Annotated in this window: 54 protein-coding genes and 1 other RNA gene (2 of these 55 running past the window's edge); 26 read left to right on the top strand and 29 right to left on the bottom strand. The window is 61.3% G+C overall.

What is annotated here, in order from left to right:
- The 4 genes from E2N92_RS00505 to E2N92_RS00490 all read right to left on the bottom strand — a co-directional run.
- Nucleotides 1–713: the 5' portion of an agmatine deiminase family protein gene (locus tag E2N92_RS00505; protein WP_246589256.1), read on the bottom strand. 565 nt of this gene lie to the left of the window's left edge; only the first 713 of its 1278 coding nucleotides appear in the window; it begins with the start codon at nt 711–713; its stop codon lies off the left edge, out of view.
- Nucleotides 714–998: 285 nt separating this feature from the next.
- The gene (locus E2N92_RS00500; protein WP_220681753.1) at nt 999–2120 is read right to left on the bottom strand and encodes a sugar-specific transcriptional regulator TrmB; all 1122 of its coding nucleotides are present in this window, start codon (nt 2118–2120) and stop codon (nt 999–1001) included.
- Nucleotides 2104–3090 carry a homoserine dehydrogenase gene (locus E2N92_RS00495; RefSeq protein WP_220681752.1) on the bottom strand — a complete coding sequence of 329 codons (987 nt, stop codon included), beginning with the start codon at nt 3088–3090 and terminating at the stop codon, nt 2104–2106. Before E2N92_RS00495 ends, E2N92_RS00500 begins: the two co-directional genes overlap by 17 nt.
- A complete protein-coding gene (locus tag E2N92_RS00490; RefSeq protein ID WP_220681751.1) occupies nt 3087–3578 on the bottom strand; it encodes an amino acid-binding protein in 492 nt (163 codons plus the stop codon). The genes E2N92_RS00495 and E2N92_RS00490 overlap by 4 nt, the downstream gene beginning before the upstream one ends.
- A 334-nt stretch (nt 3579–3912) precedes the next feature.
- Between E2N92_RS00490 and E2N92_RS00485 the strand changes: the two genes are divergently transcribed.
- From E2N92_RS00485 to E2N92_RS00460, 6 genes are all read left to right on the top strand, one after another.
- A complete protein-coding gene (locus tag E2N92_RS00485) occupies nt 3913–5121 on the top strand; it encodes a quaternary amine ABC transporter ATP-binding protein (RefSeq protein ID WP_246589254.1) in 1209 nt (402 codons plus the stop codon).
- A complete protein-coding gene (locus tag E2N92_RS00480; protein ID WP_220681749.1) occupies nt 5118–5969 on the top strand; it encodes an ABC transporter permease in 852 nt (283 codons plus the stop codon). Before E2N92_RS00485 ends, E2N92_RS00480 begins: the two co-directional genes overlap by 4 nt.
- A gap of 15 nt (nt 5970–5984) precedes the next feature.
- The gene (locus E2N92_RS00475; protein ID WP_220681748.1) at nt 5985–6869 is read left to right on the top strand and encodes a glycine betaine ABC transporter substrate-binding protein; all 885 of its coding nucleotides are present in this window, start codon (nt 5985–5987) and stop codon (nt 6867–6869) included.
- A 196-nt stretch (nt 6870–7065) separates the two neighbouring features.
- On the top strand, nt 7066–7944 hold the full coding sequence (locus E2N92_RS00470; RefSeq protein WP_246589252.1) for a glycine betaine ABC transporter substrate-binding protein: 879 nt from the start codon (nt 7066–7068) through the stop codon (nt 7942–7944).
- Between the two features lie 242 nt (nt 7945–8186).
- Entirely contained in the window at nt 8187–9095 is a 909-nt protein-coding gene (locus E2N92_RS00465; protein WP_220681746.1) for a glycine betaine ABC transporter substrate-binding protein, read from the top strand.
- A gap of 25 nt (nt 9096–9120) precedes the next feature.
- Entirely contained in the window at nt 9121–9561 is a 441-nt protein-coding gene (locus E2N92_RS00460; protein ID WP_220681745.1) for a hydrogenase maturation protease, read from the top strand.
- A 649-nt stretch (nt 9562–10210) separates the two neighbouring features.
- On the opposite strand, the gene E2N92_RS00455 is transcribed toward E2N92_RS00460, so the two are convergent.
- From E2N92_RS00455 to E2N92_RS00445, 3 genes are all read right to left on the bottom strand, one after another.
- Nucleotides 10211–10927, bottom strand: coding sequence for a DUF169 domain-containing protein (locus E2N92_RS00455; protein ID WP_220681744.1), 717 nt, complete (start codon nt 10925–10927; stop codon nt 10211–10213).
- Nucleotides 10928–10996: 69 nt separating this feature from the next.
- Nucleotides 10997–11815 carry an NAD(+)/NADH kinase gene (locus E2N92_RS00450; protein WP_220681743.1) on the bottom strand — a complete coding sequence of 273 codons (819 nt, stop codon included), beginning with the start codon at nt 11813–11815 and terminating at the stop codon, nt 10997–10999.
- Between the two features lie 5 nt (nt 11816–11820).
- On the bottom strand, nt 11821–12597 hold the full coding sequence (locus E2N92_RS00445; RefSeq protein ID WP_220681742.1) for a bifunctional fructose-bisphosphatase/inositol-phosphate phosphatase: 777 nt from the start codon (nt 12595–12597) through the stop codon (nt 11821–11823).
- 67 nt (nt 12598–12664) lie between these two features.
- On the opposite strand from E2N92_RS00445, the gene E2N92_RS00440 reads away from it, so the two are divergent.
- Nucleotides 12665–13045: a translation initiation factor IF-5A gene (locus tag E2N92_RS00440; protein WP_220682904.1), complete on the top strand. Its 381-nt coding sequence runs from the start codon at nt 12665–12667 to the stop codon at nt 13043–13045.
- Nucleotides 13046–13094: 49 nt separating this feature from the next.
- A complete protein-coding gene (gene speB, locus E2N92_RS00435; protein ID WP_220681741.1) occupies nt 13095–13961 on the top strand; it encodes an agmatinase in 867 nt (288 codons plus the stop codon).
- Between the two features lie 18 nt (nt 13962–13979).
- Here speB and E2N92_RS00430 read toward each other — a convergent pair whose 3' ends face one another.
- The 4 genes from E2N92_RS00430 to E2N92_RS00415 all read right to left on the bottom strand — a co-directional run bounded on the left by E2N92_RS00430 (nt 13980) and on the right by E2N92_RS00415 (nt 16886).
- A complete protein-coding gene (locus E2N92_RS00430; RefSeq protein WP_220681740.1) occupies nt 13980–14819 on the bottom strand; it encodes a PepSY domain-containing protein in 840 nt (279 codons plus the stop codon).
- Nucleotides 14820–15030: 211 nt separating this feature from the next.
- Nucleotides 15031–15645, bottom strand: coding sequence for a nitroreductase family protein (locus E2N92_RS00425; protein ID WP_220681739.1), 615 nt, complete (start codon nt 15643–15645; stop codon nt 15031–15033).
- Between the two features lie 539 nt (nt 15646–16184).
- Entirely contained in the window at nt 16185–16559 is a 375-nt protein-coding gene (locus tag E2N92_RS00420) for a hypothetical protein (protein WP_220681738.1), read from the bottom strand.
- Between the two features lie 24 nt (nt 16560–16583).
- Nucleotides 16584–16886, bottom strand: a complete 303-nt coding sequence (locus tag E2N92_RS00415) for a hypothetical protein (protein ID WP_220681737.1) — start codon at nt 16884–16886, stop codon at nt 16584–16586.
- 258 nt (nt 16887–17144) lie between these two features.
- On the opposite strand from E2N92_RS00415, the gene E2N92_RS00410 reads away from it, so the two are divergent.
- Both E2N92_RS00410 and E2N92_RS00405 read left to right on the top strand, forming a co-directional pair.
- Entirely contained in the window at nt 17145–17732 is a 588-nt protein-coding gene (locus E2N92_RS00410; RefSeq protein ID WP_220681736.1) for a flavodoxin family protein, read from the top strand.
- The gene (locus E2N92_RS00405) at nt 17716–18414 is read left to right on the top strand and encodes a class I SAM-dependent methyltransferase (protein WP_220681735.1); all 699 of its coding nucleotides are present in this window, start codon (nt 17716–17718) and stop codon (nt 18412–18414) included. The genes E2N92_RS00410 and E2N92_RS00405 overlap by 17 nt, the downstream gene beginning before the upstream one ends.
- A 490-nt stretch (nt 18415–18904) precedes the next feature.
- Here E2N92_RS00405 and E2N92_RS00400 read toward each other — a convergent pair whose 3' ends face one another.
- Together E2N92_RS00400 and E2N92_RS00395 are read right to left on the bottom strand one after the other, a co-directional pair.
- Entirely contained in the window at nt 18905–20677 is a 1773-nt protein-coding gene (locus E2N92_RS00400) for a ribosome biogenesis/translation initiation ATPase RLI (RefSeq protein WP_220681734.1), read from the bottom strand.
- 6 nt (nt 20678–20683) lie between these two features.
- Nucleotides 20684–21040 carry an EMC6-like membrane protein gene (locus tag E2N92_RS00395; RefSeq protein WP_246589250.1) on the bottom strand — a complete coding sequence of 119 codons (357 nt, stop codon included), beginning with the start codon at nt 21038–21040 and terminating at the stop codon, nt 20684–20686.
- A 74-nt stretch (nt 21041–21114) separates the two neighbouring features.
- Here E2N92_RS00395 and rqcH point away from each other — a divergent pair, with 74 nt between their 5' ends.
- Together rqcH and E2N92_RS00385 are read left to right on the top strand one after the other, a co-directional pair.
- Nucleotides 21115–23016 (top strand): ribosome rescue protein RqcH, encoded by a 1902-nt coding sequence (gene rqcH / locus E2N92_RS00390; RefSeq protein ID WP_220681732.1) that lies wholly within the window; start codon nt 21115–21117, stop codon nt 23014–23016.
- Entirely contained in the window at nt 23013–24038 is a 1026-nt protein-coding gene (locus E2N92_RS00385; RefSeq protein WP_220681731.1) for an mRNA surveillance protein pelota, read from the top strand. Before rqcH ends, E2N92_RS00385 begins: the two co-directional genes overlap by 4 nt.
- Before the next feature lie 547 nt (nt 24039–24585).
- Here the strand turns inward: E2N92_RS00385 and E2N92_RS00380 are convergent.
- Nucleotides 24586–25575 (bottom strand): hypothetical protein, encoded by a 990-nt coding sequence (locus E2N92_RS00380; protein ID WP_220681730.1) that lies wholly within the window; start codon nt 25573–25575, stop codon nt 24586–24588.
- A 147-nt stretch (nt 25576–25722) separates the two neighbouring features.
- Between E2N92_RS00380 and E2N92_RS00375 the strand changes: the two genes are divergently transcribed.
- Nucleotides 25723–27012, top strand: a complete 1290-nt coding sequence (locus E2N92_RS00375) for a winged helix-turn-helix transcriptional regulator (protein ID WP_220681729.1) — start codon at nt 25723–25725, stop codon at nt 27010–27012.
- 3 nt (nt 27013–27015) lie between these two features.
- Here the strand turns inward: E2N92_RS00375 and E2N92_RS00370 are convergent, their stop codons facing one another.
- The gene (locus tag E2N92_RS00370) at nt 27016–27741 is read right to left on the bottom strand and encodes an FKBP-type peptidyl-prolyl cis-trans isomerase (RefSeq protein WP_220681728.1); all 726 of its coding nucleotides are present in this window, start codon (nt 27739–27741) and stop codon (nt 27016–27018) included.
- 57 nt (nt 27742–27798) lie between these two features.
- Here E2N92_RS00370 and cyaB point away from each other — a divergent pair, with 57 nt between their 5' ends.
- A complete protein-coding gene (cyaB, locus tag E2N92_RS00365; RefSeq protein ID WP_220681727.1) occupies nt 27799–28320 on the top strand; it encodes a class IV adenylate cyclase in 522 nt (173 codons plus the stop codon).
- Here the strand turns inward: cyaB and E2N92_RS00360 are convergent.
- From E2N92_RS00360 to E2N92_RS00350, 3 genes are read right to left on the bottom strand one after another with little or no spacing between them, the layout of a single operon-like run.
- Nucleotides 28310–28951, bottom strand: a complete 642-nt coding sequence (locus E2N92_RS00360) for a metallophosphoesterase family protein (RefSeq protein WP_220681726.1) — start codon at nt 28949–28951, stop codon at nt 28310–28312. The two genes, cyaB and E2N92_RS00360, sit on opposite strands and share 11 nt — an antisense overlap.
- Nucleotides 28948–30075 (bottom strand): TIGR04013 family B12-binding domain/radical SAM domain-containing protein, encoded by a 1128-nt coding sequence (locus E2N92_RS00355; RefSeq protein WP_220681725.1) that lies wholly within the window; start codon nt 30073–30075, stop codon nt 28948–28950. The genes E2N92_RS00360 and E2N92_RS00355 overlap by 4 nt, the downstream gene beginning before the upstream one ends.
- Before the next feature lie 10 nt (nt 30076–30085).
- Nucleotides 30086–30484, bottom strand: coding sequence for a DUF126 domain-containing protein (locus E2N92_RS00350; RefSeq protein WP_220682903.1), 399 nt, complete (start codon nt 30482–30484; stop codon nt 30086–30088).
- Between the two features lie 45 nt (nt 30485–30529).
- On the opposite strand from E2N92_RS00350, the gene E2N92_RS00345 reads away from it, so the two are divergent.
- Both E2N92_RS00345 and E2N92_RS00340 read left to right on the top strand, forming a co-directional pair.
- Nucleotides 30530–31690 (top strand): proteasome-activating nucleotidase, encoded by a 1161-nt coding sequence (locus E2N92_RS00345; RefSeq protein ID WP_220681724.1) that lies wholly within the window; start codon nt 30530–30532, stop codon nt 31688–31690.
- Nucleotides 31691–31694: 4 nt separating this feature from the next.
- Complete coding sequence (locus E2N92_RS00340) at nt 31695–32093, top strand: DUF5804 family protein (RefSeq protein WP_220681723.1); 399 nt, start codon at nt 31695–31697, stop codon at nt 32091–32093.
- Here E2N92_RS00340 and E2N92_RS00335 read toward each other — a convergent pair.
- From E2N92_RS00335 to E2N92_RS00320, 4 genes are all read right to left on the bottom strand, one after another.
- On the bottom strand, nt 32090–33343 hold the full coding sequence (locus E2N92_RS00335) for an anaerobic sulfatase maturase (RefSeq protein WP_220682902.1): 1254 nt from the start codon (nt 33341–33343) through the stop codon (nt 32090–32092). The genes E2N92_RS00340 and E2N92_RS00335 overlap by 4 nt on opposite strands.
- 751 nt (nt 33344–34094) lie before the next feature.
- The gene (locus tag E2N92_RS00330; RefSeq protein ID WP_220681722.1) at nt 34095–35744 is read right to left on the bottom strand and encodes a sulfatase-like hydrolase/transferase; all 1650 of its coding nucleotides are present in this window, start codon (nt 35742–35744) and stop codon (nt 34095–34097) included.
- Between the two features lie 2 nt (nt 35745–35746).
- The gene (locus E2N92_RS00325) at nt 35747–37396 is read right to left on the bottom strand and encodes a sulfatase-like hydrolase/transferase (protein ID WP_220681721.1); all 1650 of its coding nucleotides are present in this window, start codon (nt 37394–37396) and stop codon (nt 35747–35749) included.
- Nucleotides 37397–37994: 598 nt separating this feature from the next.
- Entirely contained in the window at nt 37995–39233 is a 1239-nt protein-coding gene (locus E2N92_RS00320; RefSeq protein WP_220681720.1) for a proteasome-activating nucleotidase, read from the bottom strand.
- A 57-nt stretch (nt 39234–39290) separates the two neighbouring features.
- On the opposite strand from E2N92_RS00320, the gene E2N92_RS00315 reads away from it, so the two are divergent.
- Nucleotides 39291–39785, top strand: coding sequence for a multiprotein bridging factor aMBF1 (locus E2N92_RS00315; protein WP_220681719.1), 495 nt, complete (start codon nt 39291–39293; stop codon nt 39783–39785).
- Nucleotide 39786: 1 nt separating this feature from the next.
- Entirely contained in the window at nt 39787–40455 is a 669-nt protein-coding gene (gene tpiA / locus E2N92_RS00310) for a triose-phosphate isomerase (RefSeq protein ID WP_220681718.1), read from the top strand.
- Here the strand turns inward: tpiA and E2N92_RS00305 are convergent.
- The 3 genes from E2N92_RS00305 to rnpB all read right to left on the bottom strand — a co-directional run bounded on the left by E2N92_RS00305 (nt 40452) and on the right by rnpB (nt 43319).
- Nucleotides 40452–41006: a CBS domain-containing protein gene (locus E2N92_RS00305; protein WP_220681717.1), complete on the bottom strand. Its 555-nt coding sequence runs from the start codon at nt 41004–41006 to the stop codon at nt 40452–40454. The genes tpiA and E2N92_RS00305 overlap by 4 nt on opposite strands.
- 648 nt (nt 41007–41654) lie before the next feature.
- On the bottom strand, nt 41655–42209 hold the full coding sequence (locus E2N92_RS00300; protein WP_220681716.1) for a hypothetical protein: 555 nt from the start codon (nt 42207–42209) through the stop codon (nt 41655–41657).
- A gap of 774 nt (nt 42210–42983) precedes the next feature.
- Nucleotides 42984–43319, bottom strand: an RNA gene (gene rnpB, locus E2N92_RS00295) — RNase P RNA component.
- A gap of 36 nt (nt 43320–43355) precedes the next feature.
- On the opposite strand from rnpB, the gene E2N92_RS00290 reads away from it, so the two are divergent.
- The 7 genes from E2N92_RS00290 to E2N92_RS00260 all read left to right on the top strand — a co-directional run bounded on the left by E2N92_RS00290 (nt 43356) and on the right by E2N92_RS00260 (nt 51660).
- Nucleotides 43356–43922, top strand: coding sequence for a TIGR00296 family protein (locus tag E2N92_RS00290; protein WP_220681715.1), 567 nt, complete (start codon nt 43356–43358; stop codon nt 43920–43922).
- On the top strand, nt 43923–45368 hold the full coding sequence (gene tgtA / locus E2N92_RS00285; protein WP_220681714.1) for a tRNA guanosine(15) transglycosylase TgtA: 1446 nt from the start codon (nt 43923–43925) through the stop codon (nt 45366–45368).
- A complete protein-coding gene (gene arcS / locus E2N92_RS00280) occupies nt 45365–47011 on the top strand; it encodes an archaeosine synthase subunit alpha (protein WP_281425787.1) in 1647 nt (548 codons plus the stop codon). The genes tgtA and arcS overlap by 4 nt, the downstream gene beginning before the upstream one ends.
- 35 nt (nt 47012–47046) lie before the next feature.
- Complete coding sequence (locus tag E2N92_RS00275) at nt 47047–47901, top strand: sulfide/dihydroorotate dehydrogenase-like FAD/NAD-binding protein (RefSeq protein ID WP_220681713.1); 855 nt, start codon at nt 47047–47049, stop codon at nt 47899–47901.
- Nucleotides 47901–49229, top strand: coding sequence for an NADPH-dependent glutamate synthase (gltA, locus tag E2N92_RS00270; protein ID WP_220681712.1), 1329 nt, complete (start codon nt 47901–47903; stop codon nt 49227–49229). The genes E2N92_RS00275 and gltA overlap by 1 nt, the downstream gene beginning before the upstream one ends.
- A gap of 2 nt (nt 49230–49231) precedes the next feature.
- Complete coding sequence (locus E2N92_RS00265) at nt 49232–49756, top strand: class I SAM-dependent methyltransferase (RefSeq protein ID WP_220681711.1); 525 nt, start codon at nt 49232–49234, stop codon at nt 49754–49756.
- Nucleotides 49757–50280: 524 nt separating this feature from the next.
- On the top strand, nt 50281–51660 hold the full coding sequence (locus E2N92_RS00260) for a PAS domain-containing sensor histidine kinase (protein WP_220681710.1): 1380 nt from the start codon (nt 50281–50283) through the stop codon (nt 51658–51660).
- 283 nt (nt 51661–51943) lie between these two features.
- On the opposite strand, the gene E2N92_RS00255 is transcribed toward E2N92_RS00260, so the two are convergent.
- Both E2N92_RS00255 and E2N92_RS00250 read right to left on the bottom strand, forming a co-directional pair.
- The gene (locus E2N92_RS00255) at nt 51944–53023 is read right to left on the bottom strand and encodes a GHMP family kinase ATP-binding protein (protein WP_220681709.1); all 1080 of its coding nucleotides are present in this window, start codon (nt 53021–53023) and stop codon (nt 51944–51946) included.
- Nucleotides 53024–53033: 10 nt separating this feature from the next.
- Nucleotides 53034–53582 (bottom strand): ferredoxin domain-containing protein, encoded by a 549-nt coding sequence (locus tag E2N92_RS00250; RefSeq protein WP_220681708.1) that lies wholly within the window; start codon nt 53580–53582, stop codon nt 53034–53036.
- A gap of 747 nt (nt 53583–54329) precedes the next feature.
- Between E2N92_RS00250 and E2N92_RS00245 the strand changes: the two genes are divergently transcribed.
- A complete protein-coding gene (locus tag E2N92_RS00245; protein ID WP_220681707.1) occupies nt 54330–55406 on the top strand; it encodes a radical SAM protein in 1077 nt (358 codons plus the stop codon).
- 151 nt (nt 55407–55557) lie between these two features.
- Here E2N92_RS00245 and E2N92_RS00240 read toward each other — a convergent pair whose 3' ends face one another.
- Both E2N92_RS00240 and E2N92_RS00235 read right to left on the bottom strand, forming a co-directional pair.
- Nucleotides 55558–56259 (bottom strand): glycosyltransferase, encoded by a 702-nt coding sequence (locus E2N92_RS00240; RefSeq protein ID WP_220681706.1) that lies wholly within the window; start codon nt 56257–56259, stop codon nt 55558–55560.
- Nucleotides 56256–56886, bottom strand: partial view of a glycosyltransferase family 4 protein gene (locus tag E2N92_RS00235; protein WP_220681705.1) — the 3' portion only. The gene runs 350 nt beyond the window's last position; the window shows 631 of its 981 coding nt (coding positions 351–981); its start codon lies off the right edge, out of view; it ends in the stop codon at nt 56256–56258. The genes E2N92_RS00240 and E2N92_RS00235 overlap by 4 nt, the downstream gene beginning before the upstream one ends.

Here is a 56886-nt window from a genome sequence, read left to right as displayed (position 1 = left end):
CCGTTCGGGCCCGGAATAGTCGTCGTGTCGTAGCGGTCGTCATCGACGAGGCCCTGCTTCAGCCAGATGATATTGCGTACCCCGAAGAGACGCTTGAACTCGTCTTCGATCTCTTCGCGCGCGAGGTTCGGGTTCCGCTGGAACTCGCAGGACTCGGTGACGATCAGCGTACCTTTTCCATTGAACTCGCGGTCTCCCCCCTCGCTGACCAGCCGCGTCATGACGCTCTCCAGTCCCATGTCGGCCGCCACATCCCGGTCGATCCGCTCCATCATGCGCGACTGGACGTCACTCTGGGCGAAATAGCCCCAGCAGTTGAATGCACAATCGACGATGCGCTTCTCCCCCTTCTCGTTCACCGTGAAGATCGGGCCGAAGTCGCGCCAGTAGAGCATGGTGAAATTCTTCTCGTAGAATGAGATGTTCTCGGTCGGGATGTTGTGTTCGGCAAGGACGGCGAGCACGTGTTCCTGCTGCGCCGCATCAGGTACACAGATGCGGAGATGCACATGCGGATGGAGGGCCTGGACGATCTCCACCATCACGTCGTCGGTATGATACCCGCGGATGTACTCCTTGGTCAGCCATCCGAGCCAGACCGCACTCTGCTCCTCGAATTCGCCAGGGAACCTCCAGGAGGGGGGATCTGCGGCCTCTTCCGGGTTCGGGGGATCGAGACGGGCGCTTCCTGACGGTATCAGCAATGCAACCACCAAGAGGAGTCCAATCCCTCGTATAATTCGTGTTTGGTCGTGTCTCATGGTTTCACCGGAATGGATACATCCTGAAGTAGTCCCTTATAAATAAAACTCTTTTTATTTCATCCTTAATCCTTTGAATTATAAAAATAATTGACTAAATATGGTGTGTGGGCGAAATCATCGCCTTTGCTCACTGATCGTCGTTCATCCGCGGAGTTCCCGGGGAGTGTCGTAAAAATCGGATCTGAAGAAAGAGGATGGTTTTTCTGGTTTGAGTTGATTCAGGATGTCAGAATATTATTTCAGCCCTTCATCAATCCCCGCGAATGGGTCCAGCAACGCCCCAACCGGCACCCCCCGCAGCGCCACCGCCGCCAGGGCGCCGACGACCCCCCGTCCGCCCTGGAGGAGGATGCCGCTCTCGGCCGCGAGGTCCCTCGCCTCGTCAGGGGTGACCCGCTCTTTGCGTGCCCGCACCCCAAAGCCTCGGAGGGCCGGGAGGAGCCTGAACCCCTCCCTGACCGCGATCCCCCACTCAGGGGAGAGCGCCTCGGCCGAGACAAAACGGACCGCCCGATCCGTGACCTCCTCGACCCTGCCGGGCTCCACCGCGAGTTCGATGTAACTGCACGAGTTCCCGGCCGTCCGCTCGGGCAGGTCGGGCTTGAGCATCGCTACCTGGTGACCGATCGGGATCACCCCCCTGATGGTGCTCAGGTGCTGGAGGAGAGCGAGGGCCAGGGCGAAGGTCGCGCCCCCCCCGGGTGCGTCGGTATCGTCGACCCCGATCCCGAGATGGACCAGGGCCCGCGTCCGCACCTCGCCCTCGATCGTCCGGCCGCGCTGCCGCGCCTCGACTCCGCAGACTCCCTCGGCCTCGGCCATCTGGTCGGTGAGCGAGTAGGCCGGGCCGCCGACGCACCGGATCCGCTGCACGATCTCGTCGCCCTCGCGCCTGATCCCGACCACCCCGACCGCCGACAGCGGGGCAAGCCCGATCTCGACGTCGTCGTGCTCTGAGATGACCCCGCACTCGCGCAGCAACGTCCCGTCCCGCTGCACATGCACCAGCGGCCCGCCGGCCAGGGCATGATGATACGCACAGAAGGCCGCACACCCGCTGCTCATGCACTCGTGATAGCACTCCACCAGGTCGCCGTCGACCGTCGTGAAGATCCGGCGGCACGCACTCGCCGGTAGGGCCGACGCCGCCGCATAGACCGCCGGGTGCCGGCCGCGCCGCTCCTCCTTTTGCACGAGACATCCCTCCTCGAGGAGCCTGGTCACCCAGTCCTGGACCGTGCTCCGCGGGAGCGTGCAGAGTTCCATCACCTCGGGGACCGTGAAGTGTCCCCGTTCCAGTGTCAGCCTGCGCATCACGGCGAGAAGTTCCCGCCGCCTCTCAATGACCCTCGACATGACAGTTCTTGATGAAGAGCAGATCGCCGATGACCGCACTCGCCGTCTCGACCGACCCCGCCCCCTTCCCGACCTCGGTGACCGCCCCGGCCAGGTCGGTGACCACGGTCACCGCGTTGAGGTTGTCGCGGACGACCAGCGGGTGTTTCTTCGGGAGGATCCTGGGGGAGACCCTGAGCAGCCCCTTCTCGGGCACCACCTCGCCGATGAGCCTGATGGTGCAGTTCTTCTTATCAGCAAGGGAGAGGGCCTCCACCGTCAGGAGGTCGATGCCCGTGCAGTCGACGTCGGCCAGGGTGGCGCCGTTCTTCCAGATCGTATTGGCCAGGATGACCAGTTTCAAGGCGGCGTCGATCCCCTTCACGTCGAAGGTCGGGTCGGCCTCGGCATACCCCATCTCCCGCGCCTCGTCGAGGGCCTGCTCGTAGGTGAGCCCCTCGTCGGCCATCCTGGTGAGAATATAGTTGCAGGTGCCGTTCATGACCCCGTAGACCGCCTGGACCGTGTTCCCGGCAAGCCCGTGCTGGAGCGTCTGGATGATCGGGATCGCCCCGCAGACCGTCGCCTCGTACCGCAGCTGCACCCCGTGCTCCCCGGCAAGGCCCATCAGTTCCCTGAACCTGAGCGCGAGCGGCCCCTTGTTCGAAGTGACCACATGCTTCCCCATCGAGAGGGCCGTCCTGATCGCGGTGAAGCCGGGCTCCCCGCTCTCGATATCGGTGGGGGTCACCTCCACCAGGACGTCGTAATCGCCGCGTTTTACGATCTCCATCGCCGAGATCGCCGGGTCACCGCAGCGCCCGGACACCCTCTTCCGCTCGAGGGCGGCCGCAAGGTCGATACCCTCGGGCTCGATCAGCCCGCTCTTCGAATCGGCAAGCCCGGTGACCGTGAGCCCGAGCCCTTTCTCGGCGATCACCGCGACGACGCCGCGGCCGACCGACCCCATCCCAAGGACCGCGACTCTCATGCGGCCTCCCCCATCGTCTCGACCAGGAGCAGATCCTTCTCCCTGGCCACCGCCCTGAGGATCTCCATCGCGCGTTCCATATTGTCCTCGTTGGTTGCAGATATCGTGAGGAGGGCCGAGGAACGCTGGTTGATGCCCGGCATGGTCACATGCATCTCCACCACCTCGGCATACCCGGTCCGGTCGATCGACCCGACCGTATCGGAGAGGTCGGTATGCATGATATGCCCGATCATGATGACGCTCCGCTTCATCAGGAGCCGTTCCTCCCCGATCCCCAGGATCGAGACACCCCGTTCCTTGAGCGTCCTGACAAGGTCGTCGAGACGCTCGTCCGTGATCTCCAGGACCACCTGGACGACCCGCGTCTTCGGCCTCAGGGTGGGATCCCACTCATGGATCACCGCCATGATGTTCCCGCCGACCTCAGAGATCGGCTGCAAGGCGCCCACAAGTTGCCCGGGGGCATCTTTTACCTCGATCTTCATGGAAACCTGCAACAAACCACCGTTCTAATATTTACATCCCGGCAAAATAAGCCTTCCATAAGCACGCCGGCCGGGCACCCCGCGAACTGATCCTATATAATTCGAATGAAAAATATATTTATAATCTTACTCCAAAGTTATGAACAACCAGAACAAAAGGTCCCTGCTCACTGTCAGAACACGAAAAATACCTCGTTTTGTGCATCTTCTTGAGGATGTTCAATATGGGTCCTGACAGAGTTTGGCAGAACACCTGCATTGTCCGGGTACACCTGTAATGCACCTGTCGCGGGGATCCTGAAACCGCTCAGCGGAGGTTTTCATGGATCAGGAGATGGTAAAACCCAAACTCATCATCAAGTCACTGTATAAAATTTTTGGAAAACACCCCCTCGACGCCACCCCTCTCATCAAGGAAGGACGGTCCAAAGAAGAGATCCTGGAAAAGACCGGGCAGACCGTCGGCCTCAGGGACGTGAACCTCTCGGTCGAAGAAGGCGAAATATTTGTGATCATGGGCCTCTCGGGCTCAGGCAAGTCCACTCTTCTCAGGTGTGCAAACCGGCTCATCGACCCGACGTCGGGTGAGATCCTCATCGACGGCACCGACATCGCCTCGCTTGACGAGGACGCCCTCAGAGACGTGCGGCGGAAGAAACTCGGTATGGTCTTCCAGAACTTCGCCCTGCTCCCCCACCGCAGCGTCATCGAGAACGTCGCCTTCGGCCTGGAAGTCCAGGGGATGCCCGAAGATGCACGGCGCGAGAAGGCGAAGAAGACCATCGAGATGGTCGGGCTTGCCGGCTACGAGGAGAGCATGCCCGACCAACTCTCCGGCGGGATGAAACAGCGGGTCGGCCTGGCCCGTGCCCTGGCGAGCGACCCCGACATCCTCCTGATGGACGAGGCCTTCAGCGCTCTCGACCCCATTATCAGGACCGGGATGCAGGACGAACTCCTCGACCTCCAGAACGACCTGAACAAGACGATCATCTTCGTCACCCACGACCTCGACGAGGCCCTCAAACTCGGGAACCGGATCGCCCTGATGAAGGACGGCGCCGTCGTCCAGGTCGGCACGCCCGAGGATATCCTCACCTCGCCGGCCGACGAGTACGTGGCAAGTTTCGTCGCCGGGGTCGACATGACCAAGGTGCTCACCGCGGAAGGGGTCATGAAGCCCCCCGACCCGGTGGTCTCGATCGTCTCCGGTCCCAGGGTCGCCCTGAAACTGATGGAAGACCACGGGATCTCGACGATCTTCGCGGTCGGGAAGGGACGGGTCCTGAAGGGCCTGGTGACCGTCGAGGACGCCGTCGCGGCGGCCCGCGCGAAGAAGACGAACATCGAGGAGATCCTGCTCACCGAAACCCCGGTCACGAGCCCCGACACCCCGGTCCGCGACCTGATGGGCCTGGTGGCCACGAGTCAGTACCCGGTCGCGGTCGTCGACGGGTGCAACCGGCTCAAGGGCGTCATCGTCAGGGGCTCGCTCCTCGGCGCCCTGGACGTCACCGGCAACGGTGAGGAGGAAGCGGCATGAACGGCTTCGAACTCCCCAAAATCCCGCTCGGCGACGCCGTCGAGGCCCTCGTCGAGTGGATCGAGATCAACTTCGCTGTCGTCCTGGACATGATCAGCGACGGCCTGGACTGGATCATCGAAGGGATCAAGGACCTCCTCCTCCTCCTGCCGCCGCCGGTCTTCATCGCCCTCGCGGCGGTGCTCGTCTGGGTGGTCACCAGACGCGACACCAAACTCGCGATCGGTTCGGCGCTCGGGCTTCTGCTCATCTGGGACCTGCAACTCTGGTCCCTGGCGATGGAGACGCTCGCGCTGGTCCTGGCGTCCACGCTCTTTGCGCTCATCATCGGGATCCCGACCGGGATCTTTGCGGCGCGCTCGGAGACCGTGCATAAACTCGTCAAGCCGTGTCTCGACTTCATGCAGACGATGCCTGCCTTCGTCTACCTCATCCCCGCGGTGGTCTTCTTCGGCCTGGGCAACGTCCCCGGCATGATCGCCACCGTCGTCTTTGCGATGCCGCCGGTGGTCAGGCTCACCGCCCTCGGGATCCAGCAGGTGCCCAAAGAACTGACCGAACTCGCCGACGCCTTCGGGACCACCGAGAGACAGAAGTTGATCAAGGTCCAGCTCCCGGTCGCCCTGCCCACGATCATGGCCGGCATCAACCAGTGCATCATGATGGCCCTCTCGATGGTGGTCATCGCCGCCATGATCGGGGCCCAGGGTCTCGGGTACAAGGTGCTGGAAGGGATCCAGCGTCTCGACATCGGCCTCGGGTTCGAGGGCGGTCTTGCGATCGTGATCATCGCGATCATCCTCGACCGCGTCACCCAGAGCCTGGCGCCCACGCGCACCGAACGATAACAACCAGTGATTGCCATGAAACAGCACAGCACACTCAAATTCCTCCTCTGCGGCCTCCTCGCCGTTGCACTCGTCCTCAGCGCCGGGTGCACCGGTACCGGGAACGCAGACGCACAGCCTTCGGAACAGAAATCAATCTCCATCGGCTACGTCCTCTGGGACTCCGAGATCGCGAGCACCAACGTGATCAAGCAGGTCTTCGAGAAGGCCGGGTATGACGTCACCATCACCGCCGTCGACGCCGCCCCGCTCTACCAGGCGATCGCCAGCGGCGACGTGGACTGCACCGTCTCGGCCTGGCTCCCGAAGACGCAGGAGGCCTATATGGACGAATTCGGGGACCGCCTCGACTTTGTCGGGAAGAACCTCGAAGGCGCGAAGATCGGTCTGGTCGTCCCGTCCTATGTGACCATCGACTCCATCGAGGAGATGAACGAGGTCGAGGACAAGTTCAGCGGGAAGATCGTCGGCATCGACGCGGGTGCCGGGGTCATGAAGAACACCGAGGACGCGATCGAGGCATATGGCCTCGAGTATGATCTCGTCTACAGTTCGAGCGCCGGCATGGCCTCAGCCCTGAAGAAGTCGGTCGACCGTGCCGAGTGGATCGTGGTCACCGGGTGGACCCCGCACTGGAAGTTCGCCCGCTGGGACCTGAAGTACCTCGACGACCCGAAGGGCGTCTTCGGCGGCGAGGAGTACATCGGCACCCTGGCCCGGACAGGCCTGGCAGAGGACGACCCCGAGGCCTACGGGATCCTCAAACGCTTCTCCTGGACTCCCGAGGACATGGAGTCGGTGATGCTCGATATCGAGGACGGTATGTCCCATGAGGACGCCGCGAAGAAGTGGATCGACGCCCACCCCGAGCAGGTCGATGCCTGGCTCGGGAGGGCATGAACCCCCATTTTCTTTCCCAGATGAAGGTCCTGACCATCGCCTGCTGCACGCTTGTAACGAGCAACGACGACGTCGGACATCTCTTTCCCTGAGACACCGGCAGCTGCTGAAGACCGGCGAATGTTCTCGACCGGATGAACCTGAGCCATAGCGCTCTCCTGTACCGACCGATGAACAGATCCTTTGTATGATAACCATGAGAAAAACCAGCACGATTCTTGTTGTCGGCCTCCTGGCCGTTGCCTGTGTCCTTACTGCCGGATGTACCGGCGGCGGAGGGGACGGAAGTACCGTCGAGAAAAAAGCGACCCTTGTCAGCACCCCCTACGGGACCGAACAGTCGAGTGCCTGTGTGCTCAAAGAGGTGCTCGGAGAGGCCGGATACGACATCACGCTCAAAGAGGTCGATGTCGGTATCGCGTGGTCCGGCGTCGCAAACGGCGATGCGGATTTCTTTGTCGGGGCATGGCTCCCGACGTGCCACGGCAATTATCTGGAAAAGTATGAGGACAAACTCGATTTTGTACGGAAAAATCTCGTCGGGACACGGTGCGGTCTGGCCGTCCCCGAGTATGTCGCCATCGACTCCATCGATGAACTGAATGCCGCCAGAGACAAATTCGGCGGGAAGATCATCGGCGTCGAACCCGGCGCCGGGATCATGCAGGGCACCGACGAGGCGATCGAGAAGTACGGTCTTGATTATACGCTCCAGTCTGGCAGCGAGGTGGGGATGCTTGCGTCGCTGAAGTCCGCGATCGACCGGGACGAGTGGATCGTGGTCACCGCATGGTCGCCGCACTGGAAGTTCATCAGATGGGACCTGAAGTACCTCGACGATCCCGAGAATGTCTATGGCGGCGAGGAGTATATCGTCACCTATACCCGGAAAGGACTCAAGGACGAGATGCCCGATCTCTATGCCGTCCTGGAGCGCTTCACCTGGACGCCCGAAGATATGGCCTCGGTGATGTACGACATGGAAGAGAACGACATGACGGCCGAAGACGCCGCTCATACATGGATCGACGCCCATCCCGAGCAGGTCGAGGCCTGGATCGGGTCGGCGGCCTGAAATATAAAGATATAATAATTCCGACTTCCTTTTTTCTGGTGAAGGTCCGGGTCATCGCCTGCTGCACCTGCTTCTGGGCAACGACGGTGTCGGACGCGCTGTTGTGAGGGACGGTTTTCCCTGCTCATATCTTTGAGCCGATGATCGTTGTGAGCAGATTCGGCGGGTTTTGATGATCTCTTCCGACCGGAGGGCCCGGGCCCTCTGCCCAGAGCCACCACCGACAGAATTCAGGTGTAAGTATGACACAATCCGGAAAAATTTCATGTATCCTTGTCACGCTCCTGGCCGTTGCATGTCTTTTCGCCGCCGGGTGCACCGGCACCCAGGACGGCGAGGACGGGCCTCCCCCTGCCGGGACTCTGCAGCCTTCCGAACCGAAATCGATCGCCATCGGCTACGTCCTCTGGGACTCCGAGATCGCGAGCACCAATGTGATCAAGCAGGTCTTTGAGAAGGCGGGCTACGATGTCAGACTCATCGCGGTCGATGCCGCCCCCCTGTACCAGGGGCTCTCGAAAGGCGAGTTCGACTTCACCGTCTCTTCGTGGCTGCCACGGACGCACGGGAGTTATATGGAGAAGTTCGGTGACCGGATCGACGAGGTCGGGAGAAACATGAACGGCACCAGGATCGGCCTGGTCGTCCCGACCTATGTGACCATCGACTCCATCGAGGAGATGAACGGTGTCAAGGACAAGTTCGACGGCACAATCACCGGTATCGAACCGGGTGCCGGGATCATGGCCGCGACCGAGGAGGCGATCGAGGAGTACGGCCTCGACTCTGAACTCGTCTACAGTTCGAGCGCCGGGATGGCCTCGGCCCTCAGGAAGGCGGTGCAGAACGAGGAGTGGATCGTGGTCACCGGGTGGACCCCGCACTGGAAGTTCGCCCGCTGGGACTTGAAGTACCTCGAGGACCCGAAGGGGGTCTATGGCGGCGAGGAGTACGTCGCCACCCTGGCCAGGACGGGCCTGGCAGAGGACGACCCCGAGGCCTATGCGATCCTCCAGCGCTTCTTCTGGACCCCTGAGGACATGCAGGCGGTGATGCTCGATATCGACGACGGCATGTCGGAGACCGAGGCCGCGAAGAAGTGGCTCGACGACCACCCAGACCAGGTCGACGCCTGGTTCGGGAAGGCATAATTATACCGAACACCCCTTTTTTCTGATGAAGGTCAGGGTCATCGCCTGCGGCAACCCCTATATGGGCAATGACGGCGTCGGCCATGCCGTGATGGAAGCGCTCTCTCGAGAACACCCCGAACTCGATATCGTCGACGGAGGACTCGGCGGGTTCGGGCTCATCCCTCTGATGGAGGGGTGTGACCGCGTCGTCATCGTCGACGCCACGACCGGGATGGGCGCGCCCGGCGAGGTGCAGGTCTTCGATGAGGTGCCGTCGTCGTCGGCCTTCCCGATGTCCCTCCACGACCTCGGGATCGCCGAGACCCTTGCCCTCGCCCGCGAGGTCGGGGTGACGGCCGGGGTGGTCGTCGTCGGGATCGAGGGCGGCGAGATCGAGGCGTTCTCAGACGAGTTGAGTCCCGAGGTGCGGGCGGCCGTCCCCGAGGCGTGCCGCCGGGTGCTTGAAGAGGTGGGGAGGAAGTAAGGGGGATACTTCGGCCCGGTGGGGTTCCTGTTCTGGCGCGATTCATGGAGGGAGGCATGATGATCAGGCGTGCCGCCCTCATCGCAGAATCTTTCCTGGAATCTCGCGCCGGGGGGCTTTGCCCCCCGGAACCCCCCACGGCGAGGATGGGAGGGGGGCGGCGATGGAACCAGATCTTCCAGATGCCCTGTCGCAAGGATGGGGATCCGCCCACACGCTGAAACGCTGCTCAGAATATTTTCATCGCATATGCTTGAGCCCCTGTTTCATGCCTGATTACTATGAAAATGATCCAGACGATCCTCTCTTCAGGTTTGCATGAGAGTTTGAACTCGCCATATCCCGTTGAAGCCAATATGCAGAGGATAAAAAAATTCTTCTGATGGATCGGCCGCCCCCAATCGTCGAGATTTCCTCGCCATCTCGCGCCGGGGGGCTGCCCCCCGGACCCCCCACTACGAAGATAGCCGAGGGGCGGCATGATGCTCGACTTCGATTCACTCCTCGAACGCAAGGATGAGGGTCAAGAATCAATCCAGATCTGATCTGATATTTTCATCCCGTATGCTTGAGGCGTGATCTCGCCTCATGAAATATTCTACAGAGCCAAAAAAAAAAAGAGTTCTAAAACCGGGAAAACCCCGGCCCCTTACTTCTTCACCGAGCCAGGTGCGCCGGTGACGATCGGGAGCGCCTCGGCGATCTCGGGCAGGAGTTCGACCGGGATGCCCATGACCATCTCGCCGTCCTCGATCCCGGAGAACTTCCTGGACCCGTCGCACCCGAGCGAGAAGTTCACCTTCCCGTTAAGGTAGGTCTGGGCGGCGGTGTCGGCGCAGACCGACTGGATGCCGGAGAAGTTCGCCTCGACCCTGCCGCCGAGTTTGTACAGCACTGCCTGGGCGAGTTTGAGCATTACCCTGGCCTCGGCGACGATGAGGACGACCGTCGGGGTGAAGGGCGTCTTCTCGAGCGGGGCGTACATCGTGGCATAGGTCGTCCCTGACTCGAGGTGCGGGATCTGGTCGATGGTCCGCTTGCACGCCGCCCAGGTGTCGAACTTGCCGAGTTTGAAGTAGAACTCGCCGCTCTTCAGGCTCGGGGTGAGGTCCTTGAGCCCCAGGGCCCAGGCGCCGCCCGAGCACGAGTGCTTGTCGACGGTTGCATAGAAGATCTTCCCTTCCTTCCTGGCCAGACTGACCATCTGGCAGTGGCGGGTGGTTTCGTCGAGCGCTCCGACGCCCTCCGGGATCTCTTCCTCCGTCCGGACGAACTTGACCGCAACCGGCGAACCTGAGAGGCCAAGGTTTGTTTTCAGGCTCTCAGAGACTGCGGCATAATCAATCGTGGTTCTTATGTCTTCCATCGGGTTTACCTCCACTTTCTACTCTGATCCAGGAGATAAAAAATGTGGGTATGGAGGAAAAATATGGGCTTAGAGAGAATGGAGTTTCTCACGCACCTTCAGGAAGAAATTTTTCCCGGCATCGATGAAGACCGCCGGGTTCTCGGCCCGCCTGACCGTGAGTTCGACGTTGGTGCCGATCGGGACACTGCCGCGGCCGTCGAGTACGATCTGGGCCGGTTTCGCGCTCTCCAGCCTGATCTTCAGGTCGCGGCTGCTGTCGATGAGGTGCGGGCGGGAGGAGAGCATGTACGGGGCGAGGGGGACCAGGAGGAAGCCGTCGAATTTGGGGTCGACAATCGGTCCGCCGCCGCTCATCGCATAGGCCGTCGAACCGGTCGGCGTGGCGACGATGAGGCCGTCGGCCCTGAACTCCTCCACCTCCACGCCGTCGATGACGATGGTGAACCTGAGCATCTTGGCCGGGCGTGCGGTGACGATCACCGCCTCGTTGAGAGCCTCGCCGAGATGCTCTGAATCGGTGCTGAGGGCGATCCGCATCCGCAGTTCCAGGCGCATCCGCCTCTGGAGGTTGCGGAAGAACGCCGGCACCTCTCCGGACTCGAGTTCGGCGAGAAAGCCCACATGCCCCTTGTTGATCCCGATCACCGGGATCTGCCGTCTCATCTTCTGGACCGCGAGGAGCACCGTCCCGTCCCCGCCGATGGCGACGACGATATCGGCATCGGTCTCGTCGAGCCATTCCCCGTCTTCTTCACGCCCCATGGCGATGGCCGTGCTCCCTTCGAGGGCCACATGATACCCGTACGAGAGGAGGAGACGCTCCACCTCGCCGGCGTAGGCCAGCACCTCGGGCTTATCGATCCGCGATATCAGGAGTGTTTTCACGTATTTTACCTCAGATATTCGATGACCTTGTTATGGATGATGCCGTTGGTGGCGATGAGGCAACGCCCCATGCTCACCTCGTCGGGGAAGGTGATCGGTTGGCCGTCCAGGTCAGTGACCGTGCCGCCCGCCGCGTGGCAGAGGACGATCCCGGCGGCGGCGTCGGTGATCCGCAGGGTGTTCCTGACGTCCACGAACCCGTCGAGCCGTCCGCAGGCGACGTAGGCGAGTTCGAGCGAGGACGCCCCGAGGAGCCGCCACCGCCGGACCTGCTGGCCGAGGCGGAGGACGCTGCTCGGGTCGAACTTGCGTCCGTAGACCGAAAGCGCGCTTTCTTTGAGATAGGCGGTCTTCGAGACCCGGCACGGTCGACCGTTGACATATGCGCCCTTGCCGATCTCACCCCAGAAAGTCTCGTGAGTGCAGAGGTCTCTGATAAACCCTTTCTTCAGGACGCCCTCCTCGCCGTACCCGATCGAGAGGGTGTAGAAGGGGATCCCGTGCACCGCGTTGTAGGTCCCGTCGACCGGATCGAGATAGATGGTGCCCTTCTCTCCGCCGACCTCCATGCGCCCGAGTTCCTCGGATATCAGGCGTTTACAGACCGGTTCCTCCTGCAGGGCCGCCACGACGCAGTCCTCCGCGACCTGGTCGATCCGCTCGGTCGGGGTGCCGTCGGCGCCCATCTTGATATATCTTCCACCTTCCGGCGTGCCTGCGATCTCCCTGACCGCATCCTCCACCCTGTCGGCCAGGTCTTCGCACCATCGTATAAAGTCCATGGAAACGCTCGTGCGTTGTATTTATTTACTGCCTTTCAGATAAATTACTACTGCGAGCGTGAACTCAATGAAGGAACAGACTGAAACTGGAAAATTAAAGGAAGGCAGGTACGTTGTGGTCGATGATGAGCCCTGCAAGATTCTCACGATCGCCACCTCCAAGCCGGGGAAGCACGGTGCGGCAAAGGCACGTATCGACGTAGTCGGGATCTTCGACGGGCAGAAGCGCTCCATCGTACAGCCGGTCTCGGCAAAGGTCTATGTGCCGATCGTCGAGCGCAAGATGGCCCAGATCATCTCGGTCGCCGGCAACACCGTCCAGCTGATGGACGTCAAGGACTTCGAGATGTTCGAACTCGAACTCTCCGAGGACGTCGTCTCCAAGCTTGAGGCCGGGCAGGAGATCCAGTATATCGAGGCGCTCAACAAGCGGAAACTGGACCTCTGAGCCTGCCGCCGGCCCTCGCGGCCTGTGGCTGAACCAGGGGTGCATACCCATGGAAGCATTCTTAAATAACCTTTTTGCGGACGCCGAGGCCGAATATACCGATGCGCGGTATGTGGTCTTCGGCGTGCCTTATGACGGTACGTCGTCATATCGCGCGGGATCGCGCGAGGCGCCCGGGGCGATTAGGGCCGTGTCGTACAACTTCGAGACCTATCTTCCGAGCGTCGGCGTCGACCTCTGGGAGGTGCCGGTCACCGATCTCGGCGATCTCGAACCGCTCTCCCTCCCCGATCTGGTGGTCGGGCAGGTGGAGGAGACGGCGGCGATGATCGCCGCCGACGGGAAGATCCCGGTCATGATCGGCGGCGAGCACACGATCACGCCCGGTGCGGTGAAGGCGGTGAAGCCTCAGTGCTATGTCGTCTGCGACGCCCACCTGGACCTGCGCGACGAGTTCGGCGGGACGAAATGGAACCATGCCTGCGCGACCCGCCGGGTGATGGACCTGGACGTCGAGGACATCTTTGTCATCGGGGCGCGGAGCGGACCTGCCGAGGAGTTCGAGCTCGTCGAGGAGTCGGAGCGGCTTCATATGTATACGGCCGACGAGGTGCGGGCACGGGGGATTGCGTCGGTGATCGAGGAGATCAAGGAGATCATCGGCGACCGGAGCCTGTACCTCTCCGTCGACGCCGACGCCGTCGACTGCTGTCTTACCCCGGGCCTGGGGACGCCCGAACCCTTCGGGATCACCACCTGGGATCTCCGCAGTGTGGTGCGCGCCTTTGCCGCACGGGCGTCGGGCTTCGACTATGTCGAGGTCTGCCCGGTCGACGCCGGTCAGACGGCGGCCGTCGCCGCAAAACTGATCAGAGAGTTCATCGCCTGGAACTGGGCGGGGAAAGAGGGACTCTGAGCCCCTCTCTTCATTTCTTCAGTCTAAGTAGTAGCAGAGGAGGAGTTCCTCGCCGGTATGCGCGTCGAGCCAGGCGCTCGCCGGGCCCGCGTCATAAGGCCTGACATAATCGTCTTCGAACTCGATCTTCCAGGCCAGAGAGATCTGCTCGCTGTCCCCTTCATACCAGTATAATTCGGTCGAGAGGATCGTCATCCCCTTCGACCCGCGTTTCTCTTCCATGGCGGTCGTCAGGATCACGGTAGCCTCTGCGGCGGAGAGGGTGGGGGTCGGGTCGGTCTCGATCGTCGCAGGGAGGTCCCAATTGATATGATATTTCAGGACCGTGCCGTCCTCTGGATCGATGAATATCCGGACGCCGTCAAAGGAGGGGATCCCGTCGATCATCCGCACATAGGTGACCCGGTAGCGTCCGATATCCCCGGCAAAGTGCGGGGGTTCGTACGACACATCGGGATCGGTGAGGGTGCCTTCGATCTCTTCGCCCCTGAGATGATTTCCAGCGATCTCTCCTGCCTTCTCCATACTGATGCCGGTATTCACCCCCGCACGATCCGCGATCTCGCCGTAGGCGTACGACACTTCTCCGGTTTTTGCGTCGATCCCGATCACTCCTGATCCCTGATCTTTCGAGCGGACTTGAAACTCCCAGACCGGGTCTTCAGGAGCGTCGTCCATGAGGTTTCCTTCCACTGGCATCTCTGCGGCAGGGATCTCGGCGCGTACGATCGAGCGTGCCGCGCTCTCGTTCATATCGATCTCTGCGCTCGCCTGTTTTTCTTCAGTCGGTGAGAGGAGCATTGCCGCCCCCAGCAGGACGCATCCTGCAAGGAGGGCGGTGACGAGGAGATAGATCACACGTGGGGATTTGTGAGGGGGTGCCATAGGTCATCCACAGTTCCGGCTATGGCACCCACAGTACTTGTGCTTTCTGTGACGATCCTCTTATTGTCGTGAGGTGGAGATGAGCGAAGGCGTAGGATTGGTCTCACCGGTTTCTCATGAGTGAGGGGATGCACCGTATCTCAAAGTATCGTCCCTTCTGCCAGGGTGATACCAGTCATAGAGGTCATCCCAGAACTCCTGACTGGGAGGGGGTTTCTATTGGTGGGGGAATCGTAGTATTTTTGTTCGCATCCGATTCCCCGGGAAGTACCGTTAAAACACTCCCATTGCATGCGATATGGGTATCGAGATCAGTGAGGTTATCGTAAAACATGCAGAAGTGCGATGCGGGTAAAGTTATCGTGTTATTCTGTGCATCGGCAAGGAATCTTTCGTACATGCTCTCTGGCATCCGTACCAGAACTACCGCATCATCGGGATTGATGTTTGTTTCGATGAATATAGTCTGGTGTTCTCTGTATTTCATGAACCGGGGATCTTGACATGGAGATGAACCAGGGAGTTCAATGATCCCGTTTCTTTTATCCTGCGCCGATGTGTTGAGCGTTTTTTCTGAGAGAATGAAAGAGATCATTTCTGATTCTGGCAGGGGTGTTGCAGGTCTTGCGTCCTTGAAATATTCCGGAGGGATGAAATGATCGGGAACATCCGTGGATTTGTTCATCTCATCATGATCGTGTTCATCGAATCCTTCTCCCGCCGCGCCCAGCATCGACACCATCGTCGTCACGGCGATGAGCATTGCAAGCAGAAGGACGATCAATTTCTGGGCCTTCATGGATCTTCATACCTCCTATTCTCTGAGATTGCAGAGGCGGAGCCGGATACTCATGCGAAGTTCACCGGGCCGTGCCCCCGATCAGGCGGAACGCATCATCAAAACCTTACCTGAGGGTGAACTGTTCAAGGTTGCAGACGCCCTTCTGGTGGATATGATGATATCAACACACCAATATAATTCGATTCATACTCCTGCACAGATATACTGATCCCCCTTCCTGGAAATATGGGCTTTGTTGAATCGGGCATGAGCCTCGGGCTCAAGCATCCGTGATGAAAATTCTTGTGGCTCTCCGTTGTGAGGATGGATCGATCCTTGATCCTTCTTCTTGCGTTCGATGAGCGAACAGAAATCGAGCATCGTGCCGCCCCCCGGCGCGAGACGGTTGGGAAGATTCTACGATTGAGGGCGGCATGTCTGATCATTTCCCTCACGATCGGGACCGATGCAGACTGTTTGTTAGGGAAAGGGATGCACCCGTTCCCATGGTTTCTTCAGGCAGCCGGTTGAGTTCTGCAGTACGATACGAGATTGTCTCACGGCAACTTTTTCTCAAGTTTGAGTGTGGCATTTGCTCCGGGCGGAACATATGTACCTATATAGTGAATTTCGATAGGAATACCTGGTGATTCTGCCACGCTATCATTTTCCAGAGTGATCCCTCGAAAGCCCACCACCATGCCATCGATCTGATACTCTTCGTCCAGATTCACAGGAACATAGCGTGTTCCGTTTTCCACCTGTATGATATATGTCCCGTTATCGTCATGTAAGATCGTTCCAATAACGGTTTCTTCCTCGGTTTTTCCTGTATCAGTACAACCGCTTGAGAGCGAAGCTAAAATGAGAACGAATGCAATTGATACAGTTGAAATGTAGAGAAATATCCTACGTATAATATGTGTGCTCATTTTATTAATTTAAACTTCTTGGTGCTACCCTTTGGAACCTTGAAAACAGGTAATGAGACGAGAAGAATTGTCCATGAATGCGATGAGCCATCTGTCCTGGCCGTTCAGGGCAATCATCTTCCTCATACAGATCACCACTCTCCCATGGGTGAGAAGAATTCGATAGATCGTATTTTGCGGAATATTGACGCCATATTCTTTCTCAATTTTCTTTTCAAGGTGGTTTGGTCCGAGAGAGTACATCTCGTGGGCGGTAAGCACGAGGGCTTCAGTCTCAGACGGGATTGAGGTGGATTTTTCCCGGGGGGTTGCAGGGAGGAAAACCATGCTCACGATAAAATGAAACAATCGGGTAAATCCGTTGCCGATTTACGTGATGGTAATCGGCAAGATCACGAACAGGTTTTCCCCCCTTCCATTGACGAATGATACCCCGGATATCCCGGTCGGAGAGTTTGCTCACATCGGCATATAACTCTGATGTCAAATGATTGCGGGATACTACACCAAAAAATTGTATTTAAATCTTTAATCGGCCTCAATGTATTAGAACTGATACTCCAAAAATGAAAACGGTAATTGACGATGACAAAAGTCGTTGCATTTAACGGCAGCCCCCGAAAAAATGGGAACACCTCTATCCTTATCGGGCTGATGCTCGAAGAACTCAGGAAAGAAGGGATCGAGACCGAGGAGATCTCTCTCAGCGGACGCGTCGCACGGGGATGCACTGCCTGCATGAAATGCTTTGAGAAGAAGGACGGGCATTGCGTCTTTGATGATGATTGTGTCAACGACTGCATCGACAGGATGGTTGAAGCGGACGGCATTATTCTCGGTTCGCCGGTCTACTTCACCGATGTCACCGCCGAGATGAAGGCCCTGATCGACCGGGCAGGCCTGGTGTCCATGGCAAACGGTGGACTCTACCGGCGCAAGGTGGCGCAGGCCGCGGTCGCGGTGCGGCGGAGCGGGACGTTCCATACCCTTGACACCCTTCTGCATTTCCTGCTCATAGGCGGGATGACAGTGCCGGGATTCCCGGTTGTCGGTGTCGGAAGAGAGATCGGGGAGGTTCTTGAAGATGAGGAAGGCCTGATGCGGGCAAAAGACGCAGGGAAGAACATGGCATGGCTCCTGAAAAAATGTGAGAATAATGAAGAACTTTCCTGATACTACAGAAGAAAGCAGGCATCGCTGGGAAACAAATGCAGACTACTGGGATGCCCGGATGGGAGATGATTCCAACTTTTTCCATTGTTCTATAGTACGCCCGCATACCGAAGTCCTGCTTGATATTCGGGAAGGAGATCTGGTTCTCGACGTTGCCTGCGGGAACGGTAATTTTTCCCAGAGGCTTGCAGAAAAAGGAGCACAGGTTGTTGCATTCGATTACAGCGAAAAACTTGTCGCACACGCAAAACGCCGCCGTTCTGCATATCCGGCGCAGATCTCATTTCATACCTGTGACGCCACGGATAAAAACCAGATCCTTTCCCTGGCACAGGAACGCTCGTTTGACAAGGCGGTCGCAAATATGGCGGTCATGGATATAGCAGATATAGGTCCGTTGCTTCACGGGATGTATGATATGCTGAAGCCCGGCGGTATCTTTGTCTTCTCCACTCACCACCCGTGTTTTGTCAGGCCGGAAGAACAGTACCGCACCGCCTGCACCCACGAGGGTGTGGCAATCCGGGGACAGCCGGTTCTCCAGCTTTATTATCACCGGTCATTGCAGGATATCTTCCATCAATGCTTTGATGCCGGGTTTGTACTGGATGGTTTTTACGAGGAAACGGATGATGACACTGAGAAGCCGGTCGTTATTATTGTCAGGCTGAAGAAAATCTAAGGGAGGCGGCTCTGTTGAATCGGGCATGAAGCGAACGCACGCCTCAAGCATGCCGCATGAAAAATTTTTTCCATGAAGCATATTCCAGAAGTATCCTGTGCTCGATCAATCGGATCGAGACCCTTCTCGGCCATTCCTCTGCCTTCCCCGCTTCAATTGCAATCCCGGGAGTTCCGGGGGCAGCGCCCCCGGCACCGATGTTTGGGAAGGTGTGATGGAATGATCAGGCATGCCGCCCTCAATTGCAGAAACTTCCCTGTCGTCTCGCGCCGGGGGGTTGCACCCCCCGGACCCCCCACGGACGAAGATAGCCGAGGGGCGGCACGATGCTTGATTTCTGGCCGTTCCCCTGTCACGAGGAGAAGGATCCTCTCACACCCAGAGACTTGCACTATGATATTTTCATCACGTATGCTTGAGGCGTGCTTTCCCCTCATGAAAAATTCTACAATGCCAAAAAAAGTATGAGCGTTCTCTGGAACCACTCTGTTCACTCACTATCAGGCAGGGCGTAGTAATACTCGCCATGCGAGCGCTGCTCGCGGTCGAGATACGAGCCCGGCTTGTTGATCCTGGGCCTCCCGGTCTTGTCCCGCCTGAAGGTGACGCCGAGTTCGGAGAGGAAGAGGTTCATGCCGTCCCGCATCGAGAACGGCCCCTTCGCCTCGCCCGCCACACCGGGCTTGCCGTCGAAGACCACGAGACGCTCAGAGATCATGTCGATGAGATAGATGTCGTGATCGATGACGATCACCCCGCACTCCTTCCCTTCGGCATGGTGCTTGAGCACCTTCGTCAGGCCCATCCGCTGCTCCACGTCGAGGTGGGCGCTCGGTTCGTCGAGGATGTAGAGGTCGGCGTCCCTGGAGAGACAGGCGGCGATGGCCACCCGCTGCAGTTCGCCGCCTGAGAGCGTGTTGACCGGCGACTGGAGGATCTGCTTGAGGCCGAGGGGCTCGATCACCTCGTGCTGGTAGAAGGAGGTGTCGAAGCGCCGGGTGATCTGCCTGAGCATGAACTCCACGGTGTCGGCCGAGTCGGCCTTCACGTACTGGGGTTTGTACGAGATCGTGACCTTCCCCTCGACCGGGCCGCCGTCGGGCTCTTCCACCCCGGCGAGAAGTTTGGCGAAGGTCGACTTCCCGATCCCGTTCGGCCCGACGAGGCCGAGCACCTCGCCCTTCTTCACCTCGCCGCCCTTCACCGTGAGGGTGAACCGGTCGTACGACTTCGTCATCTCGGGGAAGGAGAAGAGATCTTCCCGGATCGTCTCCTCGGCATGGGCCCGCTTCTCGAAGACCACCGCCGAGTCCCTGAACCGCACGTTCTCCTCGGGCAGGTAACCTTCGAGGTACTCGTTGATCCCGACCCGCACGCCCTTCGGCCCGGTGATCACGCCGAAGACCGCCGGTTTGCCGTACGCCACATGCACCGTATCGGCGAGCATGTCCAGGATCGCGAGGTCGTGCTCCACGATCACCACCGGCCGGTTCCCGGCCACTTCCCGGATCAGGTTCGCCGCCGCCATCCGCTGGTAGATATCCAGGTACGGCGTGATCTCGTCGAGGAAGTAGAAGTCGGCCTCCCTGGCCAGACAGGCGGCGATGGCCACCCGCTGCAGTTCGCCGCCCGAGAGGTTCTTGATCTCCCGGTCCAGGATCGAGCCGAGGGTGAGATCCTCGACCAGGTGGTCGAGCGCCCCTCGCTCGTCGGTGGAGGCGAGCAGTTCCCGCACCGTCCCCGAGAAGGCCTTCGGGATATAGGTGACGTATTGGGGCTTGACCGCGACCTTGATCTCCTTGCCCGAGATATGCTTGAGATAGTCGAAGAGTTCGGTCCCGGCAAACCGCTTCAGGATCTCGTCCCAGGCAACCGTCTCCTCGAAGATCCCCAGGTTCGGCCGGATCTGGCCGGAGAGGATCTGGAGAGAGGTGGACTTCCCGATACCGTTGGGTCCCAGGATCCCGGTCACCTTCCCCTCCACCGGGATGGGCAGGCCGTACAGCACGAAGGTGTTCGGCCCGTACCGGTGGGTCGGGTATTCGAGTTCCTCGGGGAGGTTCACGATATCGATCGCTTCAAACGGACACTTCTTCACGCATATGCCGCACCCGACACAGAGTTCCTCGGAGATCACGGCCTTGCCGTCCTCGTCGAGGAGGACGGTCTCGTCGCCGGACCGCACTCTGGGGCAGTAGATGATGCACTCTTTTCCGCACTTCTTGGAATGACACTTGTCTTTGTGGACGACCGCTATGCGCATGGCTGATCACATCAGGACGGTGGTGAGCATGGTGGACCAGGAGATAAACCAGAATGCAAAGGTCATGAACGCCTGATAGAACCAGTCTTTCCCGCCGAGCTCGGTGTAGTCGATCCGCATCAGCATAAAGATATGCTTCTGGAAGACTACGCCCGCCATGAGGAAGAGGACGCCGATGATCGCGTTTGGCTGCAGCCCGGTCGCGGGGTCTACCGCACCGGAGACATAGAACGAGACCAGACCCATGGCGATACCCATAAAACAGGCCACCAGAGTCCGTTTGATCCGCTGCATATGCGCAGCCTGTTTCTGCGCCGTTTCGTCCGCGCCCTTCCCTTTCGGCGCTTCAGGCGTTATTTCCAACTGTTCCTCCTCGCTCATCACGCATCAGTAGACTATTTCTTGGTGCCAAAGCCATATTTAATTTGGTATAATTCATGGCAGACCAGAAGGGGATGAGCGGGATCGACGTCAGGGCGATGACGGCCGAGCTTTCGGCGATGCTTCCGCTCTGGGTGGGCAAGATCTACCAGTACGACACCAGGACCCTGGGCATCAGGCTCAATGGCGAGGAGGGAGCCAAATATCATTTCTTCGTCGAGGTCGGCCGGCGGGCCCACCTCGTCGGTTCCCTCCCCGAGGCCCCGAAGTTTCCCCTCAGTTACGCGATGCTGCTGCGCAAGCACCTGGATGGGGGGAAGGTGGTGGAGGTCGGGCAGTACGGCCTCCAGCGGATCTTCTATATCGATGTCGGAAAGAAGGGGGGGACGCTCAGGCTCGTCTTCGAACTCTTCGACGACGGCAACATCGTCCTCATCGGCGATGACGGCATGATCATCAAACCGCTCTGGCACCACCGGTTCAAGGACCGGGCGGTCGTGCCCGGCGAGCCCTACGCCCTTCCCGAGGGGACCGACTGCAGCGGGTACGACGAGGAGGGGTTTGCCGCGATGCTCGCGGCATCGGATCGCGACCTGGTCAGGACGCTGGCCGTCAGCTGTCTCCTCGGCGGGAAATATGCCGAGGTGATCTGTGCCGACGCCGGACTCGACAAGAACATGCCCGCCCCTGAGGCCGATGCCGGGGCGGTCTATGCGGCCTTCCACCGGACCCTTGCGACGATCGAGGGGGACCGCCACCCGGTGATCACCGATAAGGGGTGCTGGCCGGTCGGGGGGATCGGCGAGGAGCAGAAGGCGTTTTCGACCTACAACGAGGCGCTGGAAGCCTTCTACCCGATGACGGCGGCCGAGAAGAAGGCCGAGAAGAAGAAGCCGAAACTCTCCAGGGAGGAGGTGATCCGCCAGCAGCAGGAGGCGGCGATCAAGAAGTTCGACGGGAAGGTCGCCAGGGCCGAGAAGGCGATCGAGGCCGTCTACACCAACTACACCGTGGTGCAGGAGGTGATCGCCGTCCTGGACCCGGCGAGCCGCGAGCGCTCCTGGCAGGAGATCGAGGCGGTGCTGAAGGGGAGCGACCTCCCGGCGGCCCGGGTGATCGCGGCCGTCCACCCGGCCGATGCGGCCGTTGACCTCGACCTGGAGGGGGTGCGGGTGAAGATCTACGTCCACGAGGGCGTGGAGACAAACCTGGAACACTACTACGACCAGATCAAGAAGTTCAAGAAGAAGAAGCAGGGCGCCCTCGACGCGATGGCACGCGGCGTGCCGAAGAAGAAGGAGAAGCCCAAAGAGACCTTCACGATCCTGAAGGCGAAGTGGTTCCACCGGTTCAGGTGGTTCTACACCTCAGACGGCGTCCTGGTCCTCGGCGGGAGGGACGCCTCCCAGAACGAGGAACTGGTGAAGCGTTACATGGAAGGGAAGGACACCTTCGTGCATGCCGACGTGCACGGCGGGTCGGTGGTCATCGTCAAGGGCGAGACCGCCCATCTGGAAGACGAGGTGGCCCAGTTTGCCGCCTCGTACTCGAATGCCTGGAAGGCCGGGCACTTCACCGCCGATGTCTATATGGCACGGCCCGACCAGGTGAGCAAGACGCCCGAGTCCGGCGAGTACGTGGCGCGGGGTGCGTTCATCATCAGGGGCGAGCGGCGGTATGTCCGTAACGTCACCCTGGGGGCGGCCATCGGGGTGCAGTTCAAACCGAGCGTGGCGGTGATCGGCGGGCCGATCGCAGCGGTGAAGGAGCGGGCCGAGCATGTCCTCGAACTGACGCCCGGCACCTTCGGCCCCAACGACGTCGCGAAGAAGGCCCAGCGGATCCTGAAAGAGCAGGTCGGCGAAGATACCTGGAAGAATCTGCGGGTCGCCCTGAACACCGAGGCGATCGCCGCCTTCGTCCCGCCGGGCGGCACCGACATCGTGGGAGAGGAATGAAAGTCGAGTTCGGAGAACTGAAGCGGTCGTACGGCGAGGCGAAACTCTTCCCTGAGAACGTCGACGACCTCTGGCACCTCAAGCACCTCATCGCGCCCGGCGACCTGGTCTTCGCGACGACGTTGCGCAGCCTCGACGGGGCGACCGACAAACTCAGACCTGAGAAGGTCGAGAAGCGGCCGGTCCGCCTGGGTGTCAGGGTCGAGAAGGTGGAGTTCCACGAGTATGCCACCCGCCTGAGGGTCGGGGGCACGATCGAGTACGGGGTGGACGTCGCCTCGTACCACACCTTCAACCTCGATCCCGGCCACGAGGTCTCGGTCGTCAAGCGCTGGCGGGCCGTTGACCTCGAACGGGTGGAGCGGGCGGTGGAGGCGACGCTCCATGACGTCATCCATGTCCTCACCGTCGAGGAAGGTGAGGCCGAACTCTTCCGCATCAGGCAGTACGGGCCCGAGCGGGTGGTGACCGTCACCGGCGGGAGCGGGAAGCGGGTCGACACCGACAAAAGGTCCGTCTTCTTCGCCGACGCCCTCGCCACCCTCTCGGAAGTGACCGGGCCGGTGGTCGTCGCCGGGCCGGGGTTTGTGAAGGACGACTTCGTCAAGTTCCTCAAGGCAAAGGACGCCGACCTCGGCGAACGGGTCGTCACCGTCGAGACGAGGCGTACCGGGAGGGGGGCGGTCCAGGACGTGATCGGCCAGGGCGTGCTCGAGCGCCTGGTCGGCGACCTCCAGCTCTCCCGTGAGGTGACCAGGATGGAGGAGGTGCTCAGGCGGATCGGGAGCGGCGACCCGGTCGCCTACGGCCGGGCGGAGGTGGCCGACGCCGTCAACTTCGGGGCGGTGGAGGAGGTGCTCGTGCTGGACGAAGACCTCAGGAAACCCTGGGTGAACAGACTCCTCGAGACCGCCGAGCAGATGAACGCAAAGGTCGTCGTCCTCAGTTCGGAGTTCGAACCCGGCCAGCAACTCGAAGCCCTGGGCGGGGTGGCGGCGCTGCTGCGGTTTAAGATCGGATAGGTCTGTGTACCTGTCAGGATAGATCCGGAAACCGGGCTCTGCAGAAAACATCCTCTTTTCATCACCTCAACTCCCCCTGTGAACTGAATCCGTCGCCTTCACTCATGCTCACGCCCGGGGGCTCCGCCCCCGAGACCCCAGGGACGAAGATAGGGCTGGGAAGGCACAATCAATGATTATGAAGAGGGGGCCGGCCAGCCCTCCGCAGAGAGAGTTATCCAGAGCAATTCTACGAAGCGGTTCCCGGCGTTCTTCGGAGCAAGACACCACGCAGGATCACCCTTGAATTGCCGCCCCCGCCTATCCTCGCCGGAGGGCTTTGCCCCCCGGAACCCCTCACGAACGAAGATAGCCAGGGGGCGGCGATAGAACGGTGTCCTCGCCCGCCGCACTTTAGCATGGGCGTAATCAAGAACCCTTTCACACTCAGGAAGATCGCCTCCGAACAATTTTCATCCTGTATGCTTGAGCCCAGGGATCATGACCAATACCATGAATAACTTTTCATGCGGTATGCCTGAGGCGTGCGTTCGCTTCATAAGCAATTCTACGAAGTTGTATTCTCCTCTCTTTCAGCACGAAATACAAACCCCCGCAGGACGCGGGCGGCCGCGTTGTAGATGATGGAGGCGATCGCACCGATGAGGAAGGCCCCTCCCGCGTAGATGAAGGGGCAGACGAGGAGGTCGAAGGCGAAGGTCTCGGTCTCCGGGAGGCCGGGCAGGAACGGAAAGCCGGTGATCGCGCCGAGGAGCATGGTTGCAACAAGGAGGCACCCAAATCCGAACCCGATCGCCGCCGCGGCCCTGGCGACCGTCGGTGTGGCGAAGGCTCTGATTGCGTACATCCTGTCCGTAAACTCTTCCCCGTCACCCCCGGCCGTCCCCCTGACGGTCACCACCGCACCGCGAGTCCACGGCAGAAAGAGATTGTACAGGAGTGCGGCACCTCCGAAGACGACAAAGCCGACCGCGACCTGGGAGATAATCCAGAGGACGGTGATGATAGTCATCTCATTCGTGTAAAATCCGTAGATCGCTCCGGAGTGCGGCCACCAGATGGAACTCAGCCACCCAAGACCCCAATAGAGGAGGCAGGTGCAGGCACCCAGTCCGAAGAAGATCACGCCGCCGATCCCGCCGGCAGCACAGACATCCAAGTCCCTGATGGCGATCCCTCTCTCCTCGACCCCCGGCGATCCCCTGGTCCTGACCATGATCCCTCTGAAACGGCCGGCGACCAGGTTGTACATCGCGATGGCGACCGCCGCGGCCACCATTCCGACTGCTACAAATATGGGGGCGTTGAGGAGGATGGCGGGGTCAGGAGGCGGGTTCATCTTCGCCACGGTGAACGTTCCCGAAGGAGTTTTTGAGATCATCTCGGAATACGGCTCATAGGTGAGGAGGGCAATCGCGGCGAAGACCAGGATGAACACTCCGAGATAGAGGAAGATCGGTGTCAGGGCCTTCATCGTCGGCCGGAACCTGACCGACGTGATCTCAACGGTGCTGTCGGGATGGGAGGGATTGTGCATTGATTGATCCTCATGCAAACCCAGAATATATTTTTTCTCTCATGATCAGCTTCACTGCGATCCAGAAGACCGACCTGAAACATTCTGTGAGAGAACATCTTTCTATGCAGACTCCCATCCTCTGTTTTGACCAGAGGATGCGGATCCGTGCTACTGAGAGAAAAAATACTTTTTACGCTTGCTGTGCTGGTTCTTGCGGCCGACCCTGTGGCGGCCGGTGCGGCAGGCCCGGTCGCCGACGCCGATGAGGTCGCCCTCCGGACGGTGGCGGCCTACGAGCAGGCGGGATCGATCTCGGCGACAGTGGCGGTGCACGGACCGGGAGATCGAGAGGAAGAGATCCTGATCAGGGCAGAACCGCCCGACTGTTTCAGGGCCGATCTCCTGCACCCTGAATATCATGACGGCGTCGGGGTCGTCGTCGTACGTGACGGACTCCTGTGGAAGTACTGGCCGCCGACCGCAGATTTCCCGGCGACGAGAGGCGCCACAACAGACAACCTCTCGAACGTTCCGGGCACATATCTTGAGACCGCCGTCAGCGCGCTCAGGAGTATGACGGTCGGAGCGGCATGGACGGCAGAGCATGACGGCCGTCCCGTCTATCTGCTCCGGACCGCAGCACCGGCAGACCCCTGGCCGTTTCCCGTAGAGACTGAATCTCTCAGGATCCTGGTCGACGCCGGGAGCATGGAGATTGTGCAGGTCGAGGGGATCGACCGGGACGGGGCGGTTCTTCTGACCGCGGAGTTCGGGGAGATGACGACCGGCGTCTCCCTCCCCGAGGACATCTTCGCCTTCTGTCTCCCGAAGGGCATCTGGCAGAGGGTTCCCCCGGTGACAGGCGCCCCGCTCCTGAACCTGGCCTTCTTCCTTTCTCACCTCCTCTTCTTTGCTTCTGATCTTGCCGTCGTCTTCCATGCCTGGCCCTATCTCGGGTACCGGCAGGTCTCCAGGGAGAATATCCTTGAGAACAGAACGCGGCGGCGGATCTACGAAGCGATCCGTTCGATGCCGGGCGCCCACATGCACATGCTCTCCAGACTCACCGGGACAAACATCGGGACGCTCCGCTACCACCTTGCACTTCTCCAGGACGCCGGCAAGATCGTCGCCGCACGCACCGGCGGGTATGTACGCTACTACGAGAACAGCGGCAGGTACGACGAGAACGAGATGAAGATCCTCGGCTCTCTCAGGAACGAGGCGAAGAGCACGATCATTTCTATACTCTTCAGAGAACCCGGGCTCAGTCGGAAAGAGATCGCGGCACGCCTCGGTATCTCAGGGCCGGCAGTCTCCAGACACCTGAAACACCTCTGTGACGACGGGACGGTGGAGGTTGGAGAGGACGGACGCACGATCAGGTACCGCCTCGATGCCCGGGCCGGGGCATTTCTCGACGACGTCCTGAGAGGAAAGAAAAAAAGGTATTGAGGATTATTCCTCGGCCTGCTCTTCGGCGGGCTCTTCTGCAGCGGCCTCGACGGGCTCCTCCTTCGGGAGCTCGGGGCGCTTGAAGGACTCGACAAAGACGACTTCCTTGACCTCTTCGATGTACTCGAAGATCTGGTAGACGACGACGCCGCGGGCCATGGTCCAGCGCTTGTCGTAGTTGATGCCGGCCGGCAGGGTCACGGTCAGGACGCCTTCGTCGAAGGCGAGGTCCATGTCGCGGCCCGAGAAGAGCTTGATGAAGCCCTGTGCCTTCTCCACAACGTCCTCGACGATACCCTCGATCGTGTAGGTGTACGAGAGGGTCTGGCCCGCGAGCGGGTGGTTGAAGTCGATGACGGCACGCTTGCCGACGACGTTGACGACGACACCCTCGCGCTCGCCGGTCTGGACACGCATGCCGGCCTTGGGCTTCTCTCTGAAGTTGTTGGTGCTCACCGACTCGACGAGCTTGGGGTCATGCGGCCCAAAGCCCTTCTCGGCCGGCACCTCGACCTCGTTCTCCTCGCCGACCTCCTTGCCGACGAGCGCCTCGTCGAGGCCGGGGATCACGTGGTTGCTCCCGACACGCACGACGATCGGGGCATAGTCCTTCTGCTGGCTCTTGATGCCTGCTTCTTCAGCTTCGGCCTCGATGGTGGTGTCAAAGACCTCGCCCTCGATACGACCGATATAATTGAGTCTGATGACGTCTCCTTCCTGGATTGCCATGGGATACACCTTGTCTATATTAAGTCATGACGAAGATACTTAAATTGGTGCCATCGGATGTTTGAAGTCGAAGCAAAGATACCGGTTTCGGATCTCGAAGAAATACGGGCGCGGCTCGTCAGAATAGGCGCTGCAACGCCGACATCCAGCGAACAACAGGACGTCTACTACAACCACCCCGACCGGGACTTCAGGGAGACCGACGAAGCCCTCCGTCTCAGGTACGAGGGTGAGCGGTGTACGGTCACCTACAAAGGTCCCAAGTGCATCTCGGAGAGCGCCAAGGCGCGGGAAGAGTTCAATGTCACCGTCGAGTCGGGTGCGGTCATGGAAGAAGTCTTCGTCCGCCTGGGCTTCAGGAAGAGTGCCGAAGTCAGGAAACACCGGGAAGAGTTCGCCCTCGGCACGGCGGCCGTCGCCCTCGACGAGGTGGAGGGACTTGGCAGGTTCGTGGAGATCGAGGTGATGGTCCATGACCTGAACGCCGGGGCCGAAGACGAGATCGCCCGCATAAAAGGAGAACTGGGGATCGAGGGCGACCACGTCCCGCAGTCCTATCTCGAACTCCTCACACGGTGAGCAGTTCGATCGTGATCTCGCCGGGTTCGTCGCCGAAGGTGAGCATGGCGCAATTGCCCTCCGAGGCCGGGCCCGGGTTGACGACCCTGACCCCGTCCACCTCGACGACGCCCTTGTGCTCGTGCATGTGGGCGCAGCAGACCAGGTCGAACTCCTTGAGGTGGTCCCTGACGCTCGTGCTCCCGACATGGTTCTCGCCCGCCAGGTCGAGGGCGCCGTGCGGCGGGGCATGGGAGATGAGCACGTTGTGGACGTTCCGGTCCATCTGGGCGGTGGCCCGTTTTATCAGCCGCTCGATCTCTTCTTCCTGAAGTTCGAAAGGTGTGTCGAAGGGTGTCGGGTTGGACCCCCCGATCCCGGCCATCGAGACGTTTCCGATCGTGAAACTCGCCCCATGAAGGTTGACGCACTCCGAACGCTCGATTGCATCGCAGATCTCGCGAGGGTCGCAGTTGCCGGGGACCGCAAAGCAGGGGACGTCGATGAACGACCCGATCTTGCCGACCAGGTCGCACGGCCCGAACTGCGTGAGATCGCCGGCAATAATGACAAAGTCGGGCTTCAAGTTCAGGAACGCGTCCATTTTGCCCAACTGGCCATGGATATCAGCCAGCAATAACACATTCATCATGATAGAACATCTGAATGGTTCCTAAAAAACCTTCTCTCAGGATCGTCCCAGGATCCCGTGATCCTGCCTGCCAGGGCGAGCTGGCCGAGGGCCCGCTGCGTCTCCGGGAGGAGGGGCCGCGGCTCCATCCCGGCCATCGGCGTCCCGGGAAGCGGGATGAACCGGTGGACATGGGCCTTGCCTTTCCTGACGACCTCACGGACGAGCGAGAGCGTCGCCGCTTCGTCTTCGTCCTCGTCGCAGGGGAGGCCGACGATGAAGTCCACCACCGGGAGGATGCCGTGGTCCCGGCAGAGATCGAGGGCCTGCTCGACGTCGGCGACGGTGTGGCCGCGCCTGAGCGCCTTGAGCACCCGGTCCGAGCCCGACTGCGCCCCGAAGTGAAGGCGCCGGTTCGCACAGTACGTGGTGATCAGGTCGAGCGCCTCCTCTGAGACGAACTCCGGGCGCACCTCCGAAGGGAAGGTCCCGAAATAGATCCTGTTCGTGTGAAGGGCCTGGAAGAGTTTCTCCACTTTATCGAGCCGCGGGTGGACACCGTCCGAACCATAGGCCAGGGCGTTGGGGGTGACGAACCGGGCGTCCCTGAACGCCGTGGCCGCGCGCGCGATCTCGTCGATGGGCCGGTGGCGCATCCGACGGCCGAAGATCCTCGGCGTCTGGCAGTAGGCGCACCCGAAGGGGCACCCCCGCGAGATCTCGAGATACCCTTTGAACTGCGAGAACGGCGGGTACGCCGGGAGAAAAACCGTATGGTCGGGGGGGCAGAGTCCTCCCTCGCGGGTGGCCACGCCCGGGATCCGGCCGCCTGCCTCCCCGGCCTCGATCGCGTGCAGCAGACGCGGGAGGGTCCGTTCCCCCTCGCCGACCACCACATAGTCGGCGTACGCCGCCGTCTCCATCGGGCAGGCCGTGGCATGCGGGCCGCCGACGACGGTGGTGCAGGGGGCCGCGGCGATCTCTTCCCTGAGATAGGGGGCGTTGAGCGAGTTGAGGCTGTAACAGGTGACATCGCCCACCGGGGCCTTCACCGGTTCGAGCTCGAACCCCTCGCTCTCGCAGGCGGCGTACAGGGCGGCGAACGAGTTCCTCGCGTGGGTGATCTCCCGCCAGTTCACCTGCATCAAGCGGCCCTCATGCGTCCCAGGCGACCGTCCCCTCGTCGCCGTCGACCGTCACCTCGGCCCCGTCGGGCAGGTCGGCGAGTCCGACCTCGAGGTGGTCGACCATCGGGATCCCACTCATGATCGCACCGGTGGCGATGATCGGTTCGGCCTCGGTGTTGATGATGGCCGCCGGGGCCTTCTCGTTTCTGCTGAGGGCATACATCACGTACGAACCGACCGTCGAGCCTTTGCCGTACGGGAAGGCAAAGACCGTCCCGACGATGGACTGCCCCTGCAGGGGGTGGCCCTCCTCGATGATCACGCCGCTCTCCGGGTCGACGCCCGACAAGAACGAGAGCGGTGCGTCCGAGACCAGCAATCTCCCTGATGCCGATCCCTTTGCAATACCTCTTCCTTTGACTATCACTTCCACACCTAATAAATGGTATAAAGACTCCACTATATTAGAGACATGGAAGACTCAGTGGTTAACGTCAGCAGTGACAATGACCTGTACAAACTTCAGCTCCAGGAGATGAAAGCAAAGATCCTGGATCTGAAGATGCAAAACGAGTTGCTCCAGAAAGAGGTCAACCAGCTGCGCCGGGAGAACAACCAGCTCAAGCGCGTGCCCCTTTTTGTTGCCGCAGTCGTCGACAAACTCGGCGACGGCGAGGTCTACCTCAGGCAGCAGGGCAACAACCAGGAATATATCACCAGGGTCAACCCCGAGCTCTATGCCGAGTTGAAGACCGGAATGAAAGTGGCGGTGAACAATGCCCTCTCCATCGTCAAGACGGTCGGTACTGTCTATGACGCACGCGTGCGGGTGATGGAACTCGAGGCCGTGCCTGACATCACCTTCGAGCAGATCGGAGGACTGAAAGAGGAGATCGAGGAGGTGCGTGAGGCGGTCGAGTACCCGCTCACCAGGCCGGAAGTCTTTGAAGACGTCGGCGTCGAACCCCCCAAGGGCATCCTCCTGTACGGCCCGCCGGGCACCGGGAAGACGCTCATCGCCAAGGCCGTGGCGCACAATGCCGAGGCCGAATTCATCAGGATGTCGGGCTCCGAACTGGTCCACAAGTTCATCGGCGAGGGCGCCCAACTCGTGCGGGAACTCTTCACCTTCGCCCGCGAGCACGCTCCCTCAATCGTCTTCATCGACGAGATCGATGCGGTGGCGAGCATGCGGACCAACGACGGGACGTCGGGCAGCGCCGAGGTCCAGCGGACCTTGATGCAACTCCTGGCCGAGATGGACGGCTTCGACAACCGCGGCAACGTGCGGATCATGGCGGCCACCAACCGCGTCGACATGCTCGACCCCGCCATCCTCAGGCCCGGGCGGTTCGACCGGATCATCGAGATCCCGGTGCCCGACGTCGACTCCCGCCGCGAGATCTTCAAGATCCACACGGCGAGGATGAACCTCTCTGGCGTCAGCCTCGAAGGTCTGCTCCCGCTGACCGAGGGGATGACCGGCGCCGAGATCCAGGCGATCTGCCGGGAGGCCGGGATGCGTGCCGTCCGCCGGAACGTCAGGAAGGTGGAGCATGCCGACTTCCTCGAGGCCATCGAGAAGGTCGGGCACGCCGAGAAGAACGCCCCCGACTCCAGGATGTACATCTGAGGATATGCATCTCCTCCTCATCCCGCGTGAGGGGACCGACCTCTTCCATACTCTTTTTGCTTCCGAGACCAGCAGAGAGGTGCTCAGGTTCTACCGCCCGCAGAAGAGCGGGTGCGGGGTGGTGATCGGCGTGATCTCTCTTGGCGCCGCCCTCTCGCTCGCCAGCGAACTCCGCTGGTACCTGCGGCGCTACGTCGCCCTTGCCCTCCTCGAGGTCGAGGCCGGGCGATACTGCACCCTGGGGTACGCGAGGGCCATCGACCACCGCGAGGTCGACCCCGACCGTCCGCCTGAAAACCGTCTCTCCGTCATCGTCAGGGATGGACGGGTCAGGTCGGCCGGGGCCGGCGACGAGGGCGTCGTCGAGGTCTGGGCATTGCCGGGCGAGAGGATCGTGAGTTAACCATCACGACGCCCGTGACATTTCTTGTATTTCACCCCGCTCCCGCACGGACAGGGGTCGTTTCGCCCCACTCTCGCTCGTTCTTCTCCGGCGAGCACCTTCATCACGCCGTCGGCGGTGCGTCCCCGCCTGAGGAGGTCGGCCATCAGCCGCATCGGCCGGTCGATATGGGAGAAAAAGATCCTGTACCCTTCGCAGAGGTAGTTGAGGCCGGGTTCGGCGTCCGGGGTTGTGATGAAACGGTTTTTCGGGCATCCGCCGCGGCAGGCGAAGAGGGCAGGGCATTCCCGGCAGCACCGCGGAAGGCCGTCCTGCTTCTCCCGCCCGAACCGTTGCTGGTTCTCTGAACCGACGAGCACGGCAAGGGGTGTCTTGGTGATGTTGCCGAGAAGATATGCCGGTTCGACGAAGTGGTCGCAGGAGTAGAGGTCGCCGTTGTGCTCCAGTGCGACCGCGGCCCCGCAGGTCGGTGCAAAGGTGCAGAGGCCGGCGGGATGGCCCGTCCATGCGGCGAGCGCCGTGTCGAAGTGCTGCACGAAGACCTCCCCCACGTCCCGCCGCACCCACTCGTCGAAGATGGTGCAGAGGAACCGTCCCCATTGCACCGGGTCCACCGAGCGGTCGGTGACCGTGGGCCCGTCCTCCCGTTCGACGATGGGGATGAACTGGAGATACTGCGCCCTGGCCTCGTCGCGGAAGAAGCGGTAGGTCTCAAGGGGGTGGTCGCCGTTCGCGGCGTGCACCGTGCAGAGGATGTTGTACTCTACCTTGTGCTCCTGCAGGCACCGGAGCCCGGCCATCACCCGGTCAAAGGATCCTCGCCCCCGCCGGTCCACCCGGTAGGCATCGTGCACTTCCTTCGGGCCGTCGATGCTGATGCCGACGAGGAAATTGTGCTCACGGAAAAATGCGCACCAATCGTCGTCAAGAAGCGTGCCGTTGGTCTGGATGGTATGGGAGACCTGCATGCCGGGCTTTTTGTACCGCTCCGCCAGTTCCACCGAACGGCGGAAGAAGTCGAGCCCCATGAGCGTCGGTTCGCCCCCCTGCCAGGCGATAGTCACCCGCAGCACCTGCTGGCCCTCGATGTACTGCCTGAGAAACTCCCCCAGCAGCGCCTCGCTCATCTGGAAGTTGCTGCCCGGATAGAGTCTCTCTTTTTCGAGGTAGAAGCAGTAGCGGCAGGCGAGGTTGCAGATCGCACCGACGGGTTTGGCGAGCACATGGAAGGCGGGCGGTGCCGGACTCATGAGCGGGGATCGCCTTTTCTTGATGATAGAGGTGTCGGGTGTGGGGGGGTTAGGAGGGAGGCCATGCTGGAGATCACGATCACGTTCAATCGCGACTGAAGAGCGTACGGGGAACGTCTGCCCATCGCACCTATCGATCCGCCCTCAATTGCAGCATCTTCACCGCCGCCTCGCGCTGGGGGGCGTTGCCCTCCGGAACCCCCCACGGACCGATGAATCGGCGGGGGCGGCAATGAAGTGGTGATCCCGTGTGGTGTCCTGCTCCAGAGGAGGAGCAAGGATCCACACGCCGGAGACCAACGAGAATTTTCCATCGAGGTCATCCCATGACTCTTCAGTCCTCCCCCTCCCAGAAGATAGCGGTGGATGTGGAGAAAATATCCTCCCCTTTTCGTTGCGCACCCAGCGCGATGGAATGATCCGGCGTGCCGCCCTCAATTGGAGAATCTCCCCCGCCGTCTCGCGCCGGGGGGTTTCACCCCCCTGACCCCCCACGGACCGAAGATTGCCAGGGGGCGGCGAAGTGAACATGATCCCCACTGATTCTCCTCTCTTGAAAAGAGAGAGAGAGAGAGCACGTGACGAGAAATTTTCATCCCATATGCTTGAGGCGTGCTCTCGCCTCATGAAAAATTCCACAGGTCCCATCGATGAATCTCATGCCTCCCTCCTCACCTTCGTCGGGGGTGTTGCCCGCGGTTCTACACAAAGCACGAGAGAGCACCGCAGGATTCCTCGTCCTTCCGGGCGGTCACTTCTCACCCGCGCCCCACCCCACATCGATGTTCTCCCAGTCTGGGAGGTTCCTGATGAACTCACGCGGGTCGAATGGTATCTTCTCCAGGTCCACCCTGATCTGCGAGGCGGCAAGAGTCTCTGGTCTGGCATTCTCGATCCCCTTCAGGGGGAAGTCGCGTGCAGGTTTCCGGTCAGGGTACTTCTGCTTCCAGATCTCGTGGCGTGCCTTCATGATGTTGAACATGCCCTTCGTCGGGAAGAGCGGGAGCATCTTTGGCTGGACCTCACGCGGGTCGTTGTAGAGATCATAAAACGCCGCCCCCGTGAGTCCGGGCGATTCACCAACCCAGACTCGTTTGAAACGGCCTTTTACCGTGGCGGCGAGAACCGGCCCGGTATAGATGAAATTGTAGTCGCGTCTGCTGAAGGTGTCCCCGTTCAGCAACAGGGAGGTCTGGTCCACCCCGTCGATGATGCGGTCGGTGGGGACGTGGTCGAGCGCCCCTCCCAGGCGGGCGAAGGTGGTGAAGAGATCGGTCTCGTGGATCATGTCGCCGACGATCTGGCCCGGTGCTATCATGCCGGGCCACCAGGCAAACGCGGCCACGCGCACACCGCCCTCCCAGTAATCGCTCTTCCCGCCGCGATAGATGGTCTCGACCATCCCCGGCGGGCCGTTGTGGACCATCGGACCATTGTCGGCCATGAGCACCACGAGCGTGTTCTCGGCAATGCCGAGAGTTTCAAGTTCGTCCCTCAACTCCCCGATAAACCGATCAAGCCGGACCAACCCTTCCTGAAGGAGCGCCCTTGAAACCGTCTGTTTCTCTTTGAACCCGGCAAACGATGCCAGTTGCGGCCAGTACGCAACATAAAACGGCTTCCCGCCCTTGGCGTTTGTGCGGATGAACGCCAGGGTTCTTCTCTCACATTCAGGATCGATCTTCAGGTAGTCCTCATGGTCCGGCGGGTGGCCCCACTCACGGACTGTGCCCTCTTTTCTGCCTTCAAGGGCCCATACATAGCCGCGCGGTTCCCACCCGCGATCGAGGTCGTACGGGTCGGCGGGAAACATTTCCGGGAACATACCGGTGATCGCACCCATGTTCTCCGCCGCCGGGGTGTAGATGCTCGGCACCTGGTTGTAGGGTGTGAAGAGCGCCTCGTCGAAGCCATGGTTGGTCGCATAACTCTCTTCGGTATCGCCGAGATGCCATTTGCCGTAGAACGCCGTGGCGTACCCGACGCTGGAGAGCACTGTGCCCATGGTCACCTCTTCTGCGTCCAGACCCCCGTATTCATAGGGAAATGCGACATTGTACATCCCGCTGCGTACCGCATGGCGGCCGGTCATGACCGCGGCCCTGCTGGGTGTGCAGGAGGGTTCGGTGTACATCCTGCAGAAGAAGATGCCTTCGGCTGCAAGTCTGTTGATGTTGGGCGTTTCAAACCCGCGTGTCTTCTGGAGATGGGGAATGCCGACCTCGCCGAAGGCCGTATCGTCCCACATGATGTGGACGATATTCGGCGGGGTGCCGTACTTTTTCCGCAGTGCTTCGAGCCTTGCGTCGAGTTCGTCATCTTCGGCGGCCCACACTTCTCCATGACGTGCCTCAAGGATGTAGTACTCGGCGTCATGGACAATTTCGTTCTTCTGTTTCATACTCATCCTCCCGGCATATCCCGGTCGAAGTCGTCCCAGGGCGGTTCGAAATCGATGAACTCCAGCGGGTCGAAGGGCAGTCTGCTGCGATCACGCACCAGCGGTTTTGCAAGCCGTTCAGTCTCGGGCCTCGGATTTTCAAGCCCCGTGAACGGCACCCCGCGCTTCTCGGGCCTGTCCGGGTACTTCTTCTTCCAGATTTCGTGGCGGACCCGCATCCGTTTGAAGGCGAGGTCGGTGTGGAGCAGCGGGATGAGGACCGGGAACTGCTCGCGGTGGTCGAGGTAGAGATCATAAAAGGCGGCGCCGGCCAGTCCGGGGTGGTCGCCCACCCAGACGCGTTTCCACCGTCCCTTGATGGTGGCGGCGAGGACGGGGCCGGTGTAGACGAAGTTGTAGTCGCGCCGCCCGTGCGTGTCGCCGTTGATGAGCAGGGCGGTCTGGTCAAGGCCGTCGACGACGCGGTCGCCGGGGATCTGCTCCATGGCGCCGCCGAGTCTGGCAAAGGTGGTGTAGAGGTCGACCTCGTGGATCATGTCGCCGACGATCTCTCCTGCAGGGATCATACCCGGCCACCAGGCAAATGCCGCCACTCGAATGCCCCCTTCCCAGTAATCGCTCTTGCCGCCGCGAAAGATCGTCTCTGCCATGCCCATTCCCGGCGGCGGGTTGTGGGTCATGGGGCCGTTGTCGGCGTGGGCGACGAGCAACGTGTTCTCGGCGATGCCCAGGTTCTTCAATTCCTCCATCACCGTGCCGAGGAACGCGTCCACCTTTCTGAATCCCTCGGAGAGGAGGCTTCTCGCAACCGTCTCCTTCTTCGGGTCGGCGATGAGGCCTATCATCAGCGGCCAGTAGGCCACGTAAAAGGGCGTTCTGGCTCTTGCATTCTTCCTGATGAACTCAAGGGTGCGCTTCTCGCACTCGGGGTCGATCGCTTTGTAGTCATTGATGCCGGTGTCCCCCCATTCACGCGCCGTCTCGCCCTTTCTACCCTCGATGGTCAGGATCCACCCGTCGGGGAGGAAGTTGTCGTCGATCTGGTAGGGATCCTTTTTGAGATTCTCCTCGACAAGGCCGAGGACGGCGTTCGCTCCCTCGCCCTGCGGGTTCCAGAGGCTCATCACCTGATTGTAGGGCGTGAAGAGCGCTTCGTCAAAACCGTGGTTGTGGGGATAACTCTCCTCAAGGTCGCCGAGGTGCCATTTGCCGTAGAACGCCGTGGCGTACCCCGCGCTGGAAAGCACCTCGGCCGTGGTGACCTCGTCCCCCCTCAGGCCCCCGTTCTCGATGGGGAACGCGACGGTGTGCATGCCGTGGCGCACCGGATGGCGCCCCGTGATCACCGCCGCCCGGCTGGGCGTGCAGGCCGGTTCGGTGTAAAAACGCGTGAACAGAATACCTTCTTCGGCGATCCGGTTGCAGTTCGGCGTCTCAAAACCCCGGATCTTGTTGATGGCCGGGATCCCCGCGTCGCCGAAGGGCATATCGTCCCACATGATGTGGACGATATTCGGCGGGGTGCCGTACTTTTTCCGCAGTGCTTCGAGCCTGGCGTCGAGTTCTCTGTCCTCTACCTCCCACTTTTCCCCGTGCTGGTCGTAGAGAATGTAGTACTCCGCGTCATGGACTACATTATCGGTCTTCGTCATGCTTCTCCCCCGGTTCCATACCAATCAGGATGTATGGCCGGACCGACCAATGCCTGCGGTTGAATATATACCTTGTCGGGGGATGCACTATCGTACGATTGTCAGGGAACGATCATGAAGGAGTTGTTGCCGCCCCCGCCTATCCTGACGCGGGGTGCGAGCCCTCCGCTCCTCACACTCCGGCATCAAAATTCAACAGCACCGAAAAATAGGCTTTGTAAAAATGCTCTGGATGACTATCTCTGCGGGGTGCTGGCCGCCCCCCGAACCCCCCGTATCAGGATGGGGCCAGGGACGGCAACCCCATCTTCAGGTTCATTAATGGTGCCTTCCCGGCCCAATCTTCATCCCGGAGGTCCGGGGGCAGAGCCCCCGGCGCGAGGGCGTGGGAAGGCGTGATGATCAGACGTACCCCTGACCCCCCTACGGACGGAGATAACCAGGGGGCGGCGATTGAACCGTATCTTCCTGATGCCCTGCGTGAGGATAGGGATCCCTTCAAACTCTGAAACACTGCTCAGAGAAATGTTCAACCGCGTATGCTTGAACTGCGGGGTTCATGCCAAATTTTACACAGCCAAAAAAAAGAGGAAAATATTCAGGCGAACATCTCGCCGAAGGTGTTCTTGAGCGTCGGGCGCACGAACCCGTTCGAGACCTTCTGCATCGCCCGGACAAAGTCTTCCTGGGTGATCTCGGTGCGCTCGTCCCGGATCGCGAACATCCCGGCCTCCATGCAGATCGCGTGGAGGTCCGCGCCATTCCGCCCCTCGGTATCCCGTGCAACCGCCCTGAGATCGATCTCCGAACTCAGGTTCATCCCCTTCGTATGGATCTTCAGGATCGAGAGACGACCCTCCAGATCGGGGAGGGGGATCTCGATGATCCGGTCGAACCGCCCGGGCCGCAGCAGGGCCGGGTCGAGGATGTCGATCCTGTTCGTCGCCCCGATGATCTTCACGTCGCCGCGCGCGTCGAATCCGTCCATCCCGGCGAGGAGCTGCATCAGCGTCCGCTGCACCTCGCGGTCGCCCGAGGTGATCGACTCGGTCCGGTGCGCGCCTACCGCATCGATCTCGTCGATGAAGATGATCGTCGGCGCCTTGTCCTTTGCCAGCTCGAAGAGCTCGCGGACCAGCCGCGCCCCCTCGCCGATGTACTTCTGCACCAGTTCGGAGCCGACCACCCTGAGGAAGTAGGCGTTCGTCTCGTGCGCCACCGCCCGCGCCAGCAGGGTCTTGCCGGTGCCCGGCGGGCCGTACAGGAGCACGCCCTTGGGCGGGGTGATCCCCACCTTCTCGAAGAGCTCGGGTCTGGTGAGCGGGAGTTCGACCGCTTCCTTCACCTCTCGAATCTCGTTTTCGAGCCCGCCGATATCTGAATAGACCGCGTCGGGCCGCTCCTCCAGTTCCATCCCGTAGACCTGCGGGTCGTAGTTCTGCGGCAGCACCTCGATCAGGGCCAGGGACTGCTGGTTCAGGGTGCACCGGCTCCCGGCCTTGAGGTCCTTGGGCTCGATGAACTGCGAGACCCTGACCAGGAAGCGGGGCCCTGCGCTGCTCCTGACGATGACCCGGTTGTTATCGATGACATCGATGATCTCGCCGACGACAAGAGGGGGACTCCTGAGCTGCTCGATCTCGCTCCGAAGCTTCCGCATCTCGCGCTCGTACCGGATCTTCTGCGTCTCGACATAGCGCTTCTCCGACTCCATCTGACGCATCCGCTCCCTGAGCTCCAGGTTGCGGTTCTCGAGATTGGAGATCCGCTCTAGCAGGCACTTGCAGAGATCTTCGTTATTCTGCAGATCGGTTGGATCACAGCCACTGTCCCCCATCAGCCCTCCTCGAATAGGTATATAGTATAAAATGACTTAAATGTGTTTGCGAGTAGTATGCAGTGTGAATTGTGTGGGGCTCCAATTCGCGGCGCCCCGAAGAAAGTACAGATCGAGGGGGCAGTGCTCCAGGTGTGCGAGAAATGTGCGCGTCTGGGTGTGGAACTGGCACCGCCCCGCCCGGTCGCGACAGGACGGAGAACACAGGCGAGAACACAACCCCGGGCCGCGGCCAGACCGCCGCAGCGGGGCCGCGATGTCTTCGACATGATGGTCGGGGAGATCGTCGACGACTTCGGGGACCGGATCAAGAAGGCCCGTCTCGATAAGAACTGGACCCAGAAAGACCTCGCAAACGAGATCAAGGAACGCGAGATCCTCATCAAGAAGATCGAGAAGGGCGACCTCATTCCTGAGGACGCCGTCAGGGTCAAGATCGAGAAGGCGCTCGGGATCAAACTCCTCGACGTCTCGGACGAAGACCTGGAACGCCGGGGGACCGGGAAGATCACCACGACCGTCGGCGACATCATCAAGATCAAGAGGGAATGAAATGACCGGACCCCTGATCATCGTAAATCTCAAGGCATATGCCGAAGGCACAGGGGAACAGGCAACTCGCATCGCCGCCGCGGCCAGAGAGGTCGCGGAAGAGAGCGGCGCCGTCATCGGCGTCGCTCCGGCATATACGGACCTGGGCATCATCGCCCGGGACTATGATGTCCCGGTCTATGCCCAGCATATCGACGGCGTCACGCCCGGCGCCCACACCGGGCACGTCACCGCCGAACAGGTCAGGGCCGCCGGGGCCTTCGGCACCCTGATCAACCACTCGGAGCGGCGGCTGACCCTTGCAGAGATCGAGGCAAGCCTCACCGCCGCCAGACGGTGCGGGCTTCAGGCGGTGATCTGCACCAACAATGTGGCGACGACCGCGGCGGCGGCGGCACTCGGGCCTGAATACGTTGCCATCGAACCGCCCGAACTGATCGGGACCGGCGTCTCGGTCTCCAAGGCCGACCCGGGGATCATCGAGCGGTCGGTCGAGGCGGTGCGGCGGGTCAACCCCGCGGTAAAAGTGCTCACCGGCGCCGGGATCAGCACCGGCGAATGCGTGAAGATCGCCCTCGGCCTCGGGACCGACGGGGTGCTCCTCGCCTCCGGCGTCGTGAAGGCACAGGATCCCGCGGCGGCCCTGCGCGACCTGGTCTCGCTCCTCTAGGCGATGAGGGCGATCAGGTCGTGCTTGGTGATCACGCCCCTGACCTTCCCTCCGTCGAGGACAAGAACGGCGTGATGCTGCTGGAGGAGGTGGACCACCGTCTCGATCCCGACATCGGGCGGGACGGTCGGGAAACTGGACTCCATAAAGTCCTTCACTTTTCGTGCGTGTGCCCGTGTCAACCCGACCTGTTCGACGGTGTTGACGATCGCAGACTCTGAGATGCACCCGATCGGGACGCCGTCCAGGATCACCGGGAGTTGCGAGACGTCCTCGCGGCCCATGATCTCGACCGCGGTCGTGATCGAGTCGTCGGGGGTGACGGCGTGGACGGGGGCGTGCATCACCTGCGAGGCGGTGATCGCCGGGTGTTCTGCCACCTTCAACACCTGGATGATCTTTTTGAGCGTGCTCACCCTGGGGTCGACGGTGCCGGACTCGATCCTGGCCACCATCGACTGGGAGACGCCAGCCCTGCTGGCGACGTCGGCCTGCCTGAGGCCGAGCATGATCCGTTTTGCCCTGATCTCGGCGGGCGTAGGGATATACATGGTATTACTCATAGTGATTCCATGAGATAAAAATATACAGAAATCTGCCCGGCGGGAGGTCGGGGTTTTTCTCCCCCAGGATGGGGAGGGAAAGGAGATCGGATTGTTCTTCTCGGTGCGATGATTGATGTACCCGGCGACCCTCAGAGTGGCGGTGTCGGGGTTGAAGGGTGACAGTTCGATGTGATGATCAGCCCTGCCGCCCCTCTTGCAGAACCTCCTCTGTCATCTCGCGGCGGTGGGAGAAAATCCAGGCCGCCTGCGTGATGATCAGGCGTGCCCCCCTCATCGTAGAATCTTTCCAGGAATCTCGCGCCGGGGGTTGCACCCCTCGGACCTCCCATGACGAGGATAGGCGCGGACGGCAATGAAGTGGTCGCCCTCTGTGGTGTCCTGCTCCGAAGAGAGAACAAGGATCCACTCACCAGAGACCACCAGGAATTTTCATCCCGTATGCTTGAGTCAGAGGTTCATACTCAATTCTACAGTGCCAGAATTCCCTGGATTAACGGGTCAATTTCCTTGATGGAGTTGGTTATGTCAATCTCTGTCCTATCTTCTTGGAGAGTGGATCAGGGGGAGGGAGGTACCCACTCTTCACTCGCTTTCCATAGTAGAAGAGGCGATATGATCTCCATGTATCCTCCCCTAGACAGATTCAAGATAGAAAGCCCTCCCAATTTCCCATCCTGCACCTTCTATCCAGACGACGACTGCCGTCTCTGCTGGTATGTTCAGATTTTCTGATGAGGTAAGACTCATCTCCAGGCATGTCTTTTCCCTGGTCTCAAGAGTGAAAGTGTCTGGAGTATAGAAGACCTGCACTCCTTCTGGTAACCCCTCGGTCCGGGCGACCCTGATCTCTGTGCTGACGGTGGCCTCTGAAGAAACGATGATTGGGAGGGTCGCCGATGCGTTTGGTTTCAGGACCAGAGTAGACGCTCCTGGAAGATCGGCCCTGACCGCTTCGAATCCCGACGCGTTCACCATATCAAACTCGAAGAGGAAAGGAGAAAGCCCCCCCTCTCCCTCTGGAGCATTGATGATCGGTTTGTCCAGAATATCCGGCTGGAAAGAAGGAGGGGTCAGGACAGGGGTCGTGGTCTCAGGTTCTTCCTTTGTCGTACACCCGACCGTGAAGAGTGTACATCCGAGAATGGCGAGGGAGAACAAAAGGGCCAGAATTTTTTTCTCTTTATACATTCTCCTCTCCTTTTTTCATTTCATTCTCTCTCCATTTTTCTCACATTTTTCCTCCCAAAGGCACGGCAATGGCTATCGAGGATGATGACCTACAACTCCGTAGCCTTCGGGCGATTTGTTGGGGCCGGGAAGTACTCGTTTTAAGTTCTCCGGCCCCGACAGGACATCGGTTAAGGTATCCACGACCCGAAGTATATTTTTGGTGACATATATCGATTATGTGTCGATTCTATCCATCTCGAAAAGATGAAAGCCTTTTTCTCAATGCAATGACCCCTATAATTTTGTGACCGAACAACACCCATGTCACGGGGGTGCTGTGAATCACTCATGATCGTGTATGATTCCGGTCGTGGAGATATCATATTCAGTGAACATCTTCCGGATTGAACGATATTTCCCAGGCAGGAGGGAGAGTCGAAGACCTGCGGGTCTTCTCAAGTTCGCTCATTTCGCACCTTGCGTCAGAATAGAACCAGGAACGGTACCATCATCTTCAGGATCTTTTCCTCTGCTTCTCCATCGCCATCCCCGTGATCCTGGGACTGCGAGCGATAACGAACTTGAGAAACACGGAGTGTTTCGAAGGTGCCCCCGCGCGTTTGATGAGGAAAGGCAGGCGGCTCATGATCGTGGGGGAAAGGGGAGGACTCCTTCTGAACCCTCTATGCAGAAGATCCGCTCAGAACAGTTATCATGCAGTATATCTGAGGCACGCCTTTCGCTCACAGGCTGAAAACAGACCACTCGAAAAAAACCAGCCCACGAAGAACGGAGTCGGAGGAGTAAGCCCCCTTCTGTTCATTGCGGCATTCGACTTAGCGCCATACCCGGGCGGGCCCAGGCGCCCACATGCCCTGTTCTGGCTTGCACCCGCAGGGATTCACCGTTTCAGCGTTTCCTGCCGTTACGTTCAACGGGTTAACTCACGCACCTGGGTGCGCTTCTCGCCCGAAGGCTCGGCCGCATCATCACTGGCGGCAGGGCGTGTCGTTTCTGTGTCATTGCCATGACTCTCGCCACCCGCACTTGCATGCGGCTGCGTGCCTGGTCGGTGGGGGGACTTTCCTCAGCAGCTCTCAAGCCACCGTCGGCCGCACTCTCCCTCTCCTCTTAATAATATGGGAACCCCTGAATATATTGCTAATGTTTGCGCTGACCAGTGAAGAGGGCAGAACGGCGGTCCGGATCGCACGCGCCGCCCTCGAAAAGAACCTCAGGGGCGAAGCATTTACCATGCCCGACCTTCCGCCGGCCTTCTCTGAGAAGCGAGGGGTCTTTGTCACCCTCACCGCCGGAGGAAACCTGCGCGGCTGCATCGGTCTCCCGTACCCGGTGATGCCCCTCGCCGAGGGGATCGTGCACGCCGCCCTCTCGGCCGCCCTCGAAGACCCGCGTTTTCCCGCGGTCCGTCCCGGGGAACTGGCCGGGATCAGGGTGGAGGTAACCGTGCTCTCGGTCCCCGAAGCGCTCGCATGCCCGGCGGCCGGGCGGGCCGGGCACGTCGAGGTCGGCAGGCACGGACTGGTCGTCAGCGGACGGGGCCACAGCGGGCTCCTCCTCCCGCAGGTCGCAACCGAATACGAGTGGAACGCGGAGGAGTTCCTGGACCACACCTGCCTCAAGGCCGGGCTCCCGCAGGGGTGCTGGCGACGGGACGAGTTCGAGGTCGCCGTCTTCGAAGGGCAGGTCTTCACCGAAGAGGTTGAATAAATGGGAATCAGTTTTGAGATCCTGCAAAAAGACATCGCCGCCAGAAACGGGCGGCTCAAAGTTGGCGACAAGACCATACGGACACCGGCACTCCTGCCGGTCGTCAACCCGCACCTCCCGCTCGTCACCCCGCGGGAGATGCAGGAGATGGGCGTCGAGGCGATCATCACCAACGCCTACATCTTCTCCAAGAGCAGCGAATACCGGGACCGCGCCCTGGCCGAAGGGCTTCACAAGGTTCTCGACTTCGACGGCGTGATCATGACCGACTCGGGCTCCTTCCAGTTGATGGTCTACGGCGAGGTGGAGATCACCAACACCGAGACGATCACCTTCCAGCAGGAGATCGGGTCAGACATCATCGTGCCCCTCGACATCCCGACCACCCCGGACAACCCGCGTGAACAGGTCGAGGAGGAACTCGAAGTCACCCTCGACCGGATCAAGGAGGCCCGTGAGTTCCTCGGACCCGACGCCCCGCTCGCCGGGCCGGTCCAGGGCGCGACTTTCCCCGACCTTCGTGAATACGCCGCCAGGCGCGTCCAGGAGATCGGCTTCGACTTCTGTCCGGTCGGGGCGGTCGTCCCGCTGATGGAGAACTACCGGTACAAGGACCTGGTCGACGTCGTCCTGGCCGCCAAACGCGGCCTCTCGCCCTCGACCTGTGTCCACCTCTTCGGGGCCGGCCACCCCTCCATGCTCGCCCTGGGTGCGGCGATGGGCTGCGACATCTTCGACTCGGCCGCCTACGCCCTCTTCGCCAAGGACGGCCGGTACCTCACCACCTACGGGAGCCTGAAGATCGACGAACTCTCCGAACTCGCCTGTCCCTGTGCGGTCTGCCGGAATCACACCGCCGAGGAACTGAAGAAGAGCCCGGAGAGAGAGAGGCTCCTCGCCCTCCACAACCTCTACGTCACCCTCGCCGAGATCGCCAGGATCAGGCAGGCGATCACCGACGGCACCCTCTGGGAACTCCTGGACATCAGGTGCCGGAGCCACCCGCGGCTCCTGGAGGGCTACCGCGAGTTCCTCCGCCATGCCGAAGAACTCGAACGGCAGGACCGCGTCTCCAAGCGGCGGTTCTTCTACCAGGGCACCGAGAGTTGCCGGCGGACCGAGGTGATCCGGTATCACGAGATGATCGAGCGCTTCACCGTTGGGGAAAAGGTGCTCGTCTCCATGACCGGCGACAAGATGGAAGAGTACGACGACGTCCTCTCCTTCAAGCCTCCCTTCGGGCCGTTCCCGACCGGACTTGCCGAGACTTTCCCGATCGGCCAGTCAGAGGTCCCCGCCTGGGACGAGGCGATGATGGAGGCCGGGTGCCGGGGGATCGCGCGGCTTGCAGAGACCCACCCCGAGAGCACGGTGACCGTCCTCGCACCCGCCGACTGGGCGGCCTTCGTGCGGCAGGCCCTTCCCGGCGTGGAGGTGCTGGAGTGACGGCGTTCTTCGAGGTGAAGAGCAGGGACGGGATGGCGCGGGCCGGGACGTTCACCGTCGGCGAGGCTGTCAGCCAGACCCCGACAGCCCTGGACGTCGAGGCGGTCTACTCCTCCCTGGCGGCGATGGTCCATGCCAACGTCCCCCTCACCGCCGACCAGGTGTTCGTGGACGAGTATCTCGTCCAGCCCGAGGAGGAAGAGGTGCGGATCGTCCACCCCCTGAGGGGGGAGGCAGGGGCCGGGGGATGCGCCCTCGTCGCCAACTGGCAGACCATGCTCGAACGCCCCAGGGACTATGTCGCCACCCTCGCGGCCCTCAGGGAGGCTGTGCCCCCGGACGCCGCCTGGTATGCGCCGGCGGCGGCCCTCCCCTCGAACGTCCCCTTCCTGGTCTACACCGGCTTCGACCTCTTCGACTTCGTCGGCGTCGACCTCATGACCGCGCGCGGGCTCTTCTGCACCCCCGAGGGTGAGATCCCGGTCGCCGAGGTGGAGGAAGGGACGTGCCGGTGTGCCGGGTGCGAGGCCGGCGACCTCGGGCTCCACAACCGCCTCGCTCTCCTCTCCGCCTGTGCGACCGCCAGGCGGTTCGTCGGCAAGGAACAGCTCCGCGAACTCGTGGAGATGCGGTGCAGACTGGACGCAAACCAGGTGACCGCCCTGCGCCTTATCGACCAGGAATATACGATGGCCGAGGCCGCCGCCCCGGCGGCGCGGCCCTGCCGGCTGCTGGCCAATGCCGGCGAGTCGATGGAGCGGGCCGAGGTGAAGCGGTTTGCGGCGCGGGTCGTGGAACGCTATGTCCCGCCGAGGGACGACGTCGCCGTCCTTCTCCCGTGCTCCGCGAGAAAGCCGTACTCCACCTCGCAGAGCCACCAGAAGTTCGTGCGGACCGTCGACGGCCGGGCCCACGAGGTGATCATCACCTCGCCGCTCGGCGTCGTGCCCAGAGAACTCGAAGGCGTCTACCCGGCCGGCCACTACGACGTCCCGGTCACCGGGTACTGGGACCGCGAGGAGTGTGGACTCCTCGCCGGGTTCCTCACCGACTATCTGAAGGCCCACCCGTACGGACGGGTCATCGCCCACCTGGAGGGTGGGGCGCTGGAGGTCGCGAGGACGGCCGCCGCGGCCTGCGGGATCGAACTCCAGGAGACCGTCGTCGCCGGCCGCCCGACCGCGCCGGCCTCGCTTGCGGCCCTCGACGAGGCGCTCGCCGGCGAGCGGAAGATACGGAGCACCCCGGTCGCCGGGATGCTTGCTTGGCAGTTCGACGAGCAGGTGGAGACGAAGGGGATGCAGGTGAAGGGCAAACCCTGGCGGCGTGCCGTCTTCAAGGGCAAGACCATCCTCTTCAACATCGATCCCGAGACCGGGCTGTACAAACCGACCTTCAACGGCTGGGAACATCTCCACGGCTACCGCGTCGAGATCGACGACTTCGTCCCGCGCGGCGACGTCCTCGCTCCCGGCGTGACCGGCGCCGACCCCAGGATCCGGGCCGGCGACGAGGTGCTGGTCGTCGGCCCCTCGGCGATGGCGACCGGTCGGGCGGCGATGGGCGCGGCCGAGATGGTCGGGGCACGCCGCGGCGTGGCGGTGAAGGTGCGTAAAGTAAAGTCCTTGCAGCACGAATCATGAAAGCACAGTGCACCATGCAACTGGAGTGGTAGAGTTTGTATCAGGTTGAGGATGCTACGCAGCTCTCGGAGAATGTGTATCAGATCTGGGTCAACGCGCCGCAGGTGGCGCGCCACGCCCGGGCCGGGCAGTTTCTGATCATCAGGGTCGACGAGACCGGGGAGCGGATCCCGCTCACCATCTCGGCGACGAAGGGTGACTCGGTCAGAGTCATCTATATGGCGGTCGGCAAGACCACCGAACTGCTCGCGACCAAGAAGAAAGGCGACGTCCTTGCCGACATCGTCGGGCCGCTCGGCACGCCGAGCGAGATCAAGAATTACGGCACCGTCGTCGTCATCGGCGGGGGCGTCGGGATCGCGAGCACCCCGATCATCGCCCGCGAGGCGAAGGAAGCCGGGAACCATGTCATCGGGATCATCGGGGCGAGGAACAAAGATCTCCTCATCCTCGAAGACGAGATGGAAGAGGTCTGCGACGAACTCTTCATCACGACCGACGACGGGAGCAAGGGGGTCCACGGCTTCGCGAGCACGGTCCTCGAAGGGCTTCTCAAGGAGCGGACGATCGACTGTGTCTGGATCGTCGGCCCGGCCATCATGATGAAGGTGACCTCGCGGGTGACCATCCCGTACAAGGTCAAGACCTTTGTCTCCCTCAACCCGATCATGGTCGACGGGACCGGGATGTGCGGGTCGTGCCGGGTGACGGTCGGCGGCGAGACCAAGTTCGCCTGCGTCGACGGCCCTGAGTTCGACGCCCACCAGGTCGACTTCGACAGCCTGATGCAGAGGCAGCGGATGTACACCGACGAGGAGAAGGAGGCGCGTGAGCACTTCCACCACCATGACCATCATGGCGGTTGCGGGTGCTGCGGGGGGAAGCACTGATGGCGAAAGAGGTGAAGGACTTCACGGAGGTCAACAAGGGGCTTACCGAGGAGAACGCTGTTCTTGAAGCCCTCCGGTGCATGAGCTGCGTCCGCCCGACCTGCGTGAAGGGCTGCCCGGTCGGGATCGATATCCCGGCCTTCATCCAGAAGGTTGCCGAGAAGGACTTCGAGGGCGCTGCAGCGGTCATCAAAGCCGACAACATGCTCCCGGCCATCTGCGGCCGGGTCTGCCCGCAGGAGTCCCAGTGCGAGGGTGCGTGTATCCTTGCAAAGAAGGAGAAGCCGGTGGCCGTCGGGGCCCTGGAGCGATACGTCGCCGATTGGGAACGCGAGCACGGGACGAAGCTCCCGGCGGTCGCGGAACCGACCGGCAAGCATGTCGCGGTCGTGGGTTCCGGCCCGGCCGGGCTGACGGCCGCGGCTGAACTGGCCCGTTTCGGCCATGAGGTCACGGTCTTTGAGTCGCTCCACGAGGCCGGCGGCGTGCTCACCTACGGGATCCCTGAGTTCAGGCTCCCGAAAGCGATCGTGAAGGCCGAGATCGAGCAGGTGAAGGCCCTCGGCGTGGAGATCAGGCTCAACCACCTCGTCGGGCGGAGTGTCCCGGTCGAGGAACTCCTCGGGTACGACGCCGTCTTCCTCGGGACCGGTGCGGGGCTGCCGTACTTCATGGGGATCGAGGGCGAGAACCTCAACGGCGTCTACTCGGCAAACGAGTTCCTGACCCGCGTCAACCTGATGCATGCCAACTGCTTCCCCGAATTCGACACGCCCGTCAAGCGCGGGTGCAAGGTCGTCGTGGTCGGCGGCGGGAATGTGGCGATGGACGCCGCACGCGTGGCCAGGCGGCTCGGGGCGGCGGTGACGCTGGTCTACCGCCGGCGCGAGGAAGACCTCCCGGCCCGTGCGGTCGAGGTGAAGAACGCCCACGAGGAGGGCGTGGAGTTCCTCTGCTGCGCCAACCCGGTGCGGATCGTCGGCGAGACGGCTGTCGAAGGCGTCGAGTGTGTCAGGATGGAGATGTGCGAGGTCGACGCGAGCGGGAGGCCGAAGCCGACCTGCATCGAGGGGAGCGAGTTCACCCTCGAGGCCGACGTCTTCATCGAGGCCATCGGGCAGGGGCCAAACCCCCTCCTGGTCTCGATGATCCCCGGCCTGGAACGCGCTCGTCGGGGCAACCTGGTCGTGGACGAGGACGGGCGGACGACGGTGGCGCGGGTCTACGCCGCCGGCGACGCCGCGACCGGTGCGGCCACGGTCATCTGGGCGATGGGCTCGGCGAAGACGGCCGCGGCGGCCATCGATAAGGCACTGAAAGAGGAGTAAATATGATCGAAGGGCGGTATCTTGAAGAGCGGAGGGCCCTCCTCCGTCTCGCCGGCGTCGAGGGAAGAGAGGTGCTGGACATCGGGGCCGGCACGCTCACCCTCATCGCCGCCAGTGAGTACGACTGTTTTGTCACCAGCATCGATATCGACACCGGGCGGTTGAAGGAGACCGAGCGGCTTGCCGGGGAAGAGGGAGTCGCCGAGAAGATCAGTTTCGAGGAGGCCGACGCCGCCGCCCTGCCGTACGAGGACGAGAGTTTCGATATCGGGATCTGTTTCGGCGCCCTCCATCATATGGAGCCTGCTATCAGGGGTGCCGTCCTCTCCGAACTGGCGCGGGTCTCGTACGAGAAGTTCGTCGTTGCCGAGTTCAACGAGACGGGTTTTGCCGAACTCCACGGCGACGACGACCTCGAACCCGTCGACCTCGCGTGGCTTGAGGAAGAACTCGCCGCCCTCGGCCGTCCGGTCGTCCATCCCCTCGAGAAGGTGACCGTCTTCGTCGTGGAGAAGACGGCTGCCTGAACTTTTCGTTCTTTTTTTCGGCTCTGTAGACTTTTGCGATCAAAATATCGCACGGTTCATCTGAATCGCGCCGATTTCCGGTGTGGCCGCCCAGGCATAGATCACCGTACCGGGAGGCCCCTGACTCGAACGACCTCCTCCCCCCCCACACAGGCCCTGAACGGCCCGATAGATTCCACGACCTCGCGACGTTCGGCGAACCGGCTTCATCCTGCCCGGACTGCAAAATACGCTCGGCCCCTGATAAGGCGGCCAGCGAAGATAGGGGGGCGGCATGATGCTCGACTCCGATTCGCTCCTTGAAAGGAAGGATGAGGGTCAAGAATCAATCCAGTTCTGAGATGATATTTTCATCACGTACGCTTGAGGCGGGCGCTCGCCTCATGAAAAATTCTACAGAGCCATTTTATCAGAAATACGTGGCCTCATACAATATTTGTTGAGATCAATAATTTTGATCTTGAAAATAAATACCCATGACAAATATGAAACAGTTATATATTATTCCGGGTCATTGAATTTCGATGCTCCGTGAACCCCTCTTCATCGGGATAGAATCCTCTCGGGCCGACAGATTCCCGCAGATCCTCTGTCTGACCGATAAGGGGGGTACGATTCTGTCCATGAACCGGAGGGGGCAGGATGTCTTCTGCTGTCCGGATGAGTCCGTCACCGGGTGGCACATCTCCGATCTCTTCGCCCCCTCCGAAAGGGAACGGTTCGTGGCAGAGTGCGCCAGGACAGTGGACGGCGCGGGATCGCCGCCCTCGCCGTACACCGTACTCGACCGGAACAGACGTCCGGCCCGGGTGCTGCCGGTCTTCACCCCCGCCGGAGAGGGCTTCTGGGTCAACCTCGTCGAGATCGACGCCGACGCCGGCCGGCACACCCCCGACATGCGCCAGACCCTTCTCACCTTCATGGACACCTTCCCCCAGACCTTCTTCGAGTTCGACGAGCACGGCACTATCACCTACGTGAATCACCATGGCCTCCTGGAGTTCGGATTTACCGCGGAGGATCTCGAAGGGGGCCTGAACGCCTACGACCTGATCGCCCTCCCTGACCGGACGCGAGCCTACCAGAATGTGGCTTATCGGATGGACGGGAGGATCCCGGCATGTCACGAGTACACCTTCCTCAGAAAAGACGGGAGCACCGTCCCGGTGATCGTCCACTCCGTCGCCGTGACCAAGAACGGGGAGGCGACCGGGACATGGGGCCTGGTGATCGATATCAGCGAGATCAGGGCTGCCCAGGAGGAACTGGAGCAGATGAACCAGACCCTCAAGTTGGTCAGCACGCTCACCCGCCACGAACTGATGAACATCCTCACCGCCCTCGCGGGGTGGGTCGACCTTGCGGCCGGCGTCACGACCGAACCCGACGTCGATCGATACCTCAAAAAAGCCACGGAAGCGGCTGGAATGCTCAGGAAACATCTTGATTTTTCCCGGGAGATCCAGCAGGTCGGGACGGCGGCACCGACATGGCAGGATCTCGATGCCGCCGTCGGCTCGGCACGCTCGTATCTCGAGAACGGTGTGCAGAACCTTACGATCCGAACCGAGACCGCGGGCGTCCGGGTTCTCGCCGACACGCTCTTTGACCGCGTCTTCTATATCCTCCTCGAAAACTCGCTGCGGCACGGGAAGGGTGTGACCGAGGTGAGGGTCAGGGTGGAGGGATCCCTGATAGTGTACGAGGACAACGGATGCGGGGTACCAGTCAGGGAGAAAAAAAGGATCTTCGAGCTGGGGTATGGAAAAAACACCGGTTTCGGCCTCTACCTCGCGCGCCGGATCCTGGCCGTCACCGGGATCAAGATCAAGGAGGAGGGAGAGCCCGGCACCGGGGCGAGGTTCGTCCTCTCCATCCCGCAGGACCAGATCAGGTTCTTCTAATTCTTGGCTCTGGAGAATTCCTCGGACTCTCCACCCATCGTCATCGGAAGAAACGTGGGGGGGTGCAACTCTTGGTGTCGGGACTGCCGCACACCGATGAAGAAGGGATCTAACCTGCTCGCCGATCAAACTGCTCGCCAATCCGCCGGCGAGCGGCCCCTGTACCCCCTTTATTGAGAAGATTGTGCGAGACCGCACAACGCCAAAAATGGGGCAAAATTGACCTATTCAACCCATCGCTATCCGCGTTCCAGAACAGATCTCTCCTGAACCCAACAGAGCCCTAATCCTCTTCTTTCCAGACCTTCAGCCCTTCGTTGTCGACCGTCGTGGCGAGAGTGACGGTGAGGCCGAGTCCTTCGGCGATCGCCTCCACTTCTTCCCTGGGCTTCCTGGTGACGACGGCGATGGAGGGGCCGACCGAACTCATCCCCACGAACTCGAGCCCGGCCTCCCGCAGCCTGCTCATATAGGCGTAGATGGCAAAGCTGTGGTGCTCGATCTCGGCCCGCTTGGAGCCGCGGAACTCGATCTCCCACATCACCTCGCCGGCCTTCTCGAGGTCGCCCCGTTCGAGGGCCGGGATCAGGTCCATCAGGACCATGTAGGCCTTGAGCGGACGGTCGCGGTAGTCGAGGTCGCGGGCCCGGTTCATCAGGAGGTCGAACTCGCTCTTGCCGGCAGAGGAGATCCCGCTCTCTGGGATGATCACGTAGACGTTCTTCTCCGCGCCAAAGGGGTGGTGGTAGACGAGGGCGAGGTCGTCGCCCATCACCACAAACCCGCCGTACGTGCTCACCGCAGGCCCGACCCCGGTCTCGAACCCAAAGGCCACCCGGTCGTCGGCCGTCTCTTCGACAAAGTTCCTGCCCACCAGAACCCTGATCTCCTCTGGGGTGAGGGGCGATCCCACAGCGGCATTCATCGCATGACAGACCGCGGTGAGGACCGTCCCGGTCGAGCCGAGACCGACGTGTTTGTGCTGGTGGTCCTGTGCCCGGATCGAGAAGCCGCCCTCGTAGCCGACCGTCTCCTTGAAGGCCTCGACGACCTGCGTGACGATGGGGGCGCGCTCGTACTCGATCTCGGTCTCCTTCTCGGTGCACCGCGCCGTGGCGGTGCAGTAGACCTGAACGGCATATCCGAACCCGCCGCCGCCCGGACGGTCGGGGGCAAACCGGTTCATGTCAAGGACAGTCGAGTGGATCCTGGCCGGCGCACGGGCGGTGAAGGCACCTTCCTGCGGTACCGCCCGGACCTCGCGGTTGAGGGCGAGGGGGCGGAGGTGGTCGCCCGCGGTGAAGGGCTCGAACTCGTACTCGACGAGGTCGAGGTCGCCGCCTCTGATCTTCATCATCGGCATGGTATGTTCCCTATGTGCGGTCAAAGAAGATATTTTTTCCAGCGGCCCTGAGCGGGACGGCATAGACGACGGTGCACTCTTCCAGGAGGCCGAGGGTCCGGGCGCCGACCCCACCGGAGTACAGCACCCGGTTGTCGACGTTGTGGATCGAGGCGGTCTTCACTGCGGACCCGACAGCGATACCGAGGTCGGTCATCCTGACCGCACAGTTCGGCCCGGCAAACGGGGTGCCGCCCCGCTGCGGTGCACGGAGGGCCGCGGTCATCTCCGCGCAGGTCGGGTACCCGCAGGCCCCGCAGTTGATCGCGGCGGTCTCCGCCCCGCGGCACCCGATGAGAAGGCATGCGTCGGCGGCCTCAATGTTTTTTGCGTCCCGCAGGAAGAACCCGAGGTCGTGCTCTTTCCCGAAGGTCCGCATCGCTTCGGCAAGTTTCGTCAGGTCGGTGCCGCCGAGCACCGCCGTCTCGATGGTGTCGACGCCCTTCCCCTTGGGTGCGGTCCTGGCCGAGAGCGCCATCAGCGAGGCGACGAGTCTGACGGCTTCTGATTCTGGAGTCATACCGGGTAGGTTCGGTCAGCACCTGATATAATCTTGGCCCTGAGCAGATCCCTGAAGTATTCACGACTTGAACCATCCCCTGGATCAAAGCACATTTTTCGACTCTGCAGAATTGCTTTTCTGGTGTGAGTGTCGGGGGGGCACCATGCTCGACTTCGGTTCGCTCCCCGGTCGCAAGAAGGAGGATCACGGATCGATCAAACTGTGATATGAGATTTTCGGCTCTGTAGAAATGCTCTGGATGGCTATCTCTGCGGGGGGCTGACCGCCCCCCGGGCCCCCCGCATCAGGATAGGACGGGGGACGGCAATCCGATCTCCATAGTCACTGATTGTGCCTTCCCGGCCCTATCTTCATCCCGGGGGTCCGGGGGCAGCGCCCCCGGCCGATGGTGTGGGAAGGCACTTCGATCAGAACGGCCGCCCCCATCGTCGAGATTTCCCTGCCACCTCACGCCGGGGGGTTTCACCCCCTGGACCCCCCACGGACCGAAGAATCGGTGGGGGCGGCGATGAAACACGATCCCAACCGATTCTCTTCTCTTGAAAAGAGAGAGCACGTGACGAAAAATTTTCATCCCGTATGCTTGAACCCAGGGTTCATGGGCAATTCTACAAGGCTGCAATATGAAATATTCAACTGCGTATGCTTGAGCCAGAGGTTCATGCCCGATTCTACAGAACCGGTAACATTCACTTTCACCCCGCACCCGATCCCCCTTTTTCTCTCAGGGCCGAATGAACAATGATGTCTCGTGCCGCACAGGTCGCGGCCCTCACGAGGGCGGCGCGCTTTGATCTCTGTGTCCCTGAGAGTGAGGAGGGAAAGCGTGCACGCCGCATGCCGGGGCTCTCCATCGCCTCGGGCCGGTGCAGGCGGATGATGAAGGTGCTGCTTCACGGACGGTGTGCGTACGATTGTGCCTACTGCGGGGTGCGGACGTGCCGGCAGGACTGTTCTCTCTCGCCGGCGGAACTCGCCGATATTTTCCTGAAGATGTGGCGCGAGGGGCGGGCCGACGGGCTCTTCCTCTCGTCGGGTATCCCGCGCGACGTCGACGAGGCGATGGAGGGGATCGTCGAGACCGGCGAGATCCTCCGGCGGCGGGGTTATGACGGATATATGCATCTCAAGGTGCTTCCCGGCGCGGCGCGATCCGACATCACCGATCTCGCCAGGGTGGCCGACCGGATCTCCATCAATATCGAGGCGCCCTCGGCGTCCAGGCTCTCCGAACTCGCAGGGGTGAAGGACTACCGGCAGGACATCGAGAAGAGGCAGACCTGGGTTGCCGACGCCATGCCGGGTAGGCACACCACGCAACTCGTCGTCGGGGCGGCCGGCGAGAGCGACGCCGAGGTGCTAACCTGCATCGCCGGGCAATACCGGCGTCTGGCCCCGGCCAGGATCTATTATTCGGGCTTCAGCCCCCTTGCGGGAACGCCGCTTGCCTCCCACGACCCAACCCCGCTCTGGCGGCAGAACCGGCTCTACCAGGCGGACGCTCTCCTCCGGCTCTATCACTTTTCCATGGAGGAGGTGGCCGGGGTGCTGGACGAGGAGGGGTTCTTGCGAAATGCCGACCCCAAGCGCCTCCTTGCCAGGGAGAGGCCGCGGGTGGACGTCAACCGCGCCCCCCTCGCCGACTTCCTCAGGGTGCCCGGCATCGGCCCGAAGAATGCCCGCCGGGTGCTTGCCGCACGGGAGAAGGCCCCTCTCAGGTCTGAGCGCGACCTCAGGGCCTGCGGCGTGCGGGGGAGAGGGGTGGGGCGGTACGTCGCCTTCGGGGACGGCGATGTGCAGAGCGGGATCTTTGATTTTTGATTGGGATCGTTCTCATGCCTTCCCCATACTCGCACCGGCGGTTGCGATTGGGACGGAAAGGCAGAGAGATGATCGTGAAGAGAAGCGATGGTGAAAAAAGATGATCGCGAAGAGTGTGGAGACGGCCCGGTCTCCCACCGTCCCGCACCCCTCACTTATACTCGCGCTTCGAGTACGAATACTTCTCAGTGTTCCCGCCCCGCACCACGATATAGATCCACTCCCAGAGGGACTTGAGCGTCCCGAACTGCTCGTAGCGGCGCATGTCGAAGGCGACGCGAAGCGAGGTGTCGAGGAAGACTGTCCCGACCTCTCTGGTGCGGCGGGCGATCTCCAGGTCGTCGCCGGCGTCGATGCACCGGTACATCCCGACCTCGATGAAGGCCTCGCGGCGGAAGGCGGTGTTGCACCCGAGGGTATAGTACATCGAGTGCGTCCACGAACCGAGGCGGGAGAAGAAGTTAGCCAGGGCAAGGGAGATGGAGTGTTTGAGGTTCTTCTCCTTGGGATACACCAGACCGTAGACCTGGACGACGTCGGGGTGGCGTGCGAAGTCCGCCTCGATCCGCTCCAGCCAGTCGGTGGGGATGACGCAGTCGGCGTCGGTCGTGGCGACGATCTCCCCCTTCGCCGCCTTCGCCCCGTCGTTGCGTGCACCGCCGACCTTCTTGCTCGTCTGGATAAAGACCTGGTCGGCATATTCGGCGGCGATCTCGCGGGTCCGGTCCTTCGACCCGCCGTCGACGACGATGAGTTCATAGCGCTCCCTGGGGAGGGTCTGGTTGCAGAGCGACACAAGACAGGCGGCGATATTCGCCTCTTCGTTATAGGTCGGGATCACAACTGAGATCATGACGAGGTCAACTCCTGGTAGAGTCTGATATGGAGGTCGGAGACCCTCCTGATGTCGTAGCGTTCGGTGAAGGGTCTGGAGAGGTCGGCGTGCTGCCTGAGGAGAGCAGTGTCCTCGAGGAGCGCCCCGGCCCTGGCGAGGTCGTCGAAGTAGAGGGCGGCGTCCCCGAAGTTCCCGGTGAACTCGGGGATCTTGCGGGCGACGACCGGCAGGCCGCTTGCGAGCGCTTCAAGGATGACCATCGGGAGGCCCTCGGCGAAACTTGGCATGAAGAAGACATCGGCGCTGCAGTAGGCCGCGGTGATGTCCTCGACGAACCCGGTGAAGAGGACGTTCTCGCCACACCGGCTTTTCTCCGCCTCGATCTGGCTGTGGTCTTTTGAGAACCTGCCGTACGGGAACCCGCCGACCCAGACGAACCTGGTGTCAGGGTGGTCCCGTGAGAGGGCGAGGAAGTCGTAGATGCCTTTCCGGGGTGTCTGCTGGGCGACGGTGAGCACCACCTGCTCGTCCTCGCCGATCCCGTACGTCTCGCGGAAGGCCGCCCGCTTCCCGGCGTCCGGTCTGAAGCGTTCCCTGTTCACGCCGTTCGGGATGAGGGTGGTCGGGACGTCGGGGGCGAACTCG

It is taken from the genome of Methanofollis formosanus, assembly GCF_019633745.1.
GTDB lineage: Archaea > Halobacteriota > Methanomicrobia > Methanomicrobiales > Methanofollaceae > Methanofollis > Methanofollis formosanus.
This window is presented reverse-complemented; position numbering and strand designations above follow the sequence as displayed.

Bases quoted from the DNA above. Each gene is read 5' to 3' on its own strand.
- E2N92_RS00460 (WP_220681745.1), top strand. From the start codon at position 9,121: ATGAAGGTCAGGGTCATCGCCTGCGGCAACCCCTATATGGGCAATGAC.
- E2N92_RS00400 (WP_220681734.1), bottom strand. From the start codon at position 20,677: ATGCGCATAGCGGTCGTCCACAAAGACAAGTGTCATTCCAAGAAGTGC.
- E2N92_RS00360 (WP_220681726.1), bottom strand. From the start codon at position 28,951: ATGATGAATGTGTTATTGCTGGCTGATATCCATGGCCAGTTGGGCAAA.
- speB (WP_220681741.1), top strand. From the start codon at position 13,095: ATGGAAGCATTCTTAAATAACCTTTTTGCGGACGCCGAGGCCGAATAT.
- E2N92_RS00425 (WP_220681739.1), bottom strand. From the start codon at position 15,645: ATGAAGGCCCAGAAATTGATCGTCCTTCTGCTTGCAATGCTCATCGCC.
- E2N92_RS00445 (WP_220681742.1), bottom strand. From the start codon at position 12,597: ATGGACTTTATACGATGGTGCGAAGACCTGGCCGACAGGGTGGAGGAT.
- E2N92_RS00265 (WP_220681711.1), top strand. From the start codon at position 49,232: ATGATCGAAGGGCGGTATCTTGAAGAGCGGAGGGCCCTCCTCCGTCTC.
- E2N92_RS00385 (WP_220681731.1), top strand. From the start codon at position 23,013: ATGAAAGTCGAGTTCGGAGAACTGAAGCGGTCGTACGGCGAGGCGAAA.
- E2N92_RS00405 (WP_220681735.1), top strand. From the start codon at position 17,716: ATGAAGAACTTTCCTGATACTACAGAAGAAAGCAGGCATCGCTGGGAA.
- E2N92_RS00480 (WP_220681749.1), top strand. From the start codon at position 5,118: ATGAACGGCTTCGAACTCCCCAAAATCCCGCTCGGCGACGCCGTCGAG.
- tgtA (WP_220681714.1), top strand. From the start codon at position 43,923: ATGGGAATCAGTTTTGAGATCCTGCAAAAAGACATCGCCGCCAGAAAC.
- E2N92_RS00245 (WP_220681707.1), top strand. From the start codon at position 54,330: ATGTCTCGTGCCGCACAGGTCGCGGCCCTCACGAGGGCGGCGCGCTTT.
- rqcH (WP_220681732.1), top strand. From the start codon at position 21,115: ATGGCAGACCAGAAGGGGATGAGCGGGATCGACGTCAGGGCGATGACG.
- E2N92_RS00455 (WP_220681744.1), bottom strand. From the start codon at position 10,927: ATGGAAGACATAAGAACCACGATTGATTATGCCGCAGTCTCTGAGAGC.
- E2N92_RS00470 (WP_246589252.1), top strand. From the start codon at position 7,066: ATGAGAAAAACCAGCACGATTCTTGTTGTCGGCCTCCTGGCCGTTGCC.
- tpiA (WP_220681718.1), top strand. From the start codon at position 39,787: ATGACCGGACCCCTGATCATCGTAAATCTCAAGGCATATGCCGAAGGC.
- E2N92_RS00410 (WP_220681736.1), top strand. From the start codon at position 17,145: ATGACAAAAGTCGTTGCATTTAACGGCAGCCCCCGAAAAAATGGGAAC.
- E2N92_RS00485 (WP_246589254.1), top strand. From the start codon at position 3,913: ATGGTAAAACCCAAACTCATCATCAAGTCACTGTATAAAATTTTTGGA.
- E2N92_RS00330 (WP_220681722.1), bottom strand. From the start codon at position 35,744: ATGAAACAGAAGAACGAAATTGTCCATGACGCCGAGTACTACATCCTT.
- E2N92_RS00260 (WP_220681710.1), top strand. From the start codon at position 50,281: ATGCTCCGTGAACCCCTCTTCATCGGGATAGAATCCTCTCGGGCCGAC.
- cyaB (WP_220681727.1), top strand. From the start codon at position 27,799: ATGTTTGAAGTCGAAGCAAAGATACCGGTTTCGGATCTCGAAGAAATA.
- E2N92_RS00335 (WP_220682902.1), bottom strand. From the start codon at position 33,343: ATGAGTCCGGCACCGCCCGCCTTCCATGTGCTCGCCAAACCCGTCGGT.
- E2N92_RS00255 (WP_220681709.1), bottom strand. From the start codon at position 53,023: ATGCCGATGATGAAGATCAGAGGCGGCGACCTCGACCTCGTCGAGTAC.
- E2N92_RS00300 (WP_220681716.1), bottom strand. From the start codon at position 42,209: ATGTATAAAGAGAAAAAAATTCTGGCCCTTTTGTTCTCCCTCGCCATT.
- E2N92_RS00240 (WP_220681706.1), bottom strand. From the start codon at position 56,259: ATGATCTCAGTTGTGATCCCGACCTATAACGAAGAGGCGAATATCGCC.
- E2N92_RS00440 (WP_220682904.1), top strand. From the start codon at position 12,665: ATGAAGGAACAGACTGAAACTGGAAAATTAAAGGAAGGCAGGTACGTT.
- E2N92_RS00340 (WP_220681723.1), top strand. From the start codon at position 31,695: ATGCATCTCCTCCTCATCCCGCGTGAGGGGACCGACCTCTTCCATACT.
- E2N92_RS00370 (WP_220681728.1), bottom strand. From the start codon at position 27,741: ATGGCAATCCAGGAAGGAGACGTCATCAGACTCAATTATATCGGTCGT.
- E2N92_RS00355 (WP_220681725.1), bottom strand. From the start codon at position 30,075: ATGCAGGTGAACTGGCGGGAGATCACCCACGCGAGGAACTCGTTCGCC.
- E2N92_RS00465 (WP_220681746.1), top strand. From the start codon at position 8,187: ATGACACAATCCGGAAAAATTTCATGTATCCTTGTCACGCTCCTGGCC.
- E2N92_RS00325 (WP_220681721.1), bottom strand. From the start codon at position 37,396: ATGACGAAGACCGATAATGTAGTCCATGACGCGGAGTACTACATTCTC.
- E2N92_RS00345 (WP_220681724.1), top strand. From the start codon at position 30,530: ATGGAAGACTCAGTGGTTAACGTCAGCAGTGACAATGACCTGTACAAA.
- E2N92_RS00250 (WP_220681708.1), bottom strand. From the start codon at position 53,582: ATGACTCCAGAATCAGAAGCCGTCAGACTCGTCGCCTCGCTGATGGCG.
- E2N92_RS00490 (WP_220681751.1), bottom strand. From the start codon at position 3,578: ATGAAGATCGAGGTAAAAGATGCCCCCGGGCAACTTGTGGGCGCCTTG.
- E2N92_RS00290 (WP_220681715.1), top strand. From the start codon at position 43,356: ATGTTTGCGCTGACCAGTGAAGAGGGCAGAACGGCGGTCCGGATCGCA.
- E2N92_RS00320 (WP_220681720.1), bottom strand. From the start codon at position 39,233: ATGGGGGACAGTGGCTGTGATCCAACCGATCTGCAGAATAACGAAGAT.
- E2N92_RS00500 (WP_220681753.1), bottom strand. From the start codon at position 2,120: ATGTCGAGGGTCATTGAGAGGCGGCGGGAACTTCTCGCCGTGATGCGC.
- E2N92_RS00475 (WP_220681748.1), top strand. From the start codon at position 5,985: ATGAAACAGCACAGCACACTCAAATTCCTCCTCTGCGGCCTCCTCGCC.
- E2N92_RS00380 (WP_220681730.1), bottom strand. From the start codon at position 25,575: ATGCACAATCCCTCCCATCCCGACAGCACCGTTGAGATCACGTCGGTC.
- E2N92_RS00305 (WP_220681717.1), bottom strand. From the start codon at position 41,006: ATGTATATCCCTACGCCCGCCGAGATCAGGGCAAAACGGATCATGCTC.
- E2N92_RS00495 (WP_220681752.1), bottom strand. From the start codon at position 3,090: ATGAGAGTCGCGGTCCTTGGGATGGGGTCGGTCGGCCGCGGCGTCGTC.
- E2N92_RS00420 (WP_220681738.1), bottom strand. From the start codon at position 16,559: ATGAGCACACATATTATACGTAGGATATTTCTCTACATTTCAACTGTA.
- E2N92_RS00315 (WP_220681719.1), top strand. From the start codon at position 39,291: ATGCAGTGTGAATTGTGTGGGGCTCCAATTCGCGGCGCCCCGAAGAAA.
- E2N92_RS00415 (WP_220681737.1), bottom strand. From the start codon at position 16,886: ATGGTTTTCCTCCCTGCAACCCCCCGGGAAAAATCCACCTCAATCCCG.
- gltA (WP_220681712.1), top strand. From the start codon at position 47,901: ATGGCGAAAGAGGTGAAGGACTTCACGGAGGTCAACAAGGGGCTTACC.